The sequence below is a fragment of the Streptomyces turgidiscabies Car8 genome (genome assembly GCF_000331005.1).
Lineage (GTDB): Bacteria > Actinomycetota > Actinomycetes > Streptomycetales > Streptomycetaceae > Streptomyces > Streptomyces turgidiscabies.
Genome location: NZ_AEJB01000494.1, coordinates 1 through 53,949 on the forward strand (window position 1 = coordinate 1; position 53,949 = coordinate 53,949).

The following is a 53,949-nucleotide window of genomic DNA, read 5'->3' on the forward strand; positions in this document are numbered from 1 at the left end:
AGCGCGGTCGCCCGCGACCTCGCGTGTACGCAGTCGGCGGTGAGTCAGCATGTGAAGCGGCTGGAGCGGGAGACGGGCGTCGCCCTGCTGGAGCGGCATGCGCGGGGGGTCGTGCCGACCGAGGCCGGACGGGTGTTGCAGACCGCCGCCTCGCAAGGCATCGCCGGGCTGGACCTCGCCCTGCGACAGCTCAAGGATCTCGTCGACGGCGAGAGCGGGTCGGTACGGATCGCCACCGGTGCCACCACCGTCCGGCACTTCATGGCGGACGCGGTGGTGGCCTTTCGGCGTCAACACCCCAAGGTGAGCCTGGAGTTCCGTACGGAGAACTCCAGCCGGGGGTGTTTCGCCGCGCTCGCCGACAGCGAGTTGGACCTCGCGTGGGTCACCATCGGGGCGCCGGTGCGGGGTATCGAGCAGCGAGTGGTGATGGAGTTGCCGTGGGTGCTCGCCGTGGGTGCCGGTGACGCTCTCGCGCGGCGGCCGTATGCCGAGGCCGACGATCTGCGCGACCTGCGGGTGATACGGCTGCCGCCCAACTCCACTTCCGCCGCGCATCTGGACGCGGCGTTCGCGGAGGTGGGGGTACGGCCGGTGTTCGACACGAGTGTGGCCGACTGGGACACGGCTCTACTGCTGGCCGAGTTGGGGCTCGGGGCCGCAATCGTCCCCGCTGTGCCTGACCTGGTGGTGCCGGGTTCTGATGGGCCGGTGCGGCTTGTTCCGTTGCCCTCGCTTCGGCCGCTGGCGGTGGGGTGGGCTGTGCGGCGGTGGGATGCGCTCAGTCCGAGTGCCCGGGCTTTTGCGGATACCGTTGCTGAGAGTTGCGGTGGTTAGGTTCATCGTTGGCTGCCGGCCCGTCGAGGCTGGTCGCGCAGTTCCCCGCGCCCCTAAAGGGCGCGCCCCTCACCGGCGATGTGGTCAACTCGCCACCCTCACCCGGAGGGTGACCTTGCCGTTCTTGTCCGCCGCCAGGGACGCCGTGTCGCCGTCGAGTCCCGTCACGCTCACCCTCAGGGTGAGGGCGCCGGTGAAGCTGTCCGCCGCCAGTTGCCACGACTGGGGGGAGTCGACGCCGAGAGTGGTCGTCGCCTCCTTCACCAGGGCCGGGATGCGGTCGTACGGAAGTGAGTCGGGGTCGAAAAGGGCGACCTGGGTGCCCGCGGGCGGGAACACCACCGACAGCATTCTGTCCTGGACGACCACCGTGAGCACCCCGCCCTTGTTGCCGCCCTTGGTCAGCGACGCGACGGCCCGCCGCAGTTCACCCTCGTCGAGGAACGATTTCCCCGGACCCAGGGCGACCGTGCCGGACCCCGACGACACCACCGTCGTGTTCGTCGAGGAGGATGTCGAGGACGAGGACGTGACCGAGGGCTTGGCTGTGTCCTTGTCCGAGCCCTTGAAGCCGTCCAACAGGCCGGTGAAAAACGACAGCAACACGACCGCCACCCCGATCAGCACGCCGACTCCGATGGCCGCGTCGTATGCGCCACTGTCCGGCGGTTTCTGCACGGTCGTCGGCTCGAGCGCCGAGTCGACGACGGCGTCGGCAGCCCGGTTCCGCCATTCCGAGGTCGGATACTTGACGAGCTTCACCTTCCACGGCCGGTCCGGCGGAAACTCGACCACCACGATGTCGCGCGGCTGGTAGCTGGGTACGTCCACGAGGTTGACGGTGTCGCTCATCCGGACGCGGAACGGGGGCGCGTCGTCAGGAAGGATCGTGAGGTCGAAGCCGATCGGTACGTCGGCCGACAGTTCGCCCCCGGTGGCCTGCAGGCTCTCGATCATCGCGAGCGCGGTGACGGGGACAACGGCCGCCTTACTGGCCCGTTTCGGCGCGTCGGCAAGGTAGCCGAGCAGTCCATACATCACTGGAAGGACAAGGCTGCCGATGATCAGCCGCCCGCTCCCCAAGACGCAGCCCACCACGAACCCGACCGGGACGGCTCCCCCCAGGCAACCCCCCAGGAAGCCCCGGAAGACGGCCATCGGACCGCTGCGGGTGGGCGGCGCGTTCGTGACGATCGTCATGTCCTGATTGTCGCCCGCCCCGGGTAACTGCCGGAAGACGTGCGGATGACTGCGGACGAACACAGGGTTACCGCTCTCCAGTGCTCGCCAGCACTCCTCACCGCTCGTACAACCCCTCCACCTCCGCCGCGAAGTCCCGCATGATCTCGAACCGTCGCAGCTTCATCGACGGGGTCAGATGTCCCTCCTCCTCCGTGAAGTCGACGGGGAGGATGGTGAAGCGGCGGATCGACTCCGGGCGGGAGACGAGTTTGTTGGCCTCCTCCACCGCCCGCTGGATGACGGCCCTCAAGTCGGCGTCGTCCATGAGGAGTTCGGCCGGTACCGGGTGCTTGCCCTGCATCTGGCGCCAGTGGGTGAGGCCGGGGGAATCGAGGGTGATCAGGGCCGAGATGTAGGGGCGGCCGTCGCCCAGGACCATCGCCTGGGAGATCAGGGGGTGGGCCCGCAGCCAGTTCTCCATGGGTGCCGGGGCCACGCTCTTGCCGCCGGCCGTGATCAGGATCTCCTTCTTGCGGCCGGTGATCGTCAGATAGCCCTCCTCGTCGAGGGAGCCGATGTCTCCCGTCGCGAGCCAGCCCTCCGGGGCCGCCGGGACGACGCCGCCCGCGCTCGGGTCCCAGTAGCCGCGCAGGATCTGCTCGCCGGACAGCTCCACCTCGCCGTCGGCGGCGATCCGGACGCGGGTGCCGGGCAGCGGCCAACCCACCGTGCCCACACGGGGTTTGAGCGGTGGCGTGACCGTGGCCGCGCCTGTGGACTCGGTCAGTCCGTACCCCTCGTAGATCTCGATGCCCGACCCGGCGAAGAAGCCGGCCAGGGGGCGGCCGAGTGGGGAGCCGCCGCAGATCATGTAACGGACCCTGCCGCCCATGGCGTTGCGGATACGGCGGTAGACGAGCGGGTCGTAGAAGGCGCGCGCGGTGCGCAGCGCGCGGCTGGGGCCGTTGCCGATGCCGTGCCGCTGCTCCTCCACCGCTTCGCTGAAGCGGCGGGCCACGCTCACCGCGCGGTCGAAGGACGAGACCCGTTTGCCCGTCTCGGCCTTCGCACGGGCCGTGTTGAAGACCTTCTCCAGCATGTAGGGGATGGCGAGCAGACAGGTGGGTTTGAAGGCCGCCAGGTCGCCGAGCAGGTCTTCCGATCTGAGGCTCGGGGCGTGGCCGAGGCGCACTCCGGCCCGTATGCAGGCGATGGCCACCATCCGGCCGAAGACGTGCGACATCGGCAGGAACAGCAGCACCGACGCCTCCTCCTTCGTCCGTTCCCGGAAGACGGGGTAGAGGAGTTCGATGGCGTTGTCGACCTCGGCGAAGAAGTTGCCGTGCGTGAGCGCGCAGCCCTTGGGGCGGCCGGTCGTGCCCGAGGTGTAGATGAGCGTGGCGAGGGTGTCGGGCCCCAACACCCCACGGCGTACGGCGACTTCCTGGTCCGGCACGTCCTTGCCGAGTTCCGCGAGCCGCTCCACGTGCCCCTTCTCGAAGACCCACATGTGCTTGAGGTCGGGGATACGGTCGCGTTCCGGGCCGAGGGCGGAGGCCTGGGCGATCGTCTCCGCGGCGAGGGCCACGGCGCCGGAGTCCTGGAGGATCCACCGGGTCTGGAAGGCGGAGGACGTCGGATAGATGGGTACGGTCACCAGGCCCGCCGCCCACGCGGCGAAGTCCATGAGCGTCCACTCGTACGTCGTCCGCGCCATGATGGCCAGCCGGTCGCCCGGCATCAGGCCCTCGGCTATCAGCCCCTTGGCCAGCGCGAGGACCTGCGCGGCGAACTCGGCCGCCGAGACGTGTTCCCAGCTGCCGTCCGCCGTACGGCGGCTGAGGGACGTCGCTTCGGGTTCCTCGTTCGCGTTGTCGAAGGGGATGTCCGCGAGCGAGCCGTACGTCACGGGCGCGACGAACGCCGGTACGGACACCTCCCGCACGGCTCCGTCCAGTCGCCGGATCTCGGGCTCCACCAGCAATGGTTCGCCGTCGTATCCGACGGCGGTCACGATCTGCGGCGGGGTCGGGGAGGACGGGAACGACGAGGACACGAGCGGCTCCTGTGACGTGCGGCGGCCTTCCGGCGTGTACACCTCTGACGGTGTTCACCACAGATGTACGACTTCGGCGGTCCCGCTGTTCAGAAACCGGATCGTACGGCTCGCACGTGTGGGGGTCGTGCGGGTTCCGGGGCGGTGGAGCGGCGGGGATGTGGAAGCTCAGGTGCCATACAGGTTTTCGTTGGGTCGTCTTGCCCTGTCCTGAGCGTTTTTCACGTTAGCACCGGCCCCATATGCCTTCCCAGCCCTTCTTCACACTTTCATCCAGGGGCGATCCGGGACTTACCTCCGGTAACCTGACTCTGGAGTAAGTAAGGCCGGGTAAGGCATAGAGGTGGGAGCTGACCATGACCGACCGCTCGCTTCGCACCCTCGACCGGCCTCCGGCCCTGGCCCCCCTGCTCGCCCGGGGCGCCTTGGCGTCCCCCTTCAAGAAGGCCGCGCTCAACAGACCCCGCCCGAACGCCGCCCTCCCGGACACCCCCCTCCTGGGCACCCGCCTCGTCCTGCCCGGCGTACGTATCGATCTCGCCCGCCTCGCGGCCTACGAACGGGTCTGCGGCTTCCCTGTCGGCGACGACGCCCTTCCCGTCACCTACCCGCACGTCCTCGGCTTCCCGCTGGCCATGCTCCTGATGACCGAGCGCAGCTTTCCGCTCCCGCTGCTCGGGCTGGTCCACACCTCGGTGGAGATCGCCCGCCGACGCCCGCTCGCCGCCAACGGCACCTACGAACTCTCCGTGTATGTCGATGAGTTGGCGCCCCACCGGCGCGGTACCGAGGCCTCGGTGCGGACGGAGGTACGGGAGGGCGACGAACTGGCGTGGGAGTCGCGGAGCACCTATCTGGCCCGGCACCGGAGCGAGGCGTCCGGCGCCGGTGCACGGGCCGCCGATGGTCAGGTCGCCGGTGCACGGGTCGTCGGTGACGAGCCCGAGGCGTTGCCCCTGGTCACCGAGTGGCGGCTCGGCGAGGACATCGGCCGGCGGTACGCCACCGCCTCCGGTGACCGCAACCCCATCCACCTGCACGCCCTCACCGCCCGCCTCTTCGGCTTCCGGCGCGCGATAGCCCACGGCATGTGGACCGCCGCCCGCTGCCTCGCCGCCCACGGCACCCCCGAATCGGCCCTGGTCCGCACCGACTTCAGGGCGCCGGTGCTGCTGCCGGGCACGGTGGAGTACGGGGCGGACGGCGCCGGGAACTTCGAACTGCGGGGCGGGGGACGCGTACATCTGCGGGGTGCGGTGCGGGGCGCTCCGCTGTAGGCGCCGTCAGGGGGTGTCGGGGTTGTTGAGGTTGTCGGTTCGCTGCTGCGCCGTTGTGGCTGGTCGCGCAGTTCCGCGCGCCCCTCAGGGGCGCTGCCCCTTGCGGCGCTGGCGGATCAGGTTTCTTCTGGCGGGGGTGACCAGGGGTGGTCGGCCATCAGGTTGTCCAGGCCTGCCCAGGCGAAGTTCATCAGGGTCGTCGCCGCCTGTCTCGCGGTGACGCCCGGGGTGGTGTTCGCCCAGGCCGCCAGGGACTCGGCGGCGCCGACCAGGGCCACCGCGAGGCCGGCCACCTCCCGCTCGGGCAGCGAGGGGTCACGGTGGGCCTCGCGGGCGGCGACCACGATCAGCTGGGTGACGAACGCGACGAGCTCCTCGCGCATCGCCGCCACCTCGGTCGCGAACGGCTCGCCGTGCGTACGGGCCTGGAGGTGCAGCACCGACCAGCCGTCCGGGTTCTGGGCGGTGTGCGTGAAGAACGCGCGCAGGCCGTCCCAGAGCTGGCGGTCGGCGGGCAGGGCCGGTTCGACGCCGGCGCGGACCGCTTCGGTGAGCGTCCTGGCCTCGCGCCGGATGCAGGCGGTGAAGAGGTCTTCCTTCGAGTTCAGGTACAGGTAGACCAACGGCTTGGAGACACCGGCGAGTTCGGCGATCTCGTCCATCGACGCGGCCATGTAGCCGCGCTGGCCGAAGGTCCGTACGGCGGCGTCCAGCATCTGCTGCTCACGGACGGCGCGCGGCATCCGCTTGTTCTTCACAGCACCCATGAGGGCAAGGGTAGTTGTGCGGCCCGGTGCCGTCAGGTCAGGAGGGCTGGCTCTGCGCCTGGGCCTGCGCCTGCGCGCGGGCCGCCTCGTCGACGGCGTCGTCCTCCTGGCTGCGGTTCGCCTCCAGGTTGGCCTTGGCGCGGTCCACCCGCTCGACGATCTGCACCGACGCCCGGTCCCGCTCCTTGCGGAGCACGACGAAGCTGATCGGGGCGGAGATCACCAGGGAGAGCAGGATGACCCACATGCCGTTGGAGCCGCCCAGGCCGCGCGGGGCGATACCGGAGTAGACGGCGCCCCAGACGACCAGCAGGCAGGCCACCAAGATCCCGAGGCGCATCAGCGTGTAGCGGAGCATCTCAATCCACTCTTCCGGTTCCAAAAAGGGGCACCGTCAAGTGAAGCACGGCGGGGTCCCGATCTTGCACGGGGGTCCACGGGCTTCCGCAAGCTCACAGCAGGGGCAGCAGCATGATGACGTCGTCGCGGTCGTCGCCGGGCGCCACCCGTATCGCGCCGGGTATGCGGCCGACCTCCTTGTAGCCGCAGGAGCCGTAGAAACGCTCCAGGCCGAGGCCGCCGCGGCAGGTGAGACGGATCGCCTCCGTGCCCTCGAAGGTGCGGGCGGCGTCGGCCGCCGCCGACAGGAGGGCGCGACCGTAACCCCTGCCATGGTGACGGGGGTGCACCATCACCGTGTACAGAAACACCCAGTGGGTCATGAGGCGGTGCGTGTTGAACGCGAGGAAGGCGGTCGCGGCGACCCGCCCGTCCTCGTCGTGCCCGACCAGCAGCCGGGTACGCCCAACCGCCATCGCCGCGAAGTGCTTCACCAATTCGGGCCGAATGGTCTCCCTCTCCACCGGCGCGACGAACCCGACGGCACCGCCCGCGTTGGAGACGTCCGTCCACAGGTCGAGGAGCCCGTCGCGGAGGTCGGGGGTGACCGCGGGATCAAGAGTGAAGGTAAGAGTCACCCTGCGAGGATAACCATTACCGCACTCACACGCGCATCGGCTGCGGTGACTCCCGGCGCGCCGGGTCCGGGCCGTCGTACTCGCGGATGATCTCGTACCGGGTGTTGCGCTCCACCGGCCGGAAGCCGGCGTCCCGGATCAGGTCGAGGAGGTCCTCGCGGGTGAGCTTGTTGGGGGTGCCGTAGTTGTCGGCGTCGTGGGTGATCTTGTACTCGACGACCGAGCCGTCCATGTCGTCGGCGCCGTGCTGGAGGGCCAGCTGGGCGGTCTGGACGCCGTGCATGACCCAGAAGACCTTGACGTGCGGAACGTTGTCGAAGAGCAGCCGGGAGACCGCGAAGGTCTTCAGGGCCTCGGCTCCGGTCGCCATCTGCGTACGCGCCTGGAGGCGGTTACGGACCTTGCCGTCCTTCATGTCGACGAAGTCGTGCTGGTAGCGCAGCGGGATGAAGACCTGGAAGCCGTTCGTCTCGTCCTGCAGCTCACGCAGGCGCAGGACGTGGTCCACCCGGTGCCGCGGCTCCTCGATGTGGCCGTACAGCATCGTGCACGGGGTCTTGAGACCCTTCTCGTGCGCGAGGCGGTGGATGCGCGACCAGTCCTCCCAGTGCGTCCGGTGGTCGACGATGTGCTCGCGGACCTCCCAGTCGAAGATCTCGGCGCCACCGCCGGTCAGCGACTCGAGACCCGCGTCGATGAGTTCGTCGAGGATCTCGGACGCCGACAGCCCGCTGATCGTCTCGAAGTGGTGGATCTCCGTCGCCGTGAACGCCTTGAGGGAGACGTTCGGCAGGGCGGCCTTCAACTCCCGCAGGGAGCGCGGGTAGTAGCGCCACGGGAGGCTCGGGTGGAGGCCGTTGACGATGTGCAGCTCGGTGAGGTTCTCGCCCTCCATCGACTTGGCGAGCTTCACCGCCTCCTCGATGCGCATCGTGTACGCGTCCTTCTCGCCCGGCTTGCGCTGGAACGAGCAGTAGGCACAGGACGCCGTACAGACGTTCGTCATGTTGAGGTGCCGGTTGACGTTGAAGTGCACGACGTCGCCGTTCTTACGGGTCCGCACCTCGTGCGCCAGCCCGCCCAGCCACGCCAGGTCGTCCGACTCGTACAGCGCGATGCCGTCCTCGCGGGTCAGCCGCTCACCGGCCCTGACCTTCTCCTCCAGCTCGCGCTTGAGCCCGACGTCCATGCTCGTTCCTCTCCTAGACCGACCTCGTAAACCGTACGCCCACGCCTCTACTGCTCTTCGGGCAGCTCACCGACCCTGTTCTCCCACTTCGTGGAGAGCACGATGGTCGTACGGGTCCTGGAGACGCCCTGGGTCCCGCTGAGCCGCCGGATGGTCTTCTCCAGCCCGTCGACGTCGCTCGCCCGCACCTTGAGCATGAACGAGTCGTCACCGGCGATGAACCAGCAGTCCTCGATCTCGCTGAGGTCCCGCATCCGGCGTGCCACGTCCTCGTGGTCGGCCGCGTCGGAGAGTGAGATGCCGATGAGCGCGATGACTCCCAGGCCTAGCGAGGCGGAGTCGACGGTCGCGCGGTACCCGGTGATGACACCGGCCGTCTCCAGCCGGTTGATGCGGTCGGTGACGCTGGGTCCCGACAGACCGACGAGGCGCCCCAGCTCGGCGTAGGAGGCCCGGCCGTTCTCCCTCAGGGCCTGGATGAGCTGCCTGTCCACGGCGTCCATGCGATCGAGCCTTCCGATGAAGAATCCTGAATACTGCCGAATATTGCTGAAGGTGGAGACTGCTGCGGTTGATGAGGACCGCTGCGCGTGCCGGAGGTTCCTGAAAGTCATGAGTGGTACTGCCAGTTGCTGATACGTACGCCGGCTCAGTCGTTATCAGCACGGGACGTACGGGATGTCCCGGCCGCGCCGCCGAGTTCACCCTCCCAGCGGCGGTACAGCCCGTGCGGTACGCCCGCCGCGTCGAGCACGCGCCCGGCGACGAAGTCCACGAGATCCTGGATGTGGGTGGCGCCGGCGTAGAAGGCGGGCGACGCCGGTACGACGCTCGCGCCGGCGTCGTCCAGGGTCACCAGGTGGCGGAGGGTCTGCCCGTTCAGCGGGGACTCGCGCACGGCGACGACGAGTGCGCGCCGTTCCTTGAGCGTCACACTGGCCGCCCGCTGCAGCAGGTCCTTGGACAGCCCGAGCGCGACCCCGGCCACGCACGCCGTGGAGGCGGGCACGATCAGCATCCCCTTGGTGGCGTACGACCCGGAGGAGGGCCCGGCCGCCAGATCCCCGGCACTCCAGTGCCGTACGCCGCTGATGTCCGCCTCGAAGGTGCCGGGCTTGCCGTCGGCGCCCCGGGCCAGCCATTCCCGCAGGTCGTCCTGCCAGTGGGCGTCGCGGAAGGAGATCCCCGTCTCGTCGAGCAGCGTGAGCCGGGAGGCCCGGGACACGACCAGGTCGACGCTCTCGCCCGCGTCGAGAAGGCCTCGCAGCACTGTGGCGGCGTAAGGAGTGCCGGAGGCGCCGGACACCCCCACGATCCAAGGCACGCGGGGCGTCTCTCCTGGCTTGAGTGGGTTCACGACACGGAGCTTATCCGGCATCGTGGGGCGGGAACCGGGCGAGGGCGCCCGGGCGTTCCCTGTGGGGGCGAGTTGAATCGCCCGTCGTGGGCGGGGGCCGGGGGTCTGTCATGTGGGACAAGTGGATTACGGCGAGAACGGGCCGGGCCGGTACGGGCCTGCTGTCCGGCGGGGAGCGCGCGAAGGCGGCGGCCAAGCTGATGCTCGGCTGGGTGGCACTGCTGTGGCTGCTGGAGGTCGTCGACGTGGCGAGCGGCCACTCGCTCGACGGCCTCGGCATCACACCCCGTACGACGTCCGAGCTGGTCGACGTCGTGCCCGCCGCCTTCGTCCACTTCGGCTTCGGCCATGTCGCCGCCAACAGCGTCCCGCTGCTGGTCCTCGGCTTCCTGGCCGCTCTGGGCGGCCTGCGCCGGTTCGCCGGGGTCTGCGCGCTGATCATCGTCGCCGACGGGCTGGGGGTCTGGCTCGTGGCGCCCGCGCACAGCAACACGGCGGGCGCCTCCGGTCTGATCTTCGGCCTCTTCGGCTACCTGATCGTGACGGGCTTCGTGGAACGCCGTCCGTGGGGCGTCCTGGTCGGCCTGCTCGTGGCCGCCGTCTGGGGCACCTCGATCCTGACGGGCCTGGCCCCGACCCAGACCGGCATCAGCTGGCAGGGTCACCTGGCGGGGCTGATATCGGGCGTGGCCGCGGCGTTCGTGTTCCGGCGCCGACGGGTGCCTCCGGCGCCGCTCACGCCGTAAGGGGCGCGGTCGATTCAGACCGTGAGCCCACGGACGAGCAGGTCGAGCAGAGCGCACCCGAAAAGAGCGATGCCGATGAACCCGTTGACGCTGAAGAACGCCCGGTTCAGCCGCGACAGGTCATCGGGCCGCACGATCGTGTGCTCGTACACGAACGCCCCCGCGACGACCAGCAGCCCCAGCCAGAAGAACGCTCCGGCGTCCGTGGCCAGCGCGTACCAGACCAGCAGTGCTGTCGTCAGCGTGTGGCAGACGCGGGCGCTCCACACCGCCGCCGGGATGCCGAAGCGGGCCGGTACCGACAGCACGCCGGTCTCACGGTCCGTCTCGACGTCCTGGCAGGCGTAGATCAGGTCGAAGCCGCCGATCCAGATGCCGACCGCCAGCCCCAGGATCACCGCGTCCCAGGACCACTCCCCCGTGATCGCCAGCCAGCCGCCGACCGGGCCCATGGCCTGGGCGAGACCCAGGATGGCCTGGGGGAAGTTCGTGAACCGCTTGCCGTACGGATACACCACCATCGGGATCACCGCGACGGGGGCGAGGGCCAGACACAGGGGGTTGAGGAGGGCCGCCGAGCCGAGGAAGACGACGACGGCGATCAGGGCGCCGGTCCAGGCGTGCTTCACCGACATCGCGCCGGTGACCAGTTCACGGTGGGCCGTGCGCGGGTTACGGGCGTCGATCTCACGGTCGATGATCCGGTTGACCGCCATCGCGAAGGTCCGCAGACCGACCATGCAGACGGTGACCAGGAGCAGCCGGCTCCAGTGGATGTTCCGGTCCAGCTGGAACATCGCGGTCAGCGCGGCGATGTAGGCGAAGGGCAGTGCGAAGACCGAGTGTTCGATCATCACCAGGCGCAGGAAGGCCTTCGTGCGGCCCGGCTGGGGCAGGGCGGCGGATGCCGATGCGGAACTCACAGGCCGTATTCCTTCCAGCGTCTGTCGACCTTGGCCGCCGTGTCGGGGTCCGAGACCACCATCTCCGGCCAACCCCCGTCCCGCGTGTACCCCTCCTCGGGCCACTTCCTCGTCGCGTCGATACCCGCCTTGCCGCCCCAGAACTGCTGGTAGGAGGCGTGGTCGAGGTGGTCCACGGGACCTTCGACGATGCTCAGGTCGCGGGAGTAGTCCGTGTTGCCGAGCGCCCGCCAGGCGACCTCGTGCAGGTCGTGGACGTCGCAGTCCGAGTCGACGACGATGATCAGCTTGGTCAGGGACATCATGTGGGCGCCCCAGACGGCGTGCATCACCTTCTGCGCGTGCTTGGGGTACTTCTTGTCGATCGAGACGATCGCGCAGTTGTGGAAACCGCCGGCCTCGGGGAGGTGGTAGTCCACGATGTCCGGGACGATGATCTTGAGGAGGGGGAGGAAGAACCTCTCCGTCGCGCGGCCCAGCGGGCCGTCCTCCGTGGGCGGCCTGCCAACGACGATCGACTGGAGCAGCGGGCGCCGCCGCATCGTCACACAGTCGATCGTGAGCGCCGGGAACGGCTCCTGCGGGGTGTAGAAGCCCGTGTGGTCGCCGAAGGGGCCCTCGGGGAGCATCTCACCGGGCTCCAGCCAGCCCTCCAGCACCACTTCCGCGTGCGCGGGCACCTGCAACGGCACCGTCTCGCAGTCGACCATCTCGATCCGCTTGCCCGCGATGAACCCGGCGAACAGGTATTCGTCGATGTCACCGGGGAGCGGTGCCGTCGAGGCGTAGGTGACCGCGGGCGGGCAGCCGAAGGCGATGGCGACCGGCAGCCGCTCACCCTTGCGCGCGGCGACCTGGTAGTGGTTGCGGCTGTCCTTGTGGATCTGCCAGTGCATCCCGATCGTGCGCTTGTCGTGCCGCTGGAGCCGGTAGAGACCGAGGTTGCGTACGCCGGACTCCGGGTCCTTGGTGTGGGTCAGCCCCAGGTTGAAGAAGGAGCCGCCGTCCTCGGGCCAGGTGAAGAGGGCCGGGAGACGGTCGAGGTCCACCTCGTCACCCTTGAGAATGACCTCCTGGACCGGCGCGTTGTCCGACTTCACCTTCTTCGGCGGCACGTGGACCATCGATCCGAGCTTGCCGAAGGCCTCGCGGACGCCCACGAACCCCTGGGGCAGCTCGGGCTTCAGCAGCCCGCCGATCCGGTCGCTGATGTCCGCGTACGACTTCAGCCCGAGCGACTTGAGCAGCCGCCGGTCGGTGCCGAACACGTTCATGGCCAGCGGCATCGCCGACCCGCGCACGTTCTCGAAGAGCAGCGCGGGCCCGCCTGCCTTCTGTACGCGGTCGACGATCTCCCCGACCTCCAGGTACGGGTCCACCTCGGCCTTGATGCGCTTGAGGTCACCCTCGCGCTCCAGCGCCCTGAGCAGGGAGCGAAGATCGTCGTAAGCCATGCGTTCCAGTATCCGTCACGCACTACCCTTGGACTGTCAGCGGGGGCCGGACGCGACCGTCCAAGTGCCCGGACAGCGACTCAAAGGGAACCGATACATGCTGCGGGTGCTGTTGATCCTGGTGCCTCTCGCGCTGAGCATCTACGCGTTCATCGACTGCGTCACCACGCAGGAGAAGGACGTCCGTTTCATGCCCAAGCCCGTGTGGGCCATCCTCATTCTTCTGTTCCCGCTGGTCGGCTCCGTCTCCTGGCTGATCATCGGCCGCGACCGTGCCACCGCCCAGCGCCTGGGCGGCGCCGGCGGCCAGTGGATCGCCCCGGACGACAACCCGGAGTTCCTCAAGTCCCTCAAGGACGAGAAGGCCGACGAGAGTGAGCCGGTGCAGGACGACGACGCCCATCTGCGGGACTGGGAGGCCGACCTGCGCCGCCGCGAGGAGGAGCTGAAGCGCCGGGAGAGCGGCGAGGACCCCAAGGACCAGTAGGCCTGACCAGGAGGGCTGGTGCGTACGGGGCTGCGGCAACCTCCGTACAGGGCGTACGCCCCCCTACAAGGTGTACGCCGGCGGGCTCCCCGAAGCGGACAGTGCGCCCCTGGGCGGGATCGGTCGCGGACCGGACACTTACCTCGCATGACGACTGCTCCGGCGAACATCCCCGCGTCCCCGGTCCCCGCGTACGGCGACAAGGTCATCGCCGTGGAGACGGCGGGCTCGGAACCCATTCCGGACGCCGAACGGCACGGTGGCCCGGTCCAGTTGCTGTGGACCTGGGCCTCCCCGAACATCGAGTTCGCGACCGTGTACATCGGCGTGATCTCGGTCCTGTTCTTCGGCCTCGACTTCTGGCAGGCGTCCGCGGCCCTGCTGCTGGGCACCGCGCTCGGTTCGCTGACGCACGGGATCCTCTCCCTGGACGGTCCCCGGTTCGGCGTACCGCAGATGGCGATCGGACGGTTCGCCTTCGGGTTCCGGGGGAATCTGCTGCCCGCCGGTGTGAACGCCCTTGTCGCGGGCGTCGGTTGGTTCGCGGTCAACAGTGTGAGCGCCGCTTTCGCGCTGAACACGCTGACCGGTCTGCGTCCGCTGCCCGCCCTGCTGCTCGTGGTGGCGGCGGAGATCGTGATCGGCTTCATCGGCCACAACTTCGTGCACGCCTTCGAGAAGTACGCGTTCCCGGCGCTCGCCGTCGTCTTCCTGCTGGCCGGCGTCTGGACGTTCAAGGAGGCGCACCTGGGCACGCCGGGAGCGGGCGGCGGTATCGGCGGCTTCCTGCTCGCCTTCAGCGCGGCCTGGGGTTACACGGCCGGCTGGAACCCGGGGGCCTCGGACTACTCCCGCTACCTGCCCCGTACGGCGAACCGCCTGCGCACCGCGCTCTACCCGGCCGTCGGCCTGTTCGTTTCCGTGTCCGTCGTGGCGCTGATCGGCGCGGCCTCGGCGACGATCGTCGCTCCCGAGGGCGCGACCCCGACGGCGGCCTTCACGGGTCATCTTCCGGGCTGGCTCGGTGACCTGGTGCTGCTGGCGATCATCCTGGGCGCGGTCTCGGCGAACGCCCTGAACGTCTACTCGTCCGCGATGTCGGTCACGTCCCTGGGGCTCCGACTGCCGGTGTGGCTGGGGCGCGGGGCGATCGTGGTGCTGTGCGGGCTCGCGGGTACGGCGGCCGCCTGGTCGTCGCTGGCGGACGCGGGGGCGGCGTACGAGGCGTTTCTGCTGGTGATCGCGTACTGGGTGGGGCCGTGGCTGGGGGTGGTGCTGGTGGAGCGGTGGCTCCGGGCGCGGACCCCGGTGGAGGCGCTGAGCGCGCGACTGTCCGACCGAGCCTTCACCAACTGGCCTGGGCTTGCCGCCCTGTTGGTGGGCATCGCGGTGTCGGTGCCGCTCTTCTCGAACCAGGAGAAGTACGTGGGGTGGGTGCCGCAGCAGTGGCCGGCCTCCGGCGACATCACGTGCCTGGTGGGGTTCGCGGTGAGCGCGGGCCTGTACCGGGTGTTGCGGCGGGCCGGCTGACCGGCTGATCGGCGCGGGTACTGGTCGGCGGATCGCCGGGCGTGCATCCCCTACACGCCCGGCACTTGTCGCTCACGTCAGTCGGGGTACATCAATCGAACGTCATGTGCACGTCACCTTTAGGTCAAGAATTACCTCGTTCGACTCCGTGGACACACCGGTCAGGCGCCGGAGAGCATCGGCAGCGACGACAGGTGCTCCTCCGGGACGTCGAAAGCCTCTGTCAGGGTGCTGAGGTGCGGTGCCAGCCGGGTGGTGAGGGTGTGCAGGGTCTCCGGCAGGGCGCGTACCTGGTCGACGGTGAGGGCCTGCTCGGCGAGCAGCAGGCCGCTGCGTTCGCTGACCTGACGGAGGAGGAAGAGCGCGGCCAGGTCCTCCAGGACAGCGCGCGTGATCGGGTCGGAGACCCGGGCGCAGGCAGCGAGTAAAGCGTCGGCGGCCTGACCCACGGTGTACACCTCCACGAGGTCGAGGGCGGCGTCGGAGGCGTTGTTCCAGCGACCGAGGGCGTCGCCGCTGCCACCGCGCCGCAGGTCACGACGGGCGGCGGTGTGCCAGTAGCGCTCGGCGGCGGTGAGGGCGCGGCGCAGCAGTGCCGGATCGGTCAACGGCTCGTCGCCGGTGGGCCGGAGAGGTTCGGGCGCCAGATCGTGCCCGAAGATCATCTCGGCGCCGGCCTTGCACCAGATCGCCAGGTTGTCGCCCTCGGCGGTGATCGCCCCGTCCATGTCGCCGGCCAGGGCGGCGAGTCCGTTCACGGCGAACAGCCCCCGGGCGCCGCACCGTTCCCGGCTCTCGGTCGCGATCTCGCGGGCCCGCCAGGTGACCCACCCCTTGGTGACGGCGACCAGCCGCTCGGCGTCGGCGCGTTCCTCGGGCGCGTGGGTGACCCAGCGCTCGGTGGCCGCGCGGTGCAGGAAGGTCATGGCGTAGGCGGTGGCGGTGTGGCCGAGGAGGCGGGTGTAGTGGCTGCGGTGCGCGGCGAGCGGGACGCGCTGCCCGGCCACCGGCCCGGAGATGTGCCGGGTGTAGGAGTACCGGACGGCGATGGCGAGCGCCGTCCGGGCCACCCCGAGCCCGCTCGCGCTCATGCACAGCTTGCCTGCCGTGACCCGGCTGATCGCGTGCAGGAACCGCTTGCGCGGACTGCCGACCGAGCTCACGAGGCTTCCGTCGGGCAGGAGTTGACCGTGGGCGCCCTGGAGGAGGGCGGTGCGGGGCAGCCGTACGTGGTCGAAGTTCGTGGCGCAGTGGTCCACCGAGGCGCCGACGCGCTCCGGCAGCAGGGTGACGGTGATGCCGGGGAGGGTGCCGTAGTCGTCGCTCAGCGGGGTGAGGAAGAGGAAGGCGCCCAGATCCTTGTCGTCGACGATCAGCCGGGCGCCGACCACCGCGGTCTTGGGCCCGCCGGCGGAGCTGGTGTTGGGCATGTACTTCTGCGCGCCCGGGTGGGGGGTGTGCAGGACGAACTCGTCGCGCTCCCTGTCGTACCGGGCGACGGTCTCCAGCGCCGCCACGTCGTTTCCGTGCCCGCGCTCGGTGCACAGGAAGGTGCCCATACGGGACATGGTGGTGAAGTCCGTCAACTCGCGCGGCGGGGAGACCTGGTCGTCGACGACGCTGCCGAGGAAGAGGTTGTAGTGGATCCCGGCCACGGTGACCGTGGCGCCGTCCACCGGGCAGGTCCACTCGTGCAACGCCGCGAGTCCGCGCGGGTCGTTGGCGAAGAGTTCCGGCGACGGGACTTCGTCGTTCAGTGCTCGCAGTCTCTCGTAGGCGAGCCGCCATCGTTGTGGTGTGCCCAGTCCGGGTCGATACCGGAACAGATCCTTCGAGACCGCCTTTCGCCACCGGCCGTGGAGGTCGATTCCCGCCTCGCCGTCCCGAAAGAGGAGGCTCGTGACGGCGTCTTGATCAAGGGCTGTTCGGGGCGTACGTGTCTCCGTGGTCATGGTGATCGAGATGCCCACTGTTATTCGGGGATCAACCAATAGTGACCAGGAGCACTTAAGAAATTGGCCAATATGCGGCATTAATAGACAGGAATCGGCCGAAGTGCGACAGCGAGGATTTGGGCGACTTCGAACACTCAATCGACCCCGACGTGGTGGGCGGAGACCGCTAACCGGAATCCGGAGAGAGCGAATCGGAGCACGGGATTCCAGAGTTGCCGGTGAGGTCGTCCACAGGGTTGGTCGAGGGGCCGAACGCACCGCGCCGAGGGGTGCTCGTAACGCTTTTCGTGTCTCCGTCCAAGAACAGGAGAAGGGCGAGCGACGCTACGGGCAGGACGCGAAGGAGACGCGAGTGGACGGTGCGAAGGAAGAGGAGAGGTTAAGGGGTGGGCCGGCCGAGGCGGTGCGGGACCCGGCGCTCTTCGAGGCGTTCTACCGGCGTCATGTGGACGCGGTGCTGCGCTTCGTGGCCCGGCGGGTCGACGACCCCCACACGGCGGCCGACCTGACGGCCGAGATCTTCCTCGCCGTCCTCGACTCGGCCCACACCTACCGACCGCGCCTGGGCAGCGAGACGGCCTGGCTGTACGGCATCGCGCGCAACATCGTGTCGTCGGAGCGGCGCCGGGTCGTCCGGGAGGCCGAGCGCGACCGGCGCTTCTCCGGGCGGCGGCTGCTGGAGGCCGACGACATAGTCCGCATCGAGGACAAGCTCGACGCGGAGAGCCCCGGGCGGCGTGCCCTGGCCGCGCTCGAACGGCTCCCCGAGGGCGAGCGGGCCGTCCTGGAGCTGATCGTGGTCGACCAGCTCACGATCCCGGAGGCCGCCGCCGCGTTGGGCATCCGCCCGGTCACAGCCAGGGTCCGACTGCACCGGGCCCGAAAGGCGCTGCGCGGGGAGACGGGCTCCGGGGCGGTTCGCGATGCGCTGCCCAGGGCTGTGGGGGCGACACCGGACACATCACTTCTGTACGTCAGGAAGGGCGAGGTATGAACGCGAGGACGACGCCGTTCGAGGAGCGGCTCCTGGCGGAGCTGCAGCGGGAGATCGGGCTGCGGGAGGGCGAGTCGGCGAAGGCCGAGGCGGGCGAGGGCGGGACCCACTCGCCCGTACGGCGCGTGCTCACCCCCCGCCGGATCGCCCTCGCCGCGGCGGCCTGTGCGGTGGCCGGACTCGCCGCGGTGGTGGTGCCGGGCACCCCGGCCGAATCCGTGGCCTACGCGGTGGAGAGCCACGGCGACGGCAGTGTCACGCTCACCTTCAACGAAGTGCGCATCGACCGGGACGCGCAGTACGAACTCGCGCGGGAACTACAGCCGAACGGCATCGAGGTTGATGTGGAGGTGCTTCCACCCGGGTACTCCTGCAAGAAGTGGGGCAACGTCGCGGCGCTTGAGCTCGTCGAGGTCGGGGATGACGACGACGCCAGGACACCCGTCAGCGCCTGGCACGTGCCCGTCCGGGTCACCCTGAGTCGGGGCAACGTACTGGTCTTCGAGAACAGCGAGGGCAGGGCCGAGCCGCAGGCGGTGCACGCCTACGAGATCGGCCGCTACGAACTCGACTCCACCGCGGCCAAGGCCGAGTCCGAGGCCCGATCGAAACCCTGCGTCCCCGTGAAGCCCACCCCATGAACGGCACTCCGGACACCTCGGAGCGGCGGCCGGGACGGCTGGGCTGGCTGGACGCCCTGCGGGGTATCGCCGCGCTCGTCGTCGTGTTCGATCACTCGTCGTACGCCTTCATGCCGGAGTTGCGGCGGGAGCTGATGCCGGAGTTCAACACCAGCCGGTTCGGCATCATGGTGTTCTTCCTGGTGAGCGGGTACATCATCCCGGCGTCGCTGGAACGCCGGGGCTGCGTGCGGACGTTCTGGATCGGGCGGGTCTTCCGCATCTACCCCCTGTGCCTGGCCGCCGTCGCCGCGCTGCTCGTCCTCAGTCCGCTGGGCCTCGCCGAGCCACGCGCCGACCTCGGCAGCGCCACCACCGCCGTCGCCCATCTCACCCTCTTCCAGGAACTGTTGGGCACCCCCAGCGTCCTCCTCGTCCTGTGGACGCTCTCCTACGAGATGGCCTTCTACCTCCTGGTCGTCGCCCTCTTCACGGTCCGGCGGCACGAGCGGTCGGCGCCGGTCGCCCTCACCCTGGCCGTGCTCGCCGCCGTGAGCGTGGCGGCCGGGGTCACACTCCCGCCCTCCGCCCTCTCCGAGGCGGTCGGCACCGGCCCGCTGGTCGCCCTCACCGCGGTCGCCCTGGTGATCGCCGTCTGCTGTACGAGCGCCGGATCACCCCGGCTCCGGGTGTTCGGCGGTGTGGTGGCCGGGGCCCTGGCGCTCGTGCTGGTCGTCTTCAACGGCACGGTGCCGGTGTGGGAGGGTCTGGTGATCCTCGCCGTGATGTTCCTCGGCACGGTCGTCCATCGAGCCGAGCACGGCCGGACGAGGTGGCGGTACGCGGCCTGCACCGCCGTCGTGGTCGTCGCCTGCGGCGTGGGGAGTGCGTACGCGTACGGCGACGGGGACCACTTCACACAACGCGCCTGGATCACGGCGTTCCTGCTGGCCGTCCTCACCTTCGGCGTCGGGCTGGCGCTGCGCCACCGACGCGTACCCCGCGCACTGATCGCACTGGGGACGATCAGCTACTCGGTGTACCTGCTGCACCCGGTCCTGCTGACGGTCACCGACAACACCATCGGCCGGTGGCGGCAGGACAGCCTCGTCCTCGAAGTGGCCTTCTTCGCCGTGCTGTTGCCGCTGTGCGCGCTGTCCTACCGTTACGTCGAGGCGCCTGGGCAGGCGTGGGGGCGGAGGCTGGCGCGGCGCTGTCCGAACAGGTCCGGTGCGCACAGGTCCGGTCCGAGCAGCTCGGGTGCCGGTGCCGATGGCGGTCGAATACGTTGGCGCGTGGCTGTGACGGCAGGTAGAAGTAGAGGCGATGACGACCTTCTCCTTCGACGTCGACGCGAGCGAGAGCAGTGCGAGTTTCAGCGCCAGGCTCCTGCCCTCCGAGGCGGCTGTCCTGTACGGGGCCCTGATCCTCTGCGCGCGAGCGAAAGCAACCGACGCCTACCTGACCCTGCTGCTCGGCGCCGGCCGGGACGTGGTCGACTCGCTCCTCGCCCGTCTGCTGCCTGGGCCGCCCGGGGAGCCCTTCGACATACGGCTGCGACCGGACGAACTCCATGTGCTGCTCAGCGCGTTGACAAACGCCGCTATCCACTTCGTCCGGCCCGACGGCCAGTTCGACCAGGAGTCCTTCCACATCCGACTGGGCCACTTCCGGCAGGAGTCCGACGCCCTGGCCATGGCCATCACCAAAGCGGCCTACCTGGCACACGGACCGCGCACGACCCCTGCGGTGACCGAATGATCATGCGCGTCCGGCTCACGCGGGACGGTGAGGAGTTCGTCGTCGAGGTGTGGCCTTACCAGGCCCACATCCTGCACCGGGCGCTGTCCGCGATCCTGCACCACCCCGACGCCGAAGCGGACACGGCGCTCGCCGTCCGGCTCGGCGCGAGCCCGGAGACCGTCCGGGCCCTCACCGAGCGGTTCGCGGGCGAGTGGACGGACATACGTGAACTCCGCTTCACCATCGGCGAGTTGCATCTGCTGCACAGTGCCCTGACCGGCGCGGCGGTGCTGTTCGTGGAACGGGGGTTCTTCTCGGACGAGGCGTTCTACGCGAAGACGGCCTCCTACCGTGAGCACTTCGACGCGCTGGCGCTGAGCCTCGTCGAGGCCCTTTCGCGGCCTGGGAAGACCACCTGACAGGCACGTCAGAGCGTCTCAACTCCCGCATGGTGGGCGGTAGTTCCACTGCGGGAAGTACTGGTGCCATTCGGCGCGGGAGACTTTCGGGAAGGCCGTGGCGCAGATCCGGGTGGCGACGCGTTCGACGTCGGGGTCCCACAGCAGGACGGTCCAGTCCTCGCTGCCGGTGGCCAGGGTCCGGCCGTCCGGGCTGAAGGCGAGTGTGTCGACCGGCTTGGTGTGGCCGGTCAGCAGCGCCGGTTCCTCGACGTCGCGGGCGGTCAGACCGTACAGCCGCACGTTGTTGTCGGAACTCGCGGTGGCCAGTTGTCGCCCGCCCGGCGCGAAGGCGACGGACATGACGCCGTCGGTGTAGCCGGTGAGCCGGTGCTGGGAGAGGGGATGGCGGGGGTCGCTGAGGTTCCACAGGCGTACGGTGCGGTCCTCGCTGCCCGTGGCCAGGGTGCGGCCGTCGGGGGCGAAGGCGACCGACTTCACCGCGCCCGCGTGGTCGGTGAGGACTGCCAGCCGGGTGGGATGCCGCCGGCCGGTGACGTCCCAGAGGGTGGCCAGGCCGTTCCGGCTGCCCACGGCGAGGGTGCGGCCGTCGGGGGCGAACGCGACGGTGTCCACGGGTCCGGTGCCGGGCAGGACTGACAGTCCGCGGGGAAGGCGGGGGTCCGCCGCGTCCCACAGACGTACGGTGCCCTGTTCGCCGCCGGTGGCCAGGGTGCCGCCGTCCGGGCTGAACGCGACCGTGTTTACGTTGCCGATCCGGGCGGGGACGACGCTCGGCGGGCGGGGGTGGGGCGTCGCAGCCAGGTCCCACAGCCGCAGGGTGCCGTCGGCGCTGGCGCTGGCCAGGATGTGTCCGTCCGGGCGGAAGGCGACCGAGTTGACGGGCCCGGAGTGGCCGGTGAGCGGGGGCAGTTCGCGGGGTCGGCGTTTGTCGGCGACGTTCCACAGGCGCACGGTGGCGTCGTAGCTCGCGCTGGCGAGGAGCCGTCCGCCGGGGCTGAAGGCGACGGAGTAGACCGAGCTGGTGTGACCGGTCAGGGCCGGACCGGGCAGATCCCACAGGCGGGTCGTCCGATCCTCGCTGCCGCTGGCCAGCACGCGGCCCCCCAGCCCGAATGCCAGCGATCTGACACTGCCCGTGTGGCCGCGGAGGACCGGCAGTTCACGGGCGGGCCCCCGACCGGCCACCTCCCAGCGGCGTACGGTGCCATCGAGGGAGCCGCTGGCCAGTCGGCGTCCGTCGGGGCTGAAGGCGACGGCGTTGACCACGTCGGTGTGCCCGACGAGGGTCTGCGTCTGCCGGGGCAGGCGCGGCGTCGTCACGTCCCACAGCCGTACGGTGAAGTCGGCGCCGCCGGTGGCCAGTTGGCGTCCGTCCAGTGACAGCGCCACCGTGTTCACCTGGCCCGCCTGGCCGGTTCGGCCGGAGCGGCCGGGCTCGGTCGACAGCCGGCGCAGCCGCCCGCCCGGCGTGGTCAGCTCCCACAGTCGCGCCGTGCCGTCGGCGTGGCCGGTGGCCAGCAGCCGCCCGTCCCGGTGGAACACCACGGCGGTGACGTCTGCACCGGCGTCCAGTGTGGTGAGTTCGCGCGGCCGGCGGGGGTCCGACAGCCGCCACACCCGGATCCTGTCCCGGGCGCCGATCGCGAGGGTGTCCTCTCCAGGGCCGGCCCCCGCCCCGAACCCCACCCCGACGACCGGACCGGGGCCGGGGGCGGGCAGGCGCGTGGCGAGCCGGGGTCGCCGTAGGTCGGCGATGTCCCACACCAGCACCGTGCCGTCCTCGTCCCCGGCGGCCAGCAGTCTGCCGTCGGGGCTGACGGCGAGGGTGCGCACGGGGCCGGCGAGGCGGGGCAGGGTGCTCAGCACGCGCGGCCGGTGCGGGTCCGCGACCCGCTGCAGCCGCACGGTCCGGTCGCTGTCGCCGGTGACCAGGACACGGCCGTCGGCGCTGAACGCCACCGCGGTGACCGCGCCGCGCAGGCCGGTCAGCTGGGTGGCGTACGGAGTGGCGAAGGTGCTCAGCACGCTGCCACGCGCCTCGGGGGTGGGTGACAAACGGTAGGCGGCCAGGCTCAGTTGGGCGGCCAGTGCCGGGTTGACCGTGCGCAGCGCGGCGGCCCGTTCGGCGGCCCGCTGGGAACCGGCGACGTCACGCTGCTGGTCCGCCGCCCGCTGCGCCCGTACGGCGAGGGCCGCGGTGGTCGTGGCCAGCACGAGCAGGACGCTCAGCAGCCCCACGCCCAGACGCCGGAACCGGGCCCCGCGCCGCGCCGCCGCGTGTTCCGCCGCCCGCGCGGCCAGACCGGCGTCGAGGAACTCCCGCTCCGGGACGGACATCGCCGTACGGTCGAGACCGGCGGCCAGGGCGAGTCGGGTGCCTCGGTACAGCGCGCCGGGCTCCCGTCCCAGCGCTTCCCAGGTCCGGGCCGCGTCGGTGAGCTGCCGTACGGTCCGGGTGGTCTCGCGGTCCTCGGTCAGCCAGCCGTGCAGCCGGGGCCAGCACCGGATCAGCGCCTCGTGCGCCAGTTCGACCCGTTCGCGGTCCAGGATCAGCAGTCGGGCGTTCGCCGCCAGATCCAGTACGGCACGTATCTCGCCGTCGTCGAACCCGGCCAGCCCGTCCAGTTCCGCCAGGCGGGCCGGGCGCCGGGTGTCCTCCGTCCCGTCGCCGAGCGCGGTCAGCCGTACGAACACCTGCCGGGCGAGTTTTTGCCGGCCCGAGTCCAGCTCCTGGTAGAACTCCTCGGCGGTACGCGCGAGGGCGCCTTCAAGGCCTCCCGCCGTCTCGAACGCGTCCAGCGTCAGCGCGTTGCCCCGCCGCCGCCGCCAGGTCTGGAGCAGGGCGTGCGACAGCAGGGGCAGTACACCGGCCTGACCGTGCGCCTGGGCGGTGAGGGTCGCCAGCAGCGCGCCCTCGACGGACAGCCCGGCCCGCTGGGCGGGTTTCACCACGGCCCTGCGCAGCTCGTCCAGGCTCATCGGCCCGACCGGCACCTGCGCGTCACGCATCGCCTCCACCAGGGCTGCGTGGTGGGTGCAGTGCGCGTAGAAGTCGGCGCGTGTGCCCAGGGCAACGCGACATCGGCCGTCGGCGTCAGCGGCCGCGGTGACCAGGGACTCGATGAAGCGGATGCGCTCGGCGGTGTCCCGGCAGAGCGTGAAGATCTCCTCGAACTGGTCGACGACGAGGACCAGTTCGCCGTCGGCCGCACCGGGCCGGGCGGCGGTGATCTGCCGGACCACGCGCCCCAGATTCTCCCGGGCGTCCCTCAACTCCCCGTACAGGGCACCCGGCGCGAGGCCCGCCAGCGCCCCGAGCCGTACGGCGCACTCCTCCAACGGCCGGGCACCGGGCGTCAGTACGACCACCGTCGTGGCGTCGGCGGCCTCAAGGCGCGGCACCAGCCCAGCCCGCAGCAGCGACGACTTGCCCGATCCCGAGGCCCCGATCACCACCACGAACCGCTGCCGCTCCAGCCGTCCGACCAGCTCCTCCAGCAGCCGCTCCCGTCCGAAGAACCAGTCGGCGTCCTGCTCCCGAAAGGACCGCAGACCGGCGTACGGCGGAACCGGCCCGCCCTCCTCCGCGAGGCCTGCGGCCAGATGTCCTTCCTCACCGAGGAGTTCCGCCGCTTCCCGCCAGCGCTTCTCCCACTCCTCCGTGTCCCCGTCGCAGGCCCGCACGTAGGCCAGCGTCACCGCGAGCGTCGGCAGTCGCTGCCCGGACGCGGCGGAGGACAGGGTCGAGATCGAGTAGTGGGCCTGGTCCGCCAGCCTGCGGTAGGGCGGACTGCCTGCCTTCTGCCGCAACTTCCTCAACCCTGCGGCGAATTCGACTAACGGTCCGTCCCCGGCATCCAGCGGTCGCTCCCTGCGCGGCATCGCCGCACCTCCCCGATGGTCCCCCCGCAGCTCCTGTGGCGCCCCGTTCCCCCGTGCCACAGCTCGCGCGACGGGTCGCATTTTTCAGGACTTGTTTGTTCGGCACCAGGCTTCGAACACGAACAGTCCCGAAGCCGACTGGAACGCCGGTGCGCCGACCGCGGCCCTCAGAGACCACCGCGGACCGGCAGGAACTCCGCCGTCAGGGACCCGGACACCCCCGCCGCCCCCGCGACCTGCTCCGGCGTCCCCTCCGCCACCACGCGACCGCCCCCGGCGCCGCCCTCCGAGCCGAGGTCGACGATCCAGTCGGAGGCGCGCATGACGTCGAGGTTGTGCTCGATCGTCACGACCGAGTGGCCCGCGTCGACGAGGCGTTGGAGTACGTCGAGCAGGCGCGCGGTGTCGGCGGCGTGCAGGCCGGTGGTCGGTTCGTCGAGGAGGTAGAGGGTGCGCCCGGTCGGGCGGCGCCCCAACTCCTTGGCCAGCTTGAGGCGTTGGGCCTCACCTCCGGAGATGGTGGTGGCCGGCTGCCCCAGTGGGAGGTAGCCGAGCCCCACGTCCGAGAGCCGTTGGAGGCGTGCGGCGATCTGCCGTACGCCCCGGAAGACGGTGAGCGCCTCGTCCACCGTGGCGGCCAGTACCTCGGCGATGTCGTGCCCCTCGTAGCGCACCGCGAGCACCTCGCCGCGGAACCGGCGCCCCCGGCAGGCGGGGCACCGCACCTCCACCGCGGGCAGGAAGTGCATGTGCACGGCGAGCACACCGGCGCCCTCGCACCTCTCGCAGCGCCCGCCGGGCACGTTGAAGGAGAAGGCGGCAGGGGTCAGCCCTCTCGACCGTGCCGCGTCCTGCGCGGCGAAGAGTTCCCTGACCGGGGTGAAGACATCCGCGTACGTCGCCGCGTTGGAACGCGGGAGGCGGCTGATCGGCTCCTGGTCGATGGTCACGACCTTGTCGAGGTGCTCCCAGCCGTCGATGCCGTCGCACTCCCCCGGCGACACCGAAGAAGCCGACAACACCCCCCTCGACGCGTCCAGGCGTTGGTGTGCCGCCCTGCCCAGCACGTCCAGTACCAGCGTCGACTTGCCCGAGCCGGACGGCCCGGTGACCGTGACCAGCCGCCCCAGCGGAATCCGTACGGTGACGTCCCTGAGGTTGTGGGCGCGGGCGCCGCGTACCACCAACTCCGTACTCGCCGCTGGGCGTTCCTTCCGTGCGGGATGCTGGAGCCGGCCCGCCAGATACACCCCGGTGACGGACCCCTCCGTCGACGCCACCTCCTGCGGTGTTCCCTCGGCGACGACCCGGCCGCCGTCCCGGCCCGCGCCCGGACCGATGTCGATGACGTGGTCGGCGGCCCAGAGGACGTCCAGGTCGTGCTCGATGACGAGGACCGTGTTGCCGAGGTCCCGCAGGCGGCGCAGTACGTCGACGAGGCGTGCCGTGTCCGCGGGGTGCAGTCCGATGGTCGGCTCGTCGAGGACGTACAGCATGCCGGTGAGGCCCGAGCCGAGCAGTGCGGCCAGGCGCAGCCGCTGGGACTCGCCCGCGGAGAGGCTGGTGCTCGACTGGTCGAGGGTCAGATAGCCGACCCCGGTGTCGACGAGCCGCCGTACCCGCTCCTCCAGGTCGGCGACGACCGGCTCGGCGAACCGCCATTCGTCCCCGGTGGAGAACGCCCTCAACTCCGCTGTCCAGTCGGCGAGTTCGGTGAGCGGCAACCGGGCCGCGTCCGTGATGCCGAGTCCGTGCACGGTGACGGCCCGGCTCTCACCGCGCAGCCGTGTCCCCGCGCACGCCCCGCAGACCTCCTTCAGCATCGAGCGCTCGGCCTTCTGCCGGTAGTCGGTGTCGTCGATGCGGTCGGCGTAGCGCCGCATGAACGCGGTGACGACGCCTTCGAAACGGCCTGCGGAGACGGTGGCCGGGGGCGCGATGACGGCACGGGCGGGCACATGGTTCATGTGGTCCAAGTGGTTGCGGAACTCGGGCGACTCGACCCCGTACAGGAGCAAGTCCCGCACAGCCGGTGCCAGTTCGGACACCGGCTGGTCGGTGTCGAAAGTGAGGTCGTAGTGGCGGGCGGCGGCTCGCAGCAGGGGCAGGTTGCGGTCGACGAGCTGCTTGGGCCAGCCGCGCACCGCACCGGCGGCGACGCTCAACTCCTCGTCGACCAGGGTCCGTACGTCCACCCGGATCACCTCACCGAGTCCGGTGCAGGACGAGCAGGCACCGGCGGGCTTGTTGAAGGAGAAGGAACCCATGACGAGTTCGGGCACCGGGGCGGAGCAGTGCGGGCAGGCGGTGTTCTCGCCGTCCACCGCTGCTTCCTCTCCGGCCACCGCCTCCTCGTCGCCCTCCGGGTCGTGGGCGTACGACGGGGGGATCTCCTCCCCGCAGGCGGGGCATGGGCGTACGCCGATCCGGGACCACAGCAGCCGCAGGTAGGTGAAGACCTCGGTCGCCGTGCCGACCGTCGAGCGTGGGCCGCGTCCTGCCGGACGCTGGTCGACGCTGACGGACGGGGACAGGCCGGTGATCGAGTCGACGGAGGGCCGGCTGACACCGGCGGTCGCCGCGCCCCACGCCTCCATGTACTGGCGGTGGCTCTCCCGGTGGAGGGTGTCGAGGGCGAGCGTGGACTTGCCCGAGCCGGAGAGACCGGTCACGACGACCAGTTTCTGCTTCGGGATCGTGAGCGAGATGTTCTTCAGGTTGTGGAGTCGGGCGCCTTTGATGTGCATCACGGGAGTTCGGTCATCCAGGCCATCCAGTTCATCCATACCTTCAATTTTTTCATTGAAGCTCCTGTTGAGACTTTGAGCGGCAATCAATGACTCGCACTGCCTCTAAGCTTCAAATCCGTGACGAACCATGAGGTACGGCTGCGGCCCGTCGACCTGGCCCGGCTGTCGGGCCTGTCGACGCAGCAGATCCGCAACTACGAGGACGCGGGTGTCCTGCCCCCGGCGGCCCGGACGGAGTCGGGGTACCGCGTCTTCGGGGACGTGCACCGGCGCGCGCTGCTCACCTACCGGGCTCTGCAGCCCGGGTACGGGCCACTGGCGGCGACCGCGGTCATGCGCACCCTGCACGACGGCGACGTTCCTGGCGCCCTCGCACTCGTCGACGCGGCGCACGCCGGTCTGCACGAGCAGCGGACGGCACTACGGGCGACCCGCGAGGCCCTGGAGGCGCTGACCGGCCGACGGGCCCCGGCGGCGACGTCTCCAGCGACCGGCCTCCGTATCGGCGAGGTGGCCGCACTGCTCGGCGTACGGACGTCCGCGCTACGGGTGTGGGAGGCAGCGGGGCTGCTCATCCCGGCCCGCGAACGCGGCACGCGCTACCGGCAGTTCGGCCCCGACGACGTCCGCGACGCCCGCCTGATCCAGACCCTCCGGCGCAGTCACTACCCCCTGGACCAGATCCGCCCGGTGCTGGAGGAATTGCGCCGACAGGGCAGCACGGAGGCGCTGCGAGCGGCGGTCGCGGCGCGCGGGGAAGCGTTGGCGGGACGTACGCGGGCGATGCTGGCGGGGGCGGGACGGTTGGCGGAGTACATCACGTACATCGAGCGGTCCGGCGACAACTAGACGAGTCATTCCGATGTAATCAGTGGTCATAGGCGATGAGGGAGCGCGTGACCGGCTGGCCGGTCTTGGTGTCGTTGACCGACTCGATCAGCTGTCGCACTGTTTTCAGGAGGCTCTCGCCCTTGCGTTTCTTCCCGCACTTGAACGACGGCCGCAGCAACTCGGCGCCCCTCAAGGCCAGGTCGGCCTCGAAATCGATCTTCACGTACAGGGCGGCCAGCAGGGCGTCCAGGTTGTTCGTCACACAACGATCTTGGACGCCCTGCCCGCGTTCTCAGACACACCGTCAGCATTCGAAGTACTGGGCGGCGGGTTCACCTGGCGAGTTCGGCCGGCTCGTCGAGCCGTGTCAGCTTCTGCGGGTTCCGCACGATGTAGATCCAGGTGACCTGGCCGTTCTCCACCACGAGGCTCACCGCGGTCGGCTCGCCGTTCATCTCGATCCGGCCCGCGGGAGCGCCGTTGAGCCACACGGGCGTCATCTCGAACGGGACCGCGACCTGGTTCGCGCGCGTGAGCAGCCTCGCCACCGGTTCGGCCCCGTGGATCGGCGCCAGCACGGCGGCCACGACCCCTCCACCATCGGCGATCAGGACGACGTCCGGCGCCATGACCTCCAGCAGGTCCTGCAACTGCCCGGTGCGCAGGGCGAGAAGGAAGCGGTCGACGACGGTCCGTTGCTCGGCCCGGCTCACCCGCATGCGCGGCTGCCGGGCGGCCACGCGCTCGCGTGCCCGCCGCGCGACCTGCCGTACCGTCGCCGCGGACTTCCCGACGGCCTCGCCGATCTCGCCGTACGGCATCTCGAAGACCTCCCGCAGTACGAACACCGCCCGCTCTGTCGGCCCCAGCGTTTCGAGGACGGTCAGCATCGCGATCGAGACGCTCTCCGCGAGTTCGACGTCCTCGGCGACGTCAGGGCTGGTCAGCAGGGGTTCCGGCAGCCACTCGCCCACGTACTCCTCACGGCTGCGGGACAACGTACGCAGCCGGTTGAGCGCCTGCCGTGTGACGGTGCGGACGAGGTACGCCCGCGGTTCACGCACCTGCGACCTGTCGACGTCGGCCCACCGCAGCCAGGACTCCTGCAGTACGTCCTCCGCGTCGGCCGCCGAGCCGAGCATCTCGTAGGCGACCGTGAAGAGCAGGCTGCGGTGGGTGACGAAGGGGTCCTCGGTCATATCGCCGACGACGACGCCACGCCGGAGTTCCCCGAACGCGCGGCCAGCGGAGTCCCGCACGCGTCGGAGAAGCCCTGCGAGGTGATTCCGTGGGCCGTGTTGTTCCTGGTCGACAGGTTGGCGAAGGCGATCGACGCGGTGAGTTCGACCATCGCAGCCGGGCCGAGCCGGTCGAGCAGGCCCGCGTACAGCTCGTCGGTGACGGTCGGCGGCGTGTTCGTCATGGCCTCGGCGTACTCCAGCACGTCCCGCTCCAGCGGCGTGAACACCTCCGACTCCCGCCAGCGCGGCACCTGGCTCGCCTTGGCCAGGTCCAGGTCCTTGTGCAGCGCCAGGAAGTAGTTGATGTCGAGGCACCAACTGCAGCCGACCTGCGCGGCAACCGCCATGTGCGCGAACGTCTTGAGCCCCTCGTCGGCCATGTCCCACTCGCTCACCTGGCGCCCGAGCTCCGTGGAGTCCTGGGCGACCTTGGGGTTGTGCGCCGTCACTTCGAAGGGCTCGGGCAGGGCACCGAACTGTTTGATCATGTTCTCGGTGAGCTCGGCGGGGAGTTCTGCCTTCGGGATGCGCAGTGTCACGGTGTGCTCCTTCTTCTCAATGTCCGTTGGCCTGTCGGCCTGTCGGACATGAAGACACCGCCGGGCTCGGGAACGTGACAACCACTATGGCGGTAGGGGCGTTCGGGTTTCCGGGCCAGGAAGGTGGCGACTGTCCTCGCGCGCCTTCGTCGGGCTCCTGCACAAGTCGCGTCGTGATCACGAGTCCGGCCCGGCCCAGCGGTTCGGCGATCCGCTCGGCCGGGAGTAGGTGGGACTCGTAGGACACCGGATGGCCGCCGTACGCCTGGGTCGGACGTAGACGCAGATACTCGTCGTCTTCCGCGTGCCCGGCCGGCACGAGGCCGCCAGGCGCGAGGGTGCGGTGGAACTCGGCGTACAGGAGGGGGAGTTGTTCCGGCGAGGTGTGGTGGGTGGAGTAGTGGGGCGAGGATGCCGCCCAGTTCGTCGTCCCGTAGCGCGAGGGCGGTCATCGAGCCCACGGTGAAGCCCAGGTGGGGATGGGCCTGGCCGACCAGGCCGCGAGTCGGTGCGACAGCAGATCGAGCCGGTCGACGACACCCTCAAGGGCCGGCTCGACCTGGAACAGCACGATGGCCGGACCTTCGAAGGTGTCGCCGTCCGCGTCGCCCAACGCGTCCTCGCCGATGGCCGCCGCGATCTGGCACAACCACGAGACCTGCCAGCCCGTCATCACATCGGAATGACTCGTCTAGGCCCTCTGGTACGCCTGTTCAGCTCACGGGGTCGTCAGAGCGGTCTGGCCGCTCCAGCCGCTCCAGCCACTCCGTCCAGCCCTTCCAGACGTTGCAGTAGTTCCCGCATCACCGCACGCGGCAGCGACGGGTTGCGGGCCGCCGCGTGTGCCACCGCCGGGTCGTCGTCGGCGAGCAGCTCCACGATGGCCGGGGGCGGGAGTGCCGGATGGCCGGCGGCCATGGATCTCGCCTGGTGGTCCGCCAGGCACGCGAGCAGGGCGTGCTGTGTCACGTGGCGGTGCCGGGCGATCTCGCGGAACGCCTTCTGGACCGGGGGTCGGTGGCGGGTCAGGTACTCCAGCAGCGCCCCGGGCGCGTCCGGGTTGGTCGCCACCTTGGCGAGGACCCGGACTCCGTGCCGGTCGACCATGGCACGCAGTTGTGCCTCGGAGAGGCCTGGGTGCGGGGCGATGGTCTTGAGCACCTTGGCGTCGGGGTCGGCGGCCAGCGCGTCGCGGATCCCGGCGGGCAGATCGCGTCGCCGGGCCACGAGCATCCGTACGGCCGCATCGGTCGAGCGGGCCAACTTCTCGACCTCGGCAGGAGACGCGGCCGCGATCCGTGGTGGTAGCTCGGCGCGGAGTTTCGTGGTCGCGGCCAGACGGACGAGCACGTCGAGCGGCACGTCGGGGTTGAGCGCGAGGCGGAATCGCACATCGGCCACCTCGTCCTCGGCCAGTGCGCGCATCAGGGCGTCGTCGATCACCGGGTTCTCGGCGAGGTCGGCCCGAATGCCCGGGATCGGATCCACGGCGAGCCGTCGGCTCACCTCCTGGGGCAGGTGGGGCCGGCCGGGAAGAGCCCAGCGCAGGAACGTCGACGGATGGTCCGCGAAGGCGACCAGAGCTTCGATGGGCGTGGCCGGGTTCCGCAGGGCCGCATACCGGATGTCGTGCACGGCGGACTCGTGGGAGCCGTCGCAGGAGGCGCCCGACGGCGGATCGCAGTCGGTGCGCTCGCAGTCCGGGTCGTGTGTGTACGGCGTCTGCTCACGGTCGCAGACCAGGCATCGTCGTGCGGGTGGCAGCCCCTTGCCGCTGATCAGCGCCGTCAGTACGGCCGGTGGCGTCGCCTCGTTCCAGGCCGTCCCCCGGCGGACCTCGGCATGCGGATGCGCCGCGAGCCTCGCGGCGACCTCCGGGGGCGCCTCCAGGGCGAGTTCGGCGACGACCCGCACGTCCGGGTCGACGGCGAGCGTCTCGACCACGTCGGGCGGGAGGTCGGGGCAGGCGGCCAGTCGTTGCCGGCGCTCGGACACCGGGTCCGCCGCGAGGAGACGGGCCCACTCCGGGTCGCCGCGCCCCTCGTCGAGGAGCACGAGCGCGGTCTCCGGATCCGCTGCCGGATCGACGTCGGCGGCGGTCAGCCGACCCCCGCGGGCCAGCCGTACGCCGGTCTCGGGGACGCGTGCGTACAGCGCGAGCGCCTGCGTATGTGTGAGGTCCTCTCGGTCCGCGAGGTCATCGGCGAAGTTACCGACCCAGTCGACGTGCGCGTCCACGTCGGCGTGCGCGTCCACGTCGGCGTGCGCGTCCACGTCGGCGTGCGCGATCTCGATCAGCCGGTCGACCAGTTCGGACGGCAGGGCGGTGTTCGCGGCGAGCCCGCACAGGACATGGTTCACAGGGGCAGTCTGGCCGCAACCCTGCCCGAGCCAAAGGCATTTACTCGGGTGCCTCGGTCGTCCGTCTGGACAATGTGCGGGGAATTTTGACACGGTGGTGCCGCCGGCCGGCATTCGAACGTATGACCGATCGCCTATCCGAAATCCGAGCCATGAGCCCCACACCCCCAGCCCCGAGGGAGCCCCGCCGTGCCGTCATCCCGCCCCGCACTCGCCCCCGAAGTCGCCGCCTTCTACCGCACCCAGAGCACCTTCTCCGACCCCGGCGACCTTGCCCGTCTGTACGCCGATCTCCCCTCCGACCCCGCTCAACTCGCCTGTACAGCACGTGACTTGATGATCCACCGGGTCGAGGGAGACCTGTTCCGGCACACGCACCCCGACGACCGGCTCCACCACGACGCCGACACCCGGTACCTCGACGACATCCTCCGGATCGTCATCGCGCGCGACGGCTCCCCGCTGACCCGGCGACGCGCGGCCGGGGACCGGTTCGTCGGCGTGTGCCGTGACTTCGCGCTGCTGCACTGCTCGTTGCTGCGGCACAGCGGCGTTCCCGCCCGGGTGCGGTGCGGGTTCGCCGACTACTTCGAGGCGGGCGGCTTCCACTACGACCACGTCGTCACCGAGTACTGGGACGACACGCGTGGCTGGCTCCTCGCCGACGCACAGCTCGCCGATCCCGAGGTCACCGCCGCCTGGTACGTCGACTTCGACCCGATGGACGTACCGCGTGACCGTTTCCAGGTCGCGGGCCAAGCCTGGCGGGACATCCGGGCCGGTGACGCCGACCCCGCCACCTACGGGCTCCACCCCCCGGAGGAGGGACCGCTGCACGGCGAGTTCTTCGTGGCCGGCAACGTACGGCTCGACCTCGCCGCGCTGAACAAGGTGGAGACCCTGCTGTGGGACATCTGGGGGACGGAGGCCGGGGAGGACGGCCGGTCCATGACCGACCCCCTCCGCGAGCTGTACGACCGGGTGTCACTGGTCGTCGCCCCCGACTCTCCTGGTGACGTCTCCTTCGAGGCCGTCCGGCGGATCTTCGCCGAGGAGGACGGGGTGCGGACGCCGGCGACGGTGCTGCAGTTGTCCGAGTACAACCCGCCGCGTCACGTCACCCTCCGCCCCTTCTGACGCCTACGCGACCGTCCGCAGGGCCGTCATTCCCACCCTCGCGCCCGCCGTCCCGCGGACCACCCGCCACGCGCAGGTCGCCGTCAGCAGCTCGCCCAGCAGGTCCGGGTCGTCGATCTCCAGGCCCAGGAGGGACTCGATGCGTTCGAGGCGCTGGTAGAGGGACTGGCGGCCGATGTGCAGGAGGCTCGCCGTGCGCGTGGGTGAGCAGCCGTTGCGCAGATGGACCTCCAGGGTGCGGACCAGGTCGCTGGGGTGGGCCGCCTCCCACGCCAGGAGGGGGCCCAGTGCGTGCTGGACCAGACGGCTCAGGCGGTCGTGGTTGGCGTCGACGCCGCCTCGGGTCAGTTCCCGTTCGAGGGCGAGGGCGCGGGAGGACGTCACCAGCGGGCCCTGCGGCGCGTTCGGCTCCGGTGGCGGCACCGTCAGTGCCAGTTCCAGGGTCGTACGGGCCGCACGCAAGGTCTCGCTCCAGCGCAGCCAGCCGCTGCCGACGTCGACGGCGTGACCAACGGCGACGGTGACGCCGGGGACGGTTGCGGCGAGGCCGGGGGTGGCTGCCGTACGGAAGGCGTCCTGCACCGCCCGTACCGGGTCCCGCACCGGCTTCGCCCCAGACCCCGGCAGGACCGCGACCAGGGCGAGCACGTCCCCCGGGAAGGCGGCCCGCAGTACCGCACCGCCGAGGATGCGCGCCGCCCGGTCCACCGTGCCGACGTCCCGCGTGCCGTGCACGGAGACGCCGATCAGCCGGGCGCCGGGGCCGGGGTGGAAGCCGGCCAGGGCGGCGCGGGCCTCGACCTCGGGCTGGTTGAGGGCCTGACCGTCGGCGAGGTCGGCGAGCAGGGCGGCGGTGTGGTCGTCGCCCCAGGGCCGGACCACCGTACGGCCGGACAGGCTCCGGGCGACGATCGCGCGGTTGGCGGCCTCGGTGATGCGTACGAAGGGGACGACCCGGCGCAGGGCGAGCAGGGGCAGGCCCAGGCGGCGGGCCTCGTCCGTCACCTCGGGCGGCATGACGGGGAGCGAGCGGCCGATCTCCACGGCCAGGCCCGCCGCGCCCCGGGCGGTCAGCTCACGGACGTACCGGCGCCGTACCTCCTCGTCGGCGTCGACGAGACCGAAGCCGTTGGTCAGCAGCAGCTCGCCGCCGTCGAGGAAGTTCGCCCCCTCGTAGACCTCGCTGATGGGGGTCCCCCCACTTCGAGCGCAGCCGAGAAGAAGGGGGAGGACCCAGCGCACCGGGCGGTCCAACGCGGCCTCGCCGGTGAGCAGTTCGGGCTCGGCCGCGCGGACCGGGTCGAGGGCCATGACTTCACGGAGGGTGAGTGCGGACACGGGTGCCTCCCAAGGCGCTGACACTTCGTCCTGCTGCGGGATGCCCGGAGAGTACTTTCCGCACGTTGCCCCGGTGTTTCCGTCGAAGGAGAGTGAACCCATGGATCAGGGAGACCAGCTGGATCAGGCACAGGTACAGGCGTGGCTCGCCGTCGCCGTCGAGGAAGCCCGTGCCGGGCTCGCCGAGGGCGGGATCCCGATCGGTGCCGCGCTCTACGGGGCCGACGGCACGCTGCTCGGGCGTGGGCACAACCGGCGCGTTCAGGACGGCGACCCCTCGGCGCACGGTGAGACGGCCGCGTTCCGGAACGCGGGACGGCAGCGCTCGTACCGTGGGACGACCATGGTCACCACGCTCTCGCCCTGCTGGTACTGCTCCGGTCTTGTGCGGCAGTTCGGTATCTCCCGGGTGATCGTGGGAGAGGCCGTCACCTTTCACGGCGGCCACGACTGGCTCGCCGAGCACGGCGTCGAGATCGTGCTGCTCGACGATCCCGAGTGCGTCGCCCTGATGCGCGACTTCGTCAACAACAATCCCGCACTGTGGAATGAGGACATCGGTGAGTAGCTCCACGTCGGCCAGTAGCCCCACACCGGCACAGACCCCCGCCGCCCCCCGTATCCCGACCGTCGATCTGCGGCCCTGGCTGTCCGGTGACGCGGCGGTACGCGAGGAGATCGCCCGTACGGTCGACGAGGCCCTCCAGACCGCCGGATTCCTGCTGGTCACCGGGCACGGCGTCGACCCCGCCCTGCGCGCCGGTATCCGGGAGGCGGCCCGCGCCTTCTTCGCGCTGCCCGCCGAGGTGAAGGAGCCGTACTCGGTGAAGGTCGGCGGGCGGGGGTGGCTGGGGCCCGGTGCCGAGGCCAACGGGTACTCGGAGGGGACCGAGACCCCGCCGGACCTGAAGGAGTCGCTGTCCTTCGCCACGCACGAGCCGTTCGACGACCCGGCCGTCAACACCGAGTGGTACGCCCCCAACGTGTGGCCCGCCGAGGCGCCGGGGCTGCGGACGCTGTGCGAGGAGTATCTGCGGCGGATGGGCGAGCTGGAGAAGGAGTTGCTCACCCTCCTCGGGTCGGCGCTCGGGCTCGAACCCGACTTCTTCTCCCGGCACATGGACCATCCGACGTACGGCTTCAACATCAACTGGTATCCGGGGGTCGAGGTCGTCGGCGAGCCGGAGCCCGGGCAGTTCCGGATCGGGCCGCACACCGACTTCGGGACCGTCACCATCCTCGACCGGCAGGCCGGGAAGGGCGGGCTGCAGGTCTACACGGACGAGGGCGGCTGGGAGGACGCGCCCTTCGACCCCGAGGCGTTCACCATCAACATCGGTGACCTGATGGCCCGTTGGACCGGCGACCGCTGGCGGTCGGGCCGGCACCGGGTGCTGCCGCCCCCGGCCGACTCGCCCGCCGAGGAGCTGATGTCCCTCGTCTACTTCGGCGAGTGCACCCCGGGCACGATCGTCGAGTCGGTGCCCGCGCCGGTGGGCCGGGTCGCGTACGAGGCCTTCGACTCGCACGTCTATCTGCGGGGCCAGCTGGACTCGATCACGGTCGACTGAGCCGCCCAGGAAGACGCAGGGAAGACGTACAGAGGAGACGTGCAAAGTTGAGCATCGGACCGATAATTTCGTAACACAACGGACATGCAGTGATCTGGTCCGATGCAACTCCCTCTTCCTACACTGGTGTTGCAGTACTGCACAGCACACTGAACGCGGTAGGCCCCAGGGGGAGGGATGCGGTGCTCAGACGGCTGCACGGACGCGGGGCGCTCTTCGACACCGAACCGCCGGGGCTCGCGCCCCGGCTCGTCGGGCTGAGACCGCATCATCACATCGCCGCTCCACTGGAGCATCCGCACGAACCGCCGTTCGTGGTGCTCACCGCCGGGCGCGGACTCGGCAAGAGCGCGGTCCTCGGCGAGCTGCGCGCCGCCTACCAGGGGCACACCCCGGTCGCGCTGATCGACTGCGAGGACCCGCAGTTCACCCGGTCGCCCGAACGGCACCCCGCACAGGCGTGGTCGCCGCTCACGCAGGCGCTCCTCGTCATCGCCGAACAGCTCGCCGAACCGGTCACCGGCGCCCGGCGCCTCGCCTTCCCACGGCTGATGTCGGGCCTGATCGCGGTGGCCGCCGGCGGCTGGGGCGACGCCGACCGCGAGCGCATCCGCTGGGAGGTCCAGCGGATGCTGCTGCTCAACGAGAGCGGCTCGTGGTTCACCGGGTTCGCCGCGCGCTGGGCGGGCCGGGTGGTCTCGAAGGCGGTCGCGGCGGCCATCAGCGACGACCCGCTGGTCTCCGCGGTCATCGAAGCCACCCTGGAAGCGATGACGGAACGTTCCGCGAGCACCCGCCAGCGCAGGGCGTCCACCTGGTACCGCGCGTATCCGAACGCCGGTGACCGTGCCGAACTCGGACTGCGCCTGCTCTCCGACCACTTCAGGGCCGGCGGCACCTCGCGCGAGCACGCCGAGCGCTATCTCGTACGGGCCCTGCTCGCCGACCTCACCGACGCCTACGCCGGGGTACGGGCCCATCTGCAGCGCCTGGGCCGCCCGCTCGTCCTGGTCGACAACGCGCAGGGCTCGCCGGGGCGTGAGCTCATCGAGCAGGTACTGCGCGACCGGGCCGACGGCATCACCGACCAGGTCGCGTTCGTCGCCGCGCTGCGCGGCAGCGGCCAGTCCGCGCTGCGCAACGCGGTACGCCGGGACCTGCGTGAGACCGCCCAGCGCACCCGCTGGACACCGGGCGACGCCGTGTCCTCCCGGGCCCTGCTGGTGTCGCTGCCGCCGCTGACCTCCGACGACACGCTGCACATCGTCGACGCGGTCTGTACGGGCACGGCGGTCCCCGTCCCCGCCGAACTCCCGCCCGCCACACACCGGTTGACGTGCGGGAATCCGCTGGGCATCGCCCTGCTCGCCGAGTCGGCCCGGCAGAACCTGCCCCAACTGCCGCCCACCGCCCCCTTCGGCGCCCTGCTCACCGCCGAACTCGTCCTGCACGAGGACCGCGAGGGCCGTCCCGCCTACCGCGAACTCCTCGACCGGCTCGTCCCCGCCGACCGGATCGACGAACTGACCGTGCTGGCCGCCGCCCACGACCACGACTCCGCCTGCGCGCTCGCCGCCTCCCAACTCCCGGACGACTTCGGCCCGTCGAGCGTCCGCGCGCTGGAGACCCGGCTCGTGACGGAGGGACTGCCCGCCGTCCCCGGCCAGTTCGTCGGCGACGCCTTCGTCCGCACCCTGCTCCTGCTGCGCCTGCACCACCGGCACTCCGACCACGGCAAGTGGCGGGACGTCCACGAGACCCTCATCCAGCACTACGAGGGACCCGAACCGTCGAGGGCCCGCTACCGACTCCACCACGAACTCGCCCTCGGGGACACCGGACCGGCGGTCGCGTATCTGCGCGACACCTTCCACACCCTCGACACCGGCACCTGGCTCGACACGCTGCTGTTCGTCGCGTCCGCGCCCTACTTCCACGCCCACGACGCCGAGGGCCACGACTTCGTCGGCGGCGACCACCAGCGCGCCCGCATCGCCTTCGGCCACACCGACGCCGAGCAACGGCCGCCGGACGCCGTGGACGCCGTACTGCATCTGCGGGTACGCCGACTCCTGCACGCTGTCTGGCAGTTGACCGATCCGCTGGTGCTGCCCGACCGGAAACTGTGCGACCGGCTGCGCTACGAGCTGGAGCAGCTGTCCAACGACCCGCGCGCGAGCAACGCGCTGCTGTGGCAGGCCTCGCAGGAGTGGCCCGAGGCGGCGCTCGCCGGCCGACCGCTGCGCACCCCGGGCGACGAGGACGCCGACGACGACCGGACCCGGAACCGCAACGACGGAGGCGCGTGATGGCTCGTAGCGGTGCCGGGGGTATCGGGGCGTGGCTGCGGGAGGGGGTCTGGGCGATCCCGCTGCGCCGCTATCTGGCCCTGCTGGTCACGGCGGCGGTGGTGGCCGGCACCGGGTTCGCGGTCAGGTCGCTCACGCACGACGACCGTGCCTGCGCGCCCGGGGTCGTGCGTCCGGCGGACAGTGACGAGTGCGTGGGCGTCTCGGCGACCGACTACGCCTTCGGCCGCGAGCAACTCGCCGACACCATCAGGGCGATCGACCGCGAGAACGACTCCCTCGTGCAGGGCAAGGGCGGTTACGTCACCGTCGCCCTGTTCGAGCCGTTCACCGCGAACGACGCGGACAACCTCGGGGATGTGCTGCACGAGCTGCAGGGCGCGTATCTCGCCCAGTGGAAGGTGAACCACGACGCGAACGGCGAGGGTCCGCCCATCCGGCTGGTGCTGGCCAACCCGGGTCGTACGGGCGCCTACTGGGAGCACACGGTCGACCAGCTGGAGCGGATGACGACGACCTCGGACCGGCTGCGCGCGGTCACCGGCATAGGGCTGAGCACGGAGGAGAACACCGAGGCCGTCAGGGAGCTGACGAGGCGCGGTATCCCCGTCGTCGGCACGTCCATCACCGCAGACAGTCTCGCCAACGGCCGGCAGGGCAGCCCACAGGGCATGAAGCCCTTCCCGGGGCTCGCCCGCACCGCCCCGACGAACACCGACGAGGCCCGCGCGCTCGCCTCCTTCGCCAAGGTGGCGGCCGACAGGGCGGTGCTGGTGTACGACGATCCGGGCGACCCGTACACGCTCACCCTGCAGGCGTCGTTCGAGAAGCTGCTGACGGGCTCCCGGTACCAGCCGTGGCCCTTCACCCCGCTCGCCGACCGCACCAAGGAGGGCACCACCGCCAACGACTTCCGGCAGATCAGGGAGCTGGTGTGCGACACCGCGCCCGGCGTGACCACCATCCTGTTCGCCGGACGCCACACGCAGCTGCGCCAGTTCATCAACGCGCTCGGCGAACGAGGCTGCCAGCAGCGGGAGTTCACCATCCTCACCGGGGACGACGCCTCGTACCTCACGGGCGACAGGAAGCTCGACCCGGAGGCCCTCAAGCACGGCATCTCGGTGCGCTACAGCGCCCTCGCCCATCCGGACGCCTGGCTCAAGAACCCCCCGAAGACCGGGGGTTCGGCGGCGGACGCCCAGGAGCTGAACGAACTGCTGACCGCCGCCCAGGGCAACAAGGCCGGAAAGACCGACCGGCCCTCGCCGATCGGCACCATCGACCTGGAGGACGGTCAGCTCATCGTGGCGTACGACGCGATGCGGCTCACCGTCGAGGGCGTCCGCGAGGCAACCCCGCGCGGCCAGGAGGCGCCCACCCTCGCCGACGTGGGCGACGAGTGGACGCTCATCAAGGGCTCGTCGGGCCGGGTGAACGGCGCGAGCGGCTGGATCTGCCTGGACAACTACGGCAACCCGTACGACAAGGCGGTGCCGATCGTGGAACTGACCCCCGACCGCCACGCCCGCTTCGTCGAGATCGCCTGGCCGACGGGCAAGCCACCGGAGAAGGACTGCCTGCCCCCGTCATAGCCGTCCGGCTACCGGACTCACACGCCCGCGTACGAGTGCTTGCCGCTGACGAAGATGTTGACGCCGTAGTAGTTGAAGAGGAAGCACGCGAAGGCGATCAGCGCGATGTACGCGGCCTTGCGGCCCTTCCAGCCGGCCGTGGCGCGGGCGTGCAGGTAGGTGGCGTAGGCGACCCAGGTGATGAACGCCCAGGTCTCCTTCGGGTCCCAGCCCCAGTAGCGGCCCCACGCGTCGCCCGCCCAGATCGCGCCCGCGATGATCGTGAACGTCCACAGCGGGAAGACGGCCGCGTTGACGCGGTACGAGAACTTGTCGAGGGACGCCGAGGCGGGCAGCCGTTCCATGACGGAGGTCGCGAAGGTGCCGGGCTTGCCGCCGGACGCGAGCTTGTTCTCGTACGAGTCCTTGAAGAGGTACAGGATCGTGGCGACCGCGCCCACGTAGAAGACGGCGCCGCAGAGGATCGCCGTGGAGACGTGGATGTACAGCCAGTACGAGTGGAGCGCGGGCACCAGCTGGTCGCTGGCCGTGTAGAGCACGGTGACGGCGAGACCGAGGTCGAGGAGGACCGTCGTGACCAGGGGGAGGCCGAGCCAGCGGATGTCCTTCTTCAGCGCGAGGAAGACGAGGTACACGCCCACGGCGGTGGTGGAGAAGGTGAGGTTGAACTCGTACATGTTGCCCCACGGCGCCCGCTGCACGGACAGCGCGCGGGCCAGCACCCCGCCGAACTCCACCAGGAACGCGACCACCGTGAGGGAGACGGCGATACGCCCGTAGAGGTCGCCCTGCACGTCCCCGCCGTGGGCGCCGGGTCCGTCCGGCACGTCCCGGGCACCGGCGGCGGCCCGCACGACGACCTTCGGCCGCTCCATCACAGCCGTCCCGCCGGCGTTCTTGACGGTCACCTCCGGCGCCTTCGCCCCGGCAGCGCCGGCCGGCTTCGCGGTGAGCGCGGCGGCCGTCCGGCTGACCTTGCTGCGACTGCCGAAGATCCACTCGGCGATGTAGGTGAAGAAGGCCAGGGTGTAGACGGCCATCGACGAGTAGATCAGCGTGTTGCTGATGTTCGCGAGGTGCTCGTTGGTGGCGGTGGCGAGAGTGGTCGCGGTGGCGAGAGCAGACATTTACTTCTCAGCCCCTTCAGCAGGTACGGCTTGGGGATCGGGGTCGGGGGTGGGGTCAAGGGTGATGGCGTCGGGCGCGCCCTGCGCCTGGTCGTACAGGGTTCCGGCGAGGTCGCCCAGTTCCTCCGGCACCTTCGCGGACTCGCTGCGGCCGAGGCCGCCCATCTCGACGACGGTGACGCCGTCCGGGCCCTTCACCGCCCGCACCCACACCCGTCGGCGCTGGATGAACAGGGAGCCGGCGAGGCCGAAGATGGCGACGATCGCGCCGCCGAGCGCCCAGTCGGCGGCGGGCTGCCGGGTGACCTGGAAGTTGGCCCACTCCTGGGTGCCCTCGTAGGTGATCGAGCCGGCGCCGCCCGGGAGCTGCATGGTCTCGCCGGGCTTCAGGTTCTCGCGCACCTGCTTGCCCTTGGAGTCCTTGTAGGCCTTCATGTGGGTCTTGTCGAGCTGGTACACGCTCTGCGGGAGACCCGCGTTGACCCCGAGGTCGCCGTGGTAGGGCGCCAGGTTCAGCACCGGGTTCTCCAGGGCGGGGAACTGCGAGGCGATCTCGTTGCCCGGCACGTACGTGGGCAGGAAGAAGGCCTGGATGCCGAGCTGTTCCTCGACTCCCTTGGGGTCGCGGTAGCCGTCCATGACCTTGATCGCACCGGAGGAGGTGACGTTGGAGTCGAGGGGCAGGAGAGCGACGCCCTGGTCGAAGACGACATCGCCCTTGCCGTCGCGGACGACGATGACGGGCGCGTAGCCGTGGGCGGTGAGGTAGACCTTCGAGTCGCCGATCACCAGCGGCTCGTTGACCTTGACGGTGCGCTTCCTGTCCTTGCCGTACGCGCCGACGCTGTAGTCGAGGTCGGCCTGGTAGGTGCGCGGGGTGCCTCGGTTGGGCCCCGTCTCCTCGTACGTGCCCTTGAAGTCCTTCAGGGTGAAACTGAAGGGGTCGAGGTCGTCGGTGTCGAAGAGGGTGCCGGACTTGAAGTCGTCGTACTGGGTGAGGGTGTTGGAGAACCCGTCGCCCTCGACGATCAGTTTGTTGCCCTCCATCTTGAACAACTGACCCCAGGCGAACGAGGTCAGCATCACGATCAGCGCGATGTGGAAGGCGAGGTTGCCGACCTCGCGCAGATAGCCCTTCTCGGCGGCGACCGCGTCCCCGGCGAGATGAGCGCGGAAGCGGCGCTCCCTCAGCAGTACGAGGGCTGCCTCACGGACCTGCTCGGGCTCGGCCTCCGTACGCCATGTCGTGTAGGCGGGCAGCCGGGTCAGACGGCGGGGGGCGCCCGGCGGGCGGCTGCGCAGCTGGCCCACGAACTGCCAGGTGCGGGGCACGATGCAGCCGATGAGGGAGATGAACAGCAGGATGTAGATCGCCGAGAACCACACCGAGCTGTAGACGTGGAACAGGCCGAGCTTCTCGTAGAGCGGCCCGAGGAAACTGTGCCGCTGCATGAAGTCGGCGACCTTGGTCGCGTCCGTCCCGGACTGCGGGATCAGCGAGCCGGGGATCGCCCCGAGCGACAGCAGGAACAGCAGCAGCAGGGCGACCCGCATGGAGGTGAGCTGGCGCCAGAACCAGCGGGCCCAGCCGATGACACCGAGGCCCGGCAGGCCCGGCGCGTCCTCCTGGGGGGCGGTGGACAGCTGGGAGGCGGCGGCGCCGAGGTCCTGGTCGTCACCGCTCTCGGGGGCGGGGGCAGGCGTGCTGCCGGTGGTGGTGCTGTTGCTCATCGGTCAGATCCCCACAGTGAAGCCGTTGGACCAGGTCTGCATCTCCTGCACCAGACGGTCCCACGCGCCGGTAAGGAGCAGCACACCGGTAAGGATCATCATCGTGCCGCCGATGCGCATGACCCACACATAGTGGCGCTTGACCCAGCCGAAAGCACCGAGTGCCTTGCGGAAGGCGACCGCCGCGAGCACGAACGGGACACCGAGGCCGACGCAGTACGCGACCGTCAGTACGGCCCCGCGCCCGGCGCTGGCCTGGTCGAAGGCGAGGCTGTTGACGGAGGCGAGGGTCGGGCCGATGCAGGGCGTCCAGCCGATGCCGAACAGCGCGCCGAGGAGGGGAGCGCCGACGAGCCCGGTGGCGGGCTTCTTGTGGAAGCGGAACTCGCGCTGGGTGAGCCAGGGCATCATGCCCATGTAGAAGACGCCCATGAGGATCATGAGGACGCCGAGCACCTTGGACAGCGTGCCCTGGTGCTCCTGCAGCGTCTGCCCGAAGTATCCGAACAGGGCGCCCGTGGACACGAACACCGCGGTGAACCCGAGCACGAAGAGCGAGGCGCCGGCGACCATCCGCCCCTTGCGGGCGTCGCCGAGATCGGTACCGGTGACGCCGGTGACGTACGACAGATAGCCGGGTACGAGGGGCAGCACGCACGGCGAGAAGAAGGAGACGAGACCGCCCAGCAGGGCGATCGGCAGGGCCAGTATCAGGGCCCCGCTCATCACTGTCTCGTTGCGCCCGGTGAGGGAGGCGGCGAACGTGACGAGCTCGGGCGCCTGGGACATCCCGCTCACGTCACTTCTCCGCGAGGACGGGGTCGATCATCTTGCGCAGGTTGTCCTCACTGAGGGCTTCGAGCGCGCGGGCGGCGATCTTCCCCTCCCGGTCGAGGACGAGGGTGGAGGGGATCAGCTTCGGGTTGAGGGTGCCCTTCTTGAAGCGGAGCATCAGCTTGCCCGTGGGGTCGTAGAGACTCGGGTACGTGACCCCGTACCCCTTCTCGAAGGCGACCGCCGGGAGTTTGCTGCCGTCGCGGGTGTTGATGCCGACGAACTCGACGCCCTTGCCCTTGAGGTCGGCGGAGACCTTGACGAAGTTCTTCGCCTCAAGGCGGCAGGGCCCGCACCACGAACCCCAGATGTTGACGACGACGACCTTGCCCTTGTAGTCGGCCACGTCGAGCTGCTTGCCGTCGAGGGTCTCGCCGGAGAGGTCGGGCGCGGCGGACCGTTTCCCCTGGCCGACGTGCGCGATGCCGTCGTTGCCGGTGACGAAGTTGGTGTCGCCGGAACCCCCGGACGTACCGCCCGAGCCGCACGCGGTCAGGGCCAGCGCGGAGGCGGCGACAGCGGCGGTGAGCAGGGCGGCTCGACGACTACGGGCATGACCACGAGGACGGTTCGAGCACAGGGGGACGCGGCTGTCGGCACTCATGTGAAAAGTTTCGCATGTCCGTTCCGAGGATCTTGCGCACCCCCCTTGCGGGCTGAAACCCGCCTTTCAGGCGGCCTTTCCGCTCCATCCGGCACCGACGGCGGAAGTCCCGGTAGAGGTCCCGGTAGAGGTCTTCTGCGGGTCGGCCAGGAAGCCGTTCCAGCCGCCCACCGGCTGCTGCCCGACATCGAGGGTCCGCAGCTTCTCCAGCACCTCCGGCTTCTGTACGTCCATCCAGTCGACGAACTGCCGGAAGGAGACGAGCCGGACGTCCTCGCCCTTCTCCTTCTCCCGCGCGATGTGCTTGAGGGCGGCCTCGACGGCGTCCATGTAGATGCCGCCGTTCCAGTGCTCGAAGTGGTTGCCGACGAAGAAGGGGGCGCGGTTCGTCTCGTACGCCCGCTGGAAACCGGCGATGTAGGCGCCGGCGGCCTGCTCGCGCCAGGCGGGGTAGTTGTGGGCGGGGGCGTTGGTCGAGTTGATCGACTGGTTGGCCAGCATGTTGTAGTCCATGGAGAGGACCTCGAACTTACGGCCGGGGAAAGGTATCGCCTGGAGGGGCAGGTCCCAGACGCCGTTCGTCTTCGTGGGCCACACCTGCCGGCCGCCGGGCGAGGAGGCGTCGTAGCGCCAGCCGAGGGAGCGGGCGGTGGGGAGCAGGTTGTTCTGGCCGAGGAGACAGGGCGTACGGCCGCCGATGAGCTCACGGTCGTAGTCGAAGGGGAGCGCGGGCAGGTCGGTCCACCCGGTGTTGGTGCGCCACTCCTTCACGAAGCCCTTGGCCTGCTGTATCTCGCTGCGCCACTGCTGGGGCGTCCAGTTGGCGACCGTGCCGTAGCCGGAGCAGAAGTGGCCGTTGAAGTGGGTGCCTATCTCGTGCCCGTCGAGCCAGGCCTGCCGGACGTTGGTGAGGGTCGCCTTGACGTGCTCGTCGGTGAGGTAGCCGATGTCGGAGGCGCCGGGGGCGTTGTTCGGCGGGAGGTACTTGCGCTTCTGCGACTCGGGGAGGAGGTAGAGCCCGGAGAGGAAGAAGGTCATGTGGGCGCCGTGCGTCTTAGCCAGCTCGAGGAAGCGGGGGAAGAGGCCGTTGCCGACCTCTCCCGCCCCGTCCCAGGAGAAGATCACGAACTGCGGCGGGGTCTGGCCCGGCTCCAGCGGCACGGGCTTGCCGGGCTGGTGGGGCTGCTTGCCGGTGAAGGAGGTGGAGCCGTCGCCTATGGGCCTGGCGGTGGCGGTGGGCGACGGCTTGCTCGAAGGCCGCGTCTTCCCGCCGGAACCTCCGGACCCCTTCGACCCCTCTTGCAGAACGGTTCCGCAGCCGGCGGTACCGAGCGCGGCGGCGGCTCCGAGGCCCAGGCCGAGCGCCCCCCGCCGGCTGAAGCCGCCGACGCCGTTCTTGTCGTGCATGGGGTCCCCATTCGTCGTACTCGCTGATGGTCACCCAGTCAGAGGGGACGACGAACAGGGAGGTTCCCCGTATTGTCACGCACTTCGGAACAATTGCAACAACTGTGTCACTAATCACTCAACGGACGAAATTTTCCGAAGTGTTGGTTGAAGTGGTGGTTGAGGTGTTGGTTGTAGTGCTGGTTGAGGTGCTGGTTGAGGTGTCGGTTGAAGCGTGAAAGGCGGCGCTGAGCGACTACGCCCCGAACGCCTTGTCCTTGCCCTTCACCGGCTTGGCGCCGGCGAGCAGATGGGCCGGGACGAGATCACGGGCGGGCTCGCTGTAACCGACGGACACGATCCTGTCGCCGCGGTAGGTGAAGGTCGTGAGGGAGGCGAGCGTGCACTGCCGCTTGCGCGGGTCGTGCCAGAGCCGCCGCCGCTCCGCATAGCTGCGCACGATCCAGATCGGCAGCTGATGACTGACGAGCACGGCCTCGTGGCCACGCGCGGCGTCCTTGGCGGCGTCCAGTGCCCCCATCATCCGTACGACCTGATCGACGTACGGCTCCCCCCAGGACGGCTTGAACGGGTTGACCAGGTGCTTCCAGTTCTCGGGCCGCTTGAGGGCGCCGTCCCCGACGCCGAAGGTCTTCCCCTGGAAGACGTTCTCGGCCTCGATGAGCCGCGCGTCGGTGGCGATGTCGAGCCCGTGCGCCTTCGCGATGGGCGTCGCGGTCTCCTGCGCCCGCTCCAGCGGGGAGGCACCGACGTACGTCACATCGCGCGAGGCGAGATGCTCGGCGACCCGGTCGGCCATCCGCCGGCCCAGCTCGGAGAGGTGGTAGCCGTCCAGCCGCCCGTACAACACCCCGTCGGGGTTGGCGACTTCACCGTGCCGCATGAGGTGTACGACGGTGATGTCCGCGCTGGAATCGTTCGTCCCGCTGTTGATGTCGCTCATGCTGCTGTGGCCTCCGCCGCCGCACGGGCCGCCGCCGGAAGGGCGTCGGCGATTTTCTGGATGGCCCGCTCGTCGTGCGCCGTGGAGACGAACCAGGACTCGAAGGACGACGGCGGGAGATAGACGCCGTTCGCCAGCATGGACTGGAAGAACGCGGTGAAGCGGAACGACTCCTGCGTCTTGGCGTCCTCGTAGTCGCGCACCGGCCGGTCGGTGAAGAACACGGAGAACATGTTGGAGGCGTTCTGCACGGTGTGCGCGACGCCCTCCTTGCTCAGCGCCTCACCGACCAGCCCCTGGAGCTGCGCGGAGACGGCGTCGACGGTGACGTACGCGGCCTCGTCGAGCAGCCGCAGCTGGGCGAGCCCGGCGGCGGTCGCGATCGGGTTACCGGAGAGGGTGCCGGCCTGGTAGACGGGCCCGGCGGGGGCCAGGTGGGCCATGACGTCGGCACGCCCCCCGAAGGCGGCGGCGGGGAACCCCCCGCCCATGACCTTCCCGAAGGTCATGAGGTCGGGCCGCACACCGTCGATCCCGAACCAGCCGCTCCGGCTGGTACGGAACCCGGTCATGACCTCGTCGGACACGTACAGCGCGCCATTGGCGGCACACGCGTCCTTGAGCCCTTGGTTGAACCCGGGCAGCGGCGGTACGACGCCCATGTTGCCCGGGGATGCCTCGGTGATCAGGCAGGCGATCTCGCCGGGGTGCGCGGCGAAGGCGGCGTGCACAGCGTCGAGGTCGTTGTAGGGGAGCACGATCGTGTCGCCGGCCTGGGCGCCGGTGACGCCGGGGGTGTCGGGCAGCGCGAACGTGGCGACACCGGAGCCGGCCGCCGCCAGCAGCGAATCGACGTGACCGTGGTAACACCCGGCGAACTTGATCACCTTGGAGCGCCGGGTGAACCCGCGGGCGAGGCGGATCGCCGACATGGTGGCCTCGGTCCCGCTGGACACGAGCCGCACCTGATCGAGGGGGTCGATACGGGCGACCATCTCCTCGGCGAGCGCGACCTCGCCCTCCCCCGGCGTACCGAAGGACGTACCCCGCGACACGGCATCCTGGACGGCGGCGATGACCTCGGGGCGGGAGTGCCCGAGGATCATCGGACCCCAGGAGCAGACCAGGTCGACGTACTCGCGCCCGTCGGCGTCGGTGAGATACGGGCCACGCCCCGACACCATGAACCGGGGCGTACCGCCCACGGCACGGAAAGCCCGCACCGGCGAGTTGACCCCGCCGGGTGTGACTCCCGTCGCACGGTCGAAGAGGCCCTGAGAGACGGGCGCTTCATAGGGATAGGGCAACCTGTCGGCCGTTCCGCCGGCTGCCCCGCTGGTTGACCCGCTTGACGTTTCGCTCATGACCTGCGACTTCTCCGACTTCTCGGACTCCGGTTGCCAGTGACCCCCTCAGGGTAGGCGGCGGGACAGCGGGGCGTCGGCCCCACCCGTCTGCGAAACTGGGACCGGACACACACGAGGTACACAGAGACACGCAGCTCATCGAGCCGTACATACGGACGATGGGCGGACGATGGTGTTCAGAGGCTGCGAAGATCCTGCGGACAGGTGTTTCAACGCACGTTTCGGCGGGCGGACGTGGGGGAGGTCACTGACACGATGATCGGGTTGCGCGACGGGGCTCGCGCGTCCTAGAACAGCAGTCGGGTGGAGATATGCATCGCGGTGGCGGACTGGGCGAGGGGACTGACGACCTGGGTCCTCGACGTGCCCGGCGGGGAAGGCACCGACGCGACGTGGAGGAAGCGGCAGCGGCAGAAGCGGCACGACAGGCGCAGGCCCCGGGAATGGGACCTGGGCAGGCGATCGGTCCTGGGCAGAGCCCGGGGTCGACAGTTTCGAACGGTGTGCCCGAGAGCGTCGACCGGAGGGTCGAGCGGCTCCGGGCAGCGAGCGGGAATGGTGGTCGGGTGGGGGTGACGTACAAATACTTCGGCGCGCCGGACGGCGCCACGGCAGCCCGCGTCCCGATCTCGATGCGCCCCGAGGAACTCGGCGGCGACGAACTCGGCATGAACGGCATGTTCACCAAGATCAAGCCCGAGACGATGGCCGCGATGGTCCTCACGGGCATCGAGGGCGTCCCCCTCAACAAGGTGCCCCCACTGGAACTCGTCGTCCTGCACCCGGACTACGCGGTCGTGAAACTCCCGATGACCGTGGTCGACCCGCTACGCGGCATAGGCGAGGAGGCGGTCGGCGCGGCGGCCTTCATCTGGTCGACGGTGCCGGACCGCGGAGGGCCGCGAGACGCGTACAACGTGTACCAACTGCTGCACGAGTGGCAGGACTTCAGTCATCGGTTGCATGAGGCGGGGCATCAGCCTTATTGCCTTGTCTGGCCGTGAGCTGGGGTTTCGTGGGATTCGGGCGGGGTCTTCGGGCCTCGCCTTTTTCATGTCCCCGGAGTGGGCGTCAGGCGGCCAGGGCACATTGAGGGCACATGGGTTTCGGCGGGGGCACTGATGTGCCCTGGTCGGCAGGCGGGTCGCCGTCGTCCTCCGCCTCGGCTTCCGTGAGGGCGTCGTCGATCGCCTTGCGGGTGCGGGTCTCGCTGGACGGCAGCAGATGCGTGTACGTCCGCAGCGTGAAGCCCGGGTCCGAGTGACCGAGGTACTCGGAGAGCGCCTTGATGCTCTCCCCCGCGTCCAGGAGCACGGAGGCGTAGGCGTGCCGGAGGGCGTGCATGCCGTCTTCCGGGGCCGCCTGGAGGTAGCGCGCGCCGCGCTCGCGCGGAGGGATCACGCCGGCAGCAGCCAGGGCGAGCTTCCAGGCGCCCATGTTGAAGACGCTGCGGTTGTAGGCCCGGCTCTTCTCGTCGACGAAGAGGAGGCGGAAGGTCTTCGGTTCGCCGTCCGGCTTGGCCCAGGGCAGCGTGACGGCGACGGGTGGGAACTCCTTCATGTGGGCCTTGAGGGCGGCGGCAAGTTGGGCCGGCAGGGGCACTGACCGGATCTTGTTGCCCTTGGGCAGGGCGAACACAGGCTTCGTACCGACCAGCCGCACCTGTCGGTTGACGTGGATCCAGCCGCCCTTGAAGTCGATGTCGTCGACTGCGAAGCCGAACACCTCGCCCTGGCGCAGGCCGCAGCCGAAAGCGAGATTGCCACCGGCCTGGAAGCGTTTCGGGAGTCCGGCGACGACCGCGCGTACGCGTTCCAACGACCAAGGAATGATCTTCTTCTTGGTAGCCGTCGGTAGCTTGACCGACTTAGCCTTGCAGGGGTTCTTCGGCAGCAACCCGTCCTCCACGGCCGCGCCGAGGATGCTGGAGAGGATGTCGAAGATGCCCTCGATCGTCGACGCCTCAAGGCCGCTGTCCTGGAGCGTACGGACCCAACCCTGAATGAGCGAGGGCTGGTTGAGGGACCGCAGTTCGCGTCGTCCGAGGTGTTCGACGATGTGGTTGCGGACGGTCGCCTCATAGCGGAGCGCGGTTGTCGGGCCGACAGAGTTCGCGTCGAGCCACTTCTGCGCGTAGGCGCCGAGCGTCTGCTTCGTCTCGGCCGGGACGACGTAGGAGCCGCGACGGATCTCGACGTCGACCTCGGCGGCGCGGTTGTCCGCCTCGGCCTTCGTGTGGAAGTTCTCCTTGCGCTGACGGCCGTCCAGGTCTCGGTACCGGACCTGCCAACGCTTGCCGATGCCGTGATCGGCGGTGGGGACGGCCCGCTTCGTTCGGCCCTTGTGCTCGCTGCACTCGGACTCGTCGGGGTTGGGGTGCGACTTGTGCCAGCGGTCGTACACGTCAGCCAAGAAGGGCCCCCTGAATGTCGTCGAGGGTCCCGCCGAAGTGGGACGCGAGGTCGCGGACTGCCCACAACGGCAGCAGGGCCGCCGGCGCGATACCGAGAGCCGCGGCGATCGTGACGAGGTCGTCGATGTCGCAGCGGCGGCGGGCGCGTTCGGTGCGGCTGAGGGCGGTGTTGGTCATCGGGCGGCCCAGTGCGGTGCAACGGGCGGCGAGCTGGTGCTGGGTCAGGCCGCGCGTGAGGCGGATGCACTCGATAGCGCGGGCGGAGTGGAGGCCGGCGGGGCCAATTTCGACAGGTCGGGATGCCATGACAGATAGCTGTAACTTGCGGCCGGGCGTTATGGCAAGAGTTGGTTCTCAAACTCTCCAAAAGTCGTTCCGGGGCAAAGTGGTGTTCGTCTCATTGAATTCCGGTACATCGCGAGCCTTTTCACTTGGAAAGCCGTGCTATCTTCCCTCCGCATCCCAGATTTGGGCGATTTGAACTATTTTCGGACGCGATGCCTGGCGGGCTGGCCGTGTCACCTACGACTGTCAGTCATAACCTCTGAGCTGCGGAGGTACCGGATTCCGACCCTTCCGGCGGTCGGTTCGCCGCAGAAAATTTCTGCATCCACTGGAGCGATTTCGGCAACCGGGGATCCGCACTTACTGTTTTGGAATCGCCGGTAACACAGAGAAGTGCTGGAGAGTTTAAGAACCAACTCTGGACTTTTCCGCCTGGGGTGTGGCTGTGTTGTCCAGGCCCGATGTCCAAGACCGAAAAGGAGCCCTGTGCCGAATACCTCCTCCCGCAATACCAACGCCCCTGCCATCGCCGAGGCTGCCAGGCGCGGCCCGCTCGCCAGCCCGGCCGAGGTCGCCGTCTACCTCGGCGTGCCCGTGAAGACCCTCTACCAGTGGAAGTACCGGGGCATCGGCCCCAACGTCCACAAGGTCGGCCGTCACCTGCGCTACCGCTGGTCCGAGGTGGACGCCTGGGTGAACTCCCAGTCCGCGTACCGCCTCGCCGTCTGAAGCCACCTTCCGGGACAACGAAACGGCCCTCGGCGAGCCAGCGCCGAGAGCCGCAGAGTCCCTGCCCCATCACCCATGAATGATCGATCCGGTGGGCCGGGCTTGCCCGTCCGGCCCACCAGGGAGGAACGCCTGTGGACGAACCTACGTCCTCCACCGCCCCCACCTCATCCTCGATGCCCGGCTTGCCACCCGTCGTCGCCATCGCCGGCCAGCTGGCCATCCCCGCTGCACCTCCCGCAGACGGGGACCGGGACGACGCGTCCTCAGCAGGGCCGCTGCCCGAGGGCGCGCAGATCCTGGCTGACCTGCGGGCGCAAATCAAGCGGTATGTGGTGATGCCGAGCGAGGAAGCCCTCACTGCGGTCACGTTGTGGATCGCGGCGACGCACCTGCAGCGCGCGTGGCAGCACGCACCACGTCTGGCGATCGTGGCTCCGGAGAAGCGGTGCGGCAAGTCACGGCTGCTGGACGTGGTGACCGAGACCGTGCGCAACCCGCTCATCACGGTCAACGCCAGCGCGGCGGCGATCTTCCGCTCGATCGACGACGAGGACCCGCCGACCCTCTTGGTCGACGAGGCCGACACCCTCTTCGGCACCGTCAAGGCGGCGGAGAAGAACGAGGAGGTGCGCGGCCTGATCAACGCCGGTCACCAGCGCAACCGGCCCACGCTCCGGGTGACCGGGCCCGAGCACAAGCCCACCGCGTTCCCCACGTTCGCCATGGCGGCGCTCGCCGGGATCGGGGACCTGCCTGACACGGTCATGGACCGGTCGGTGGTCATCCGGATGCGGCGCCGCGCGGCGGCCGAGAAGGTAGCGGCCTTCCGCACCACCCGGGACACCCCGGCCCTGCATGCGATCCGTGACCGGCTCTCGGCCTGGCTCGGGCCGCTGTACGCGCGAGCGCTGGAGATGGAGCCCGCCATGCCGGTCGAGGACCGTGCGGCCGACACCTGGGAACCCCTGGTGGTCATCGCCGACCTCGCAGCGGGCGAATGGCCCGCACTCGCCCGCACCGCCTGCCGCGTCATGACCGACTACGAGGCGGGGCAGGACGAGGAGGGCGGTCTGCGCACCCGCGTTCTGGTCGGCATCCGCCGGGCCTTCGCCGCCGAGAACGACCCCGCGGTGCTGGGCACCAGGCGCCTGCTGGAACACCTCAACGCGGACAAGGAAGCGCCGTGGGCGGAGTACGGCGCCCACGGCCTGACGCCGCGCGGCCTGCAACTGCTTCTGCAGCCCTACGGCATCGGCTCGGCCAACCGCCGCTTCCCCGACGGCACCCAGGCCAAGGGCTTCGCCCGCAACCAATTCCTCGACACCTGGGCCCGCTACTGCCCCGAACCGGGGCCTGCGGTCGAGCCCACCCGGCCAGAGGCCGAGCCACTTCCTGACAGTGCGGCCTGACCCGACTTGTCTCGTCGCACTCGTCCCCGCCCAGGTCAGCGCGGGGACGAGTGACAAGCCCGCAACGAGTCGTCTCGACATCACCACGCCACTCGTACCTGCTCTGACCAGGCATGCGACGAGTGGTACGAGACACCACACCTCACGGCGGCGTCCCCTGCCCGCGCCGACAGCCGCCGCCCAACCTCACCTGGAGTACCTCCGTTTGGCCTTCCCCACCGTCACCGCGCACTCCGCGATCCGCGTCGGCATCGCCCTGCTCGCCGCGTTCGCCTTCGCTCTCTCCTACGACGCCCTGCGGCAGATGGCCGTCGCCATCCACATCCGCGGGCTGCTCACCTACGCCTTCCCACTCGTGATCGACGGGTTCATCGCCATCGGCGTCACCGCCCTGCTCATGCTGGGCAATGCGCCACGGCTCTCACGCGCGTACGTGTGGGTGCTCGTTGGCCTGGCTACGGCGACGAGCATCTGGGCCAACGCCCTGCATGCCGTCCGCCTCAACCAGCAGACCCGCGCAAGCGACGGCCTCCGACTCGACGACGTCACCGTGGGCGTCCTGTCCGCGATCCCCCCGCTCGCCTTGGCCGGCGCCGTCCACTTCTACATCGTCATTCGACGCCAGCCCGCTCCCCACCCCCAGGAGGCCAACACCGGCAACCGCCAGGAAGCCCCCGCCCACCGCCACAACGGCAGGGACAGCGTCCAGCCCCCGACTCCTGTCGAAGACCACCCCGGTATGTTCGCTGCCCCCTCGCCGGATTCCGACGATGAGGTTCCGGCGCAGACCGCTCCAACACCCCGGCGTACCGGTCGGCCACCAAATGCGTCGCTCGAAGAGTTGCTGGCCATGGCCCGCCCTGTGGTCGAGCGCATGGGCGAGGTCGACCGTGACGCGATCGCGGAGGAGATCCGGGACGTGCACAGACGCAAGGTCTCCAACGGGCGCCTGACGAAGGTGACCGCGCTCCTCGCGGAGGAGCACGAAGCGGCGTCAGCCTCGCTCCTGCCTTCCGCCTGACGTCCC

At 70.0% G+C, this 53,949-nt stretch carries 43 protein-coding genes and 4 pseudogenes; 19 read left to right on the top strand and 28 right to left on the bottom strand.

Features of this window, described 5'->3' with window-relative positions:
- The coding region (locus STRTUCAR8_RS35340) for a LysR family transcriptional regulator (RefSeq protein WP_006381048.1) at positions 1 to 837 on the top strand (837 nt) is incomplete at its 5' end.
- Between the two features lie 84 nt (positions 838 to 921).
- On the opposite strand, the gene STRTUCAR8_RS35345 is transcribed toward STRTUCAR8_RS35340, so the two are convergent.
- Entirely contained in the window at positions 922 to 2,037 is a 1,116-nt protein-coding gene (locus tag STRTUCAR8_RS35345; protein WP_044473462.1) for a hypothetical protein, read from the bottom strand.
- 97 nt (positions 2,038 to 2,134) lie between these two features.
- Positions 2,135 to 4,075 (bottom strand): AMP-dependent synthetase/ligase, encoded by a 1,941-nt coding sequence (locus tag STRTUCAR8_RS35350; protein ID WP_006381070.1) that lies wholly within the window; start codon positions 4,073 to 4,075, stop codon positions 2,135 to 2,137.
- A gap of 356 nt (positions 4,076 to 4,431) precedes the next feature.
- Between STRTUCAR8_RS35350 and STRTUCAR8_RS35355 the strand changes: the two genes are divergently transcribed.
- Positions 4,432 to 5,352 carry a MaoC family dehydratase gene (locus STRTUCAR8_RS35355; protein ID WP_006381093.1) on the top strand — a complete coding sequence of 307 codons (921 nt, stop codon included), beginning with the start codon at positions 4,432 to 4,434 and terminating at the stop codon, positions 5,350 to 5,352.
- 116 nt (positions 5,353 to 5,468) lie between these two features.
- Here STRTUCAR8_RS35355 and STRTUCAR8_RS35360 read toward each other — a convergent pair whose 3' ends face one another.
- The 6 genes from STRTUCAR8_RS35360 to STRTUCAR8_RS35385 all read right to left on the bottom strand — a co-directional run bounded on the left by STRTUCAR8_RS35360 (position 5,469) and on the right by STRTUCAR8_RS35385 (position 9,609).
- Complete coding sequence (locus tag STRTUCAR8_RS35360; protein WP_044473452.1) at positions 5,469 to 6,119, bottom strand: TetR/AcrR family transcriptional regulator; 651 nt, start codon at positions 6,117 to 6,119, stop codon at positions 5,469 to 5,471.
- Between the two features lie 37 nt (positions 6,120 to 6,156).
- Positions 6,157 to 6,477, bottom strand: a complete 321-nt coding sequence (locus tag STRTUCAR8_RS35365; RefSeq protein ID WP_044473453.1) for a DUF4229 domain-containing protein — start codon at positions 6,475 to 6,477, stop codon at positions 6,157 to 6,159.
- Between the two features lie 94 nt (positions 6,478 to 6,571).
- Positions 6,572 to 7,096 (bottom strand): GNAT family N-acetyltransferase, encoded by a 525-nt coding sequence (locus STRTUCAR8_RS35370; protein WP_006381065.1) that lies wholly within the window; start codon positions 7,094 to 7,096, stop codon positions 6,572 to 6,574.
- 25 nt (positions 7,097 to 7,121) lie between these two features.
- Positions 7,122 to 8,285 carry an aminofutalosine synthase MqnE gene (mqnE, locus tag STRTUCAR8_RS35375; protein ID WP_006381084.1) on the bottom strand — a complete coding sequence of 388 codons (1,164 nt, stop codon included), beginning with the start codon at positions 8,283 to 8,285 and terminating at the stop codon, positions 7,122 to 7,124.
- 47 nt (positions 8,286 to 8,332) lie between these two features.
- A complete protein-coding gene (locus STRTUCAR8_RS35380; RefSeq protein ID WP_006381092.1) occupies positions 8,333 to 8,788 on the bottom strand; it encodes an Lrp/AsnC family transcriptional regulator in 456 nt (151 codons plus the stop codon).
- Between the two features lie 146 nt (positions 8,789 to 8,934).
- Positions 8,935 to 9,609 (bottom strand): UbiX family flavin prenyltransferase, encoded by a 675-nt coding sequence (locus tag STRTUCAR8_RS35385; protein WP_006381066.1) that lies wholly within the window; start codon positions 9,607 to 9,609, stop codon positions 8,935 to 8,937.
- A 143-nt stretch (positions 9,610 to 9,752) separates the two neighbouring features.
- On the opposite strand from STRTUCAR8_RS35385, the gene STRTUCAR8_RS35390 reads away from it, so the two are divergent.
- The gene (locus STRTUCAR8_RS35390; RefSeq protein WP_006381061.1) at positions 9,753 to 10,388 is read left to right on the top strand and encodes a rhomboid family intramembrane serine protease; all 636 of its coding nucleotides are present in this window, start codon (positions 9,753 to 9,755) and stop codon (positions 10,386 to 10,388) included.
- Between the two features lie 14 nt (positions 10,389 to 10,402).
- Here the strand turns inward: STRTUCAR8_RS35390 and mqnP are convergent, their stop codons facing one another.
- Positions 10,403 to 11,311, bottom strand: a complete 909-nt coding sequence (gene mqnP / locus STRTUCAR8_RS35395) for a menaquinone biosynthesis prenyltransferase MqnP (RefSeq protein WP_006381068.1) — start codon at positions 11,309 to 11,311, stop codon at positions 10,403 to 10,405.
- The gene (locus tag STRTUCAR8_RS35400; protein ID WP_006381055.1) at positions 11,308 to 12,765 is read right to left on the bottom strand and encodes a menaquinone biosynthesis decarboxylase; all 1,458 of its coding nucleotides are present in this window, start codon (positions 12,763 to 12,765) and stop codon (positions 11,308 to 11,310) included. The genes mqnP and STRTUCAR8_RS35400 overlap by 4 nt, the downstream gene beginning before the upstream one ends.
- A gap of 97 nt (positions 12,766 to 12,862) precedes the next feature.
- On the opposite strand from STRTUCAR8_RS35400, the gene STRTUCAR8_RS35405 reads away from it, so the two are divergent.
- Both STRTUCAR8_RS35405 and STRTUCAR8_RS35410 read left to right on the top strand, forming a co-directional pair.
- A complete protein-coding gene (locus tag STRTUCAR8_RS35405) occupies positions 12,863 to 13,252 on the top strand; it encodes a PLD nuclease N-terminal domain-containing protein (protein WP_006381073.1) in 390 nt (129 codons plus the stop codon).
- Positions 13,253 to 13,399: 147 nt separating this feature from the next.
- Positions 13,400 to 14,782: a purine-cytosine permease family protein gene (locus STRTUCAR8_RS35410; RefSeq protein WP_006381077.1), complete on the top strand. Its 1,383-nt coding sequence runs from the start codon at positions 13,400 to 13,402 to the stop codon at positions 14,780 to 14,782.
- Positions 14,783 to 14,943: 161 nt separating this feature from the next.
- On the opposite strand, the gene STRTUCAR8_RS35415 is transcribed toward STRTUCAR8_RS35410, so the two are convergent.
- Positions 14,944 to 16,734, bottom strand: a complete 1,791-nt coding sequence (locus tag STRTUCAR8_RS35415) for an acyl-CoA dehydrogenase family protein (RefSeq protein ID WP_044473464.1) — start codon at positions 16,732 to 16,734, stop codon at positions 14,944 to 14,946.
- A 355-nt stretch (positions 16,735 to 17,089) separates the two neighbouring features.
- On the opposite strand from STRTUCAR8_RS35415, the gene STRTUCAR8_RS35420 reads away from it, so the two are divergent.
- The 3 genes and pseudogenes from STRTUCAR8_RS35420 to STRTUCAR8_RS54735 all read left to right on the top strand — a co-directional run.
- Positions 17,090 to 17,731, top strand: a complete 642-nt coding sequence (locus STRTUCAR8_RS35420; protein ID WP_006381082.1) for an RNA polymerase sigma factor — start codon at positions 17,090 to 17,092, stop codon at positions 17,729 to 17,731.
- Positions 17,728 to 18,372: a hypothetical protein gene (locus STRTUCAR8_RS35425; RefSeq protein ID WP_006381083.1), complete on the top strand. Its 645-nt coding sequence runs from the start codon at positions 17,728 to 17,730 to the stop codon at positions 18,370 to 18,372. The genes STRTUCAR8_RS35420 and STRTUCAR8_RS35425 overlap by 4 nt, the downstream gene beginning before the upstream one ends.
- Positions 18,369 to 19,565: pseudogene (locus tag STRTUCAR8_RS54735) on the top strand (acyltransferase family protein); the annotation flags it as partial. The gene STRTUCAR8_RS35425 and the pseudogene STRTUCAR8_RS54735, both read left to right, overlap by 4 nt.
- Before the next feature lie 966 nt (positions 19,566 to 20,531).
- On the opposite strand, the gene STRTUCAR8_RS35445 reads toward STRTUCAR8_RS54735, so the two are convergent.
- Together STRTUCAR8_RS35445 and uvrA are read right to left on the bottom strand one after the other, a co-directional pair.
- Positions 20,532 to 24,326, bottom strand: coding sequence for an nSTAND1 domain-containing NTPase (locus tag STRTUCAR8_RS35445; RefSeq protein WP_100247743.1), 3,795 nt, complete (start codon positions 24,324 to 24,326; stop codon positions 20,532 to 20,534).
- A gap of 239 nt (positions 24,327 to 24,565) precedes the next feature.
- Positions 24,566 to 27,184, bottom strand: coding sequence for an excinuclease ABC subunit UvrA (gene uvrA / locus STRTUCAR8_RS35450; RefSeq protein WP_006381085.1), 2,619 nt, complete (start codon positions 27,182 to 27,184; stop codon positions 24,566 to 24,568).
- Positions 27,185 to 27,265: 81 nt separating this feature from the next.
- Between uvrA and STRTUCAR8_RS35455 the strand changes: the two genes are divergently transcribed.
- Positions 27,266 to 27,997, top strand: a complete 732-nt coding sequence (locus tag STRTUCAR8_RS35455) for a MerR family transcriptional regulator (RefSeq protein ID WP_006381063.1) — start codon at positions 27,266 to 27,268, stop codon at positions 27,995 to 27,997.
- Positions 27,998 to 28,016: 19 nt separating this feature from the next.
- On the opposite strand, the pseudogene STRTUCAR8_RS35460 reads toward STRTUCAR8_RS35455, so the two are convergent.
- The 4 genes and pseudogenes from STRTUCAR8_RS35460 to STRTUCAR8_RS54740 all read right to left on the bottom strand — a co-directional run.
- A pseudogene (locus STRTUCAR8_RS35460) lies at positions 28,017 to 28,193 on the bottom strand (IS982 family transposase); the annotation flags it as partial.
- Between the two features lie 118 nt (positions 28,194 to 28,311).
- Positions 28,312 to 29,178 (bottom strand): RNA polymerase sigma-70 factor, encoded by an 867-nt coding sequence (locus tag STRTUCAR8_RS35465; protein WP_006381086.1) that lies wholly within the window; start codon positions 29,176 to 29,178, stop codon positions 28,312 to 28,314.
- Entirely contained in the window at positions 29,175 to 29,759 is a 585-nt protein-coding gene (locus tag STRTUCAR8_RS35470; RefSeq protein WP_006381076.1) for a carboxymuconolactone decarboxylase family protein, read from the bottom strand. Before STRTUCAR8_RS35470 ends, STRTUCAR8_RS35465 begins: the two co-directional genes overlap by 4 nt.
- A gap of 98 nt (positions 29,760 to 29,857) precedes the next feature.
- A pseudogene (locus STRTUCAR8_RS54740) lies at positions 29,858 to 30,256 on the bottom strand (class I SAM-dependent methyltransferase); the annotation flags it as partial.
- Between the two features lie 5 nt (positions 30,257 to 30,261).
- Here STRTUCAR8_RS54740 and STRTUCAR8_RS55880 point away from each other — a divergent pair.
- Positions 30,262 to 30,445, top strand: a pseudogene (locus STRTUCAR8_RS55880) (IS982 family transposase); the annotation flags it as partial.
- 43 nt (positions 30,446 to 30,488) lie between these two features.
- Here STRTUCAR8_RS55880 and STRTUCAR8_RS35480 read toward each other — a convergent pair.
- Positions 30,489 to 32,120, bottom strand: coding sequence for a hypothetical protein (locus tag STRTUCAR8_RS35480; protein WP_006381050.1), 1,632 nt, complete (start codon positions 32,118 to 32,120; stop codon positions 30,489 to 30,491).
- 189 nt (positions 32,121 to 32,309) lie between these two features.
- Between STRTUCAR8_RS35480 and STRTUCAR8_RS35485 the strand changes: the two genes are divergently transcribed.
- On the top strand, positions 32,310 to 33,257 hold the full coding sequence (locus tag STRTUCAR8_RS35485; protein ID WP_006381069.1) for a transglutaminase-like domain-containing protein: 948 nt from the start codon (positions 32,310 to 32,312) through the stop codon (positions 33,255 to 33,257).
- A 3-nt stretch (positions 33,258 to 33,260) separates the two neighbouring features.
- Here the strand turns inward: STRTUCAR8_RS35485 and STRTUCAR8_RS35490 are convergent, their stop codons facing one another.
- Entirely contained in the window at positions 33,261 to 34,595 is a 1,335-nt protein-coding gene (locus tag STRTUCAR8_RS35490) for a PucR family transcriptional regulator (protein ID WP_006381054.1), read from the bottom strand.
- Between the two features lie 100 nt (positions 34,596 to 34,695).
- Between STRTUCAR8_RS35490 and STRTUCAR8_RS35495 the strand changes: the two genes are divergently transcribed.
- From STRTUCAR8_RS35495 to STRTUCAR8_RS35510, 4 genes are all read left to right on the top strand, one after another.
- Positions 34,696 to 35,163, top strand: coding sequence for a nucleoside deaminase (locus STRTUCAR8_RS35495; protein WP_006381059.1), 468 nt, complete (start codon positions 34,696 to 34,698; stop codon positions 35,161 to 35,163).
- Positions 35,156 to 36,166 carry an isopenicillin N synthase family dioxygenase gene (locus STRTUCAR8_RS35500; protein ID WP_006381049.1) on the top strand — a complete coding sequence of 337 codons (1,011 nt, stop codon included), beginning with the start codon at positions 35,156 to 35,158 and terminating at the stop codon, positions 36,164 to 36,166. Before STRTUCAR8_RS35495 ends, STRTUCAR8_RS35500 begins: the two co-directional genes overlap by 8 nt.
- Positions 36,167 to 36,348: 182 nt before the next feature.
- Positions 36,349 to 38,475, top strand: a complete 2,127-nt coding sequence (locus STRTUCAR8_RS35505; RefSeq protein ID WP_006381047.1) for a hypothetical protein — start codon at positions 36,349 to 36,351, stop codon at positions 38,473 to 38,475.
- A complete protein-coding gene (locus STRTUCAR8_RS35510) occupies positions 38,475 to 40,070 on the top strand; it encodes an ABC transporter substrate-binding protein (protein WP_006381072.1) in 1,596 nt (531 codons plus the stop codon). Before STRTUCAR8_RS35505 ends, STRTUCAR8_RS35510 begins: the two co-directional genes overlap by 1 nt.
- 17 nt (positions 40,071 to 40,087) lie before the next feature.
- Here STRTUCAR8_RS35510 and ccsB read toward each other — a convergent pair whose 3' ends face one another.
- The 7 genes from ccsB to hemL form a co-directional block, all read right to left on the bottom strand.
- Complete coding sequence (gene ccsB, locus STRTUCAR8_RS35515; protein ID WP_006381079.1) at positions 40,088 to 41,197, bottom strand: c-type cytochrome biogenesis protein CcsB; 1,110 nt, start codon at positions 41,195 to 41,197, stop codon at positions 40,088 to 40,090.
- Positions 41,198 to 42,928, bottom strand: coding sequence for a cytochrome c biogenesis protein ResB (gene resB / locus STRTUCAR8_RS35520; RefSeq protein WP_006381090.1), 1,731 nt, complete (start codon positions 42,926 to 42,928; stop codon positions 41,198 to 41,200).
- 3 nt (positions 42,929 to 42,931) lie between these two features.
- Positions 42,932 to 43,717: a cytochrome c biogenesis CcdA family protein gene (locus STRTUCAR8_RS35525; RefSeq protein WP_044473466.1), complete on the bottom strand. Its 786-nt coding sequence runs from the start codon at positions 43,715 to 43,717 to the stop codon at positions 42,932 to 42,934.
- 10 nt (positions 43,718 to 43,727) lie between these two features.
- Positions 43,728 to 44,366, bottom strand: a complete 639-nt coding sequence (locus STRTUCAR8_RS35530) for a TlpA family protein disulfide reductase (RefSeq protein ID WP_006381064.1) — start codon at positions 44,364 to 44,366, stop codon at positions 43,728 to 43,730.
- Positions 44,367 to 44,432: 66 nt separating this feature from the next.
- Positions 44,433 to 45,773, bottom strand: coding sequence for a polysaccharide deacetylase family protein (locus tag STRTUCAR8_RS35535; protein WP_006381062.1), 1,341 nt, complete (start codon positions 45,771 to 45,773; stop codon positions 44,433 to 44,435).
- Between the two features lie 235 nt (positions 45,774 to 46,008).
- Entirely contained in the window at positions 46,009 to 46,716 is a 708-nt protein-coding gene (locus STRTUCAR8_RS35540) for a histidine phosphatase family protein (RefSeq protein ID WP_006381091.1), read from the bottom strand.
- Positions 46,713 to 48,080: a glutamate-1-semialdehyde 2,1-aminomutase gene (hemL, locus tag STRTUCAR8_RS35545; RefSeq protein ID WP_044473460.1), complete on the bottom strand. Its 1,368-nt coding sequence runs from the start codon at positions 48,078 to 48,080 to the stop codon at positions 46,713 to 46,715. Before hemL ends, STRTUCAR8_RS35540 begins: the two co-directional genes overlap by 4 nt.
- Before the next feature lie 569 nt (positions 48,081 to 48,649).
- Here hemL and STRTUCAR8_RS35550 point away from each other — a divergent pair.
- Complete coding sequence (locus STRTUCAR8_RS35550; protein WP_006381067.1) at positions 48,650 to 49,087, top strand: hypothetical protein; 438 nt, start codon at positions 48,650 to 48,652, stop codon at positions 49,085 to 49,087.
- Positions 49,088 to 49,154: 67 nt separating this feature from the next.
- Here the strand turns inward: STRTUCAR8_RS35550 and STRTUCAR8_RS35555 are convergent, their stop codons facing one another.
- Together STRTUCAR8_RS35555 and STRTUCAR8_RS35560 are read right to left on the bottom strand one after the other, a co-directional pair.
- Positions 49,155 to 50,486: a tyrosine-type recombinase/integrase gene (locus STRTUCAR8_RS35555; RefSeq protein WP_006381046.1), complete on the bottom strand. Its 1,332-nt coding sequence runs from the start codon at positions 50,484 to 50,486 to the stop codon at positions 49,155 to 49,157.
- Position 50,487: 1 nt separating this feature from the next.
- Positions 50,488 to 50,802, bottom strand: coding sequence for a helix-turn-helix domain-containing protein (locus STRTUCAR8_RS35560; RefSeq protein ID WP_044473461.1), 315 nt, complete (start codon positions 50,800 to 50,802; stop codon positions 50,488 to 50,490).
- A gap of 465 nt (positions 50,803 to 51,267) precedes the next feature.
- On the opposite strand from STRTUCAR8_RS35560, the gene STRTUCAR8_RS50630 reads away from it, so the two are divergent.
- The 3 genes from STRTUCAR8_RS50630 to STRTUCAR8_RS35575 all read left to right on the top strand — a co-directional run bounded on the left by STRTUCAR8_RS50630 (position 51,268) and on the right by STRTUCAR8_RS35575 (position 53,943).
- Entirely contained in the window at positions 51,268 to 51,510 is a 243-nt protein-coding gene (locus STRTUCAR8_RS50630; protein ID WP_006381078.1) for a helix-turn-helix transcriptional regulator, read from the top strand.
- 134 nt (positions 51,511 to 51,644) lie between these two features.
- Positions 51,645 to 52,922, top strand: coding sequence for a DUF3631 domain-containing protein (locus STRTUCAR8_RS35570; RefSeq protein WP_006381089.1), 1,278 nt, complete (start codon positions 51,645 to 51,647; stop codon positions 52,920 to 52,922).
- Positions 52,923 to 53,127: 205 nt separating this feature from the next.
- Positions 53,128 to 53,943: a DUF2637 domain-containing protein gene (locus STRTUCAR8_RS35575; protein ID WP_107117891.1), complete on the top strand. Its 816-nt coding sequence runs from the start codon at positions 53,128 to 53,130 to the stop codon at positions 53,941 to 53,943.
- The last annotated feature ends 6 nt before the right edge of the window (positions 53,944 to 53,949 follow it).

Bases quoted from the DNA above. Each gene is read 5' to 3' on its own strand.
- STRTUCAR8_RS35345 (WP_044473462.1), bottom strand. From the start codon at position 2,037: ATGACGATCGTCACGAACGCGCCGCCCACCCGCAGCGGTCCGATGGCC.
- STRTUCAR8_RS35355 (WP_006381093.1), top strand. From the start codon at position 4,432: ATGACCGACCGCTCGCTTCGCACCCTCGACCGGCCTCCGGCCCTGGCC.
- STRTUCAR8_RS35360 (WP_044473452.1), bottom strand. From the start codon at position 6,119: ATGGGTGCTGTGAAGAACAAGCGGATGCCGCGCGCCGTCCGTGAGCAG.
- STRTUCAR8_RS35365 (WP_044473453.1), bottom strand. From the start codon at position 6,477: ATGCTCCGCTACACGCTGATGCGCCTCGGGATCTTGGTGGCCTGCCTG.
- mqnE (WP_006381084.1), bottom strand. From the start codon at position 8,285: ATGGACGTCGGGCTCAAGCGCGAGCTGGAGGAGAAGGTCAGGGCCGGT.
- STRTUCAR8_RS35380 (WP_006381092.1), bottom strand. From the start codon at position 8,788: ATGGACGCCGTGGACAGGCAGCTCATCCAGGCCCTGAGGGAGAACGGC.
- STRTUCAR8_RS35390 (WP_006381061.1), top strand. From the start codon at position 9,753: ATGTGGGACAAGTGGATTACGGCGAGAACGGGCCGGGCCGGTACGGGC.
- STRTUCAR8_RS35400 (WP_006381055.1), bottom strand. From the start codon at position 12,765: ATGGCTTACGACGATCTTCGCTCCCTGCTCAGGGCGCTGGAGCGCGAG.
- STRTUCAR8_RS35405 (WP_006381073.1), top strand. From the start codon at position 12,863: ATGCTGCGGGTGCTGTTGATCCTGGTGCCTCTCGCGCTGAGCATCTAC.
- STRTUCAR8_RS35410 (WP_006381077.1), top strand. From the start codon at position 13,400: ATGACGACTGCTCCGGCGAACATCCCCGCGTCCCCGGTCCCCGCGTAC.
- STRTUCAR8_RS35415 (WP_044473464.1), bottom strand. From the start codon at position 16,734: ATGACCACGGAGACACGTACGCCCCGAACAGCCCTTGATCAAGACGCC.
- STRTUCAR8_RS35425 (WP_006381083.1), top strand. From the start codon at position 17,728: ATGAACGCGAGGACGACGCCGTTCGAGGAGCGGCTCCTGGCGGAGCTG.
- uvrA (WP_006381085.1), bottom strand. From the start codon at position 27,184: ATGGATGAACTGGATGGCCTGGATGACCGAACTCCCGTGATGCACATC.
- STRTUCAR8_RS35465 (WP_006381086.1), bottom strand. From the start codon at position 29,178: ATGACCGAGGACCCCTTCGTCACCCACCGCAGCCTGCTCTTCACGGTC.
- STRTUCAR8_RS35495 (WP_006381059.1), top strand. From the start codon at position 34,696: ATGGATCAGGGAGACCAGCTGGATCAGGCACAGGTACAGGCGTGGCTC.
- STRTUCAR8_RS35510 (WP_006381072.1), top strand. From the start codon at position 38,475: ATGGCTCGTAGCGGTGCCGGGGGTATCGGGGCGTGGCTGCGGGAGGGG.
- ccsB (WP_006381079.1), bottom strand. From the start codon at position 41,197: ATGTCTGCTCTCGCCACCGCGACCACTCTCGCCACCGCCACCAACGAG.
- resB (WP_006381090.1), bottom strand. From the start codon at position 42,928: ATGAGCAACAGCACCACCACCGGCAGCACGCCTGCCCCCGCCCCCGAG.
- STRTUCAR8_RS35525 (WP_044473466.1), bottom strand. From the start codon at position 43,717: ATGTCCCAGGCGCCCGAGCTCGTCACGTTCGCCGCCTCCCTCACCGGG.
- STRTUCAR8_RS35530 (WP_006381064.1), bottom strand. From the start codon at position 44,366: ATGAGTGCCGACAGCCGCGTCCCCCTGTGCTCGAACCGTCCTCGTGGT.
- STRTUCAR8_RS35535 (WP_006381062.1), bottom strand. From the start codon at position 45,773: ATGCACGACAAGAACGGCGTCGGCGGCTTCAGCCGGCGGGGGGCGCTC.
- STRTUCAR8_RS35540 (WP_006381091.1), bottom strand. From the start codon at position 46,716: ATGAGCGACATCAACAGCGGGACGAACGATTCCAGCGCGGACATCACC.
- hemL (WP_044473460.1), bottom strand. From the start codon at position 48,080: ATGAGCGAAACGTCAAGCGGGTCAACCAGCGGGGCAGCCGGCGGAACG.
- STRTUCAR8_RS35560 (WP_044473461.1), bottom strand. From the start codon at position 50,802: ATGGCATCCCGACCTGTCGAAATTGGCCCCGCCGGCCTCCACTCCGCC.